General features: G+C 61.7%; 50 protein-coding genes (1 of these 50 cut by a window edge). 21 read left to right on the forward strand and 29 right to left on the reverse strand.

Annotation, left to right across the window (positions count from 1 at the left end; all coding sequences use genetic code 11):
• The 13 genes from rfbC to ACKJSM_RS15675 form a co-directional block, all read right to left on the reverse strand.
• Window positions 1–389 carry the 5' portion of a dTDP-4-dehydrorhamnose 3,5-epimerase gene (gene rfbC, locus ACKJSM_RS15615; RefSeq protein WP_236181637.1) on the reverse strand. Its footprint begins 172 nt before the window's first position, so only the first 389 of its 561 coding nucleotides appear in the window; the start codon lies at window positions 387–389; the stop codon falls past the left edge of the window.
• The gene (gene rfbG, locus ACKJSM_RS15620; RefSeq protein ID WP_410238195.1) at window positions 386–1,468 is read right to left on the reverse strand and encodes a CDP-glucose 4,6-dehydratase; all 1,083 of its coding nucleotides are present in this window, start codon (window positions 1,466–1,468) and stop codon (window positions 386–388) included. Before rfbG ends, rfbC begins: the two co-directional genes overlap by 4 nt.
• Window positions 1,450–2,223, reverse strand: coding sequence for a glucose-1-phosphate cytidylyltransferase (gene rfbF, locus ACKJSM_RS15625; protein WP_236181639.1), 774 nt, complete (start codon window positions 2,221–2,223; stop codon window positions 1,450–1,452). The genes rfbG and rfbF overlap by 19 nt, the downstream gene beginning before the upstream one ends.
• A gap of 245 nt (window positions 2,224–2,468) precedes the next feature.
• Entirely contained in the window at window positions 2,469–4,454 is a 1,986-nt protein-coding gene (locus ACKJSM_RS15630) for a calcium-binding protein (protein WP_410238196.1), read from the reverse strand.
• 221 nt (window positions 4,455–4,675) lie between these two features.
• Window positions 4,676–8,269 (reverse strand): glycosyltransferase, encoded by a 3,594-nt coding sequence (locus tag ACKJSM_RS15635; protein ID WP_410238197.1) that lies wholly within the window; start codon window positions 8,267–8,269, stop codon window positions 4,676–4,678.
• Window positions 8,270–8,386: 117 nt separating this feature from the next.
• Window positions 8,387–9,958, reverse strand: a complete 1,572-nt coding sequence (locus tag ACKJSM_RS15640) for a flagellar hook-associated protein 3 (protein WP_410238198.1) — start codon at window positions 9,956–9,958, stop codon at window positions 8,387–8,389.
• Between the two features lie 13 nt (window positions 9,959–9,971).
• Window positions 9,972–12,017 carry a flagellar hook-associated protein FlgK gene (flgK, locus tag ACKJSM_RS15645; protein ID WP_236181643.1) on the reverse strand — a complete coding sequence of 682 codons (2,046 nt, stop codon included), beginning with the start codon at window positions 12,015–12,017 and terminating at the stop codon, window positions 9,972–9,974.
• Window positions 12,018–12,038: 21 nt separating this feature from the next.
• Complete coding sequence (flgJ, locus tag ACKJSM_RS15650) at window positions 12,039–13,331, reverse strand: flagellar assembly peptidoglycan hydrolase FlgJ (protein ID WP_410238199.1); 1,293 nt, start codon at window positions 13,329–13,331, stop codon at window positions 12,039–12,041.
• 11 nt (window positions 13,332–13,342) lie between these two features.
• Entirely contained in the window at window positions 13,343–14,431 is a 1,089-nt protein-coding gene (locus ACKJSM_RS15655; RefSeq protein WP_039765528.1) for a flagellar basal body P-ring protein FlgI, read from the reverse strand.
• 27 nt (window positions 14,432–14,458) lie between these two features.
• A complete protein-coding gene (flgH, locus tag ACKJSM_RS15660) occupies window positions 14,459–15,154 on the reverse strand; it encodes a flagellar basal body L-ring protein FlgH (RefSeq protein ID WP_410238200.1) in 696 nt (231 codons plus the stop codon).
• Window positions 15,155–15,207: 53 nt separating this feature from the next.
• Window positions 15,208–15,993, reverse strand: a complete 786-nt coding sequence (flgG, locus tag ACKJSM_RS15665; protein WP_007958342.1) for a flagellar basal-body rod protein FlgG — start codon at window positions 15,991–15,993, stop codon at window positions 15,208–15,210.
• A 45-nt stretch (window positions 15,994–16,038) separates the two neighbouring features.
• A complete protein-coding gene (locus tag ACKJSM_RS15670) occupies window positions 16,039–16,779 on the reverse strand; it encodes a flagellar basal body rod protein FlgF (RefSeq protein WP_007958343.1) in 741 nt (246 codons plus the stop codon).
• Window positions 16,780–17,034: 255 nt separating this feature from the next.
• A complete protein-coding gene (locus ACKJSM_RS15675) occupies window positions 17,035–18,600 on the reverse strand; it encodes a sigma-54-dependent transcriptional regulator (RefSeq protein WP_236181645.1) in 1,566 nt (521 codons plus the stop codon).
• A 280-nt stretch (window positions 18,601–18,880) separates the two neighbouring features.
• Here ACKJSM_RS15675 and phhA point away from each other — a divergent pair, with 280 nt between their 5' ends.
• The 6 genes from phhA (at window position 18,881) to ACKJSM_RS15705 (ending at window position 23,238) form a co-directional block, all read left to right on the forward strand.
• Window positions 18,881–19,672, forward strand: a complete 792-nt coding sequence (gene phhA, locus ACKJSM_RS15680; RefSeq protein WP_236181646.1) for a phenylalanine 4-monooxygenase — start codon at window positions 18,881–18,883, stop codon at window positions 19,670–19,672.
• A 110-nt stretch (window positions 19,673–19,782) separates the two neighbouring features.
• Complete coding sequence (locus tag ACKJSM_RS15685; protein WP_003222798.1) at window positions 19,783–20,139, forward strand: 4a-hydroxytetrahydrobiopterin dehydratase; 357 nt, start codon at window positions 19,783–19,785, stop codon at window positions 20,137–20,139.
• Entirely contained in the window at window positions 20,139–21,332 is a 1,194-nt protein-coding gene (locus tag ACKJSM_RS15690) for an amino acid aminotransferase (protein ID WP_410238201.1), read from the forward strand. The genes ACKJSM_RS15685 and ACKJSM_RS15690 overlap by 1 nt, the downstream gene beginning before the upstream one ends.
• A 238-nt stretch (window positions 21,333–21,570) precedes the next feature.
• Window positions 21,571–21,702, forward strand: a complete 132-nt coding sequence (locus tag ACKJSM_RS15695) for a hypothetical protein (RefSeq protein ID WP_007958347.1) — start codon at window positions 21,571–21,573, stop codon at window positions 21,700–21,702.
• Between the two features lie 73 nt (window positions 21,703–21,775).
• Window positions 21,776–21,955, forward strand: coding sequence for a hypothetical protein (locus ACKJSM_RS15700; protein ID WP_007958348.1), 180 nt, complete (start codon window positions 21,776–21,778; stop codon window positions 21,953–21,955).
• Between the two features lie 95 nt (window positions 21,956–22,050).
• Window positions 22,051–23,238: an MFS transporter gene (locus tag ACKJSM_RS15705; RefSeq protein ID WP_410238215.1), complete on the forward strand. Its 1,188-nt coding sequence runs from the start codon at window positions 22,051–22,053 to the stop codon at window positions 23,236–23,238.
• On the opposite strand, the gene arfB is transcribed toward ACKJSM_RS15705, so the two are convergent.
• The 9 genes from arfB to ACKJSM_RS15750 form a co-directional block, all read right to left on the reverse strand.
• Complete coding sequence (arfB, locus tag ACKJSM_RS15710) at window positions 23,235–23,648, reverse strand: alternative ribosome rescue aminoacyl-tRNA hydrolase ArfB (RefSeq protein WP_011333010.1); 414 nt, start codon at window positions 23,646–23,648, stop codon at window positions 23,235–23,237. The two genes, ACKJSM_RS15705 and arfB, sit on opposite strands and share 4 nt — an antisense overlap.
• A 21-nt stretch (window positions 23,649–23,669) precedes the next feature.
• Window positions 23,670–24,365 (reverse strand): pentapeptide repeat-containing protein, encoded by a 696-nt coding sequence (locus ACKJSM_RS15715; protein WP_410238202.1) that lies wholly within the window; start codon window positions 24,363–24,365, stop codon window positions 23,670–23,672.
• A 106-nt stretch (window positions 24,366–24,471) separates the two neighbouring features.
• The gene (locus ACKJSM_RS15720) at window positions 24,472–25,887 is read right to left on the reverse strand and encodes an amino acid permease (RefSeq protein WP_410238203.1); all 1,416 of its coding nucleotides are present in this window, start codon (window positions 25,885–25,887) and stop codon (window positions 24,472–24,474) included.
• Window positions 25,888–26,733: 846 nt separating this feature from the next.
• Window positions 26,734–27,951 (reverse strand): 23S rRNA pseudouridine(2605) synthase RluB, encoded by a 1,218-nt coding sequence (gene rluB / locus ACKJSM_RS15725; RefSeq protein ID WP_410238204.1) that lies wholly within the window; start codon window positions 27,949–27,951, stop codon window positions 26,734–26,736.
• A gap of 154 nt (window positions 27,952–28,105) precedes the next feature.
• Entirely contained in the window at window positions 28,106–28,297 is a 192-nt protein-coding gene (locus tag ACKJSM_RS15730; protein ID WP_007958358.1) for a DUF1289 domain-containing protein, read from the reverse strand.
• 2 nt (window positions 28,298–28,299) lie between these two features.
• Entirely contained in the window at window positions 28,300–29,325 is a 1,026-nt protein-coding gene (scpB, locus tag ACKJSM_RS15735) for an SMC-Scp complex subunit ScpB (protein WP_410238205.1), read from the reverse strand.
• An 11-nt stretch (window positions 29,326–29,336) separates the two neighbouring features.
• Window positions 29,337–30,035 carry a segregation and condensation protein A gene (locus tag ACKJSM_RS15740; RefSeq protein ID WP_236181677.1) on the reverse strand — a complete coding sequence of 233 codons (699 nt, stop codon included), beginning with the start codon at window positions 30,033–30,035 and terminating at the stop codon, window positions 29,337–29,339.
• A gap of 120 nt (window positions 30,036–30,155) precedes the next feature.
• A complete protein-coding gene (locus ACKJSM_RS15745; protein WP_108563655.1) occupies window positions 30,156–30,785 on the reverse strand; it encodes an L-threonylcarbamoyladenylate synthase in 630 nt (209 codons plus the stop codon).
• 13 nt (window positions 30,786–30,798) lie between these two features.
• Complete coding sequence (locus ACKJSM_RS15750) at window positions 30,799–31,662, reverse strand: PHP domain-containing protein (RefSeq protein WP_236181654.1); 864 nt, start codon at window positions 31,660–31,662, stop codon at window positions 30,799–30,801.
• Window positions 31,663–31,749: 87 nt separating this feature from the next.
• Here ACKJSM_RS15750 and ACKJSM_RS15755 point away from each other — a divergent pair, with 87 nt between their 5' ends.
• The 6 genes from ACKJSM_RS15755 to ACKJSM_RS15780 all read left to right on the forward strand — a co-directional run bounded on the left by ACKJSM_RS15755 (window position 31,750) and on the right by ACKJSM_RS15780 (window position 35,858).
• The gene (locus tag ACKJSM_RS15755) at window positions 31,750–32,346 is read left to right on the forward strand and encodes a septation protein A (protein ID WP_011333003.1); all 597 of its coding nucleotides are present in this window, start codon (window positions 31,750–31,752) and stop codon (window positions 32,344–32,346) included.
• A gap of 1 nt (window position 32,347) precedes the next feature.
• Complete coding sequence (locus ACKJSM_RS15760; protein WP_339489597.1) at window positions 32,348–32,647, forward strand: YciI family protein; 300 nt, start codon at window positions 32,348–32,350, stop codon at window positions 32,645–32,647.
• Window positions 32,648–32,768: 121 nt separating this feature from the next.
• On the forward strand, window positions 32,769–33,179 hold the full coding sequence (locus ACKJSM_RS15765) for a translation initiation factor 2 (RefSeq protein ID WP_339489599.1): 411 nt from the start codon (window positions 32,769–32,771) through the stop codon (window positions 33,177–33,179).
• A 7-nt stretch (window positions 33,180–33,186) separates the two neighbouring features.
• The gene (locus ACKJSM_RS15770; RefSeq protein ID WP_007958370.1) at window positions 33,187–33,864 is read left to right on the forward strand and encodes a response regulator transcription factor; all 678 of its coding nucleotides are present in this window, start codon (window positions 33,187–33,189) and stop codon (window positions 33,862–33,864) included.
• Between the two features lie 136 nt (window positions 33,865–34,000).
• Entirely contained in the window at window positions 34,001–34,450 is a 450-nt protein-coding gene (locus ACKJSM_RS15775; protein WP_236181657.1) for a Spy/CpxP family protein refolding chaperone, read from the forward strand.
• 67 nt (window positions 34,451–34,517) lie between these two features.
• Complete coding sequence (locus tag ACKJSM_RS15780; RefSeq protein ID WP_339489605.1) at window positions 34,518–35,858, forward strand: HAMP domain-containing sensor histidine kinase; 1,341 nt, start codon at window positions 34,518–34,520, stop codon at window positions 35,856–35,858.
• Window positions 35,859–35,863: 5 nt separating this feature from the next.
• Here the strand turns inward: ACKJSM_RS15780 and ACKJSM_RS15785 are convergent, their stop codons facing one another.
• The gene (locus tag ACKJSM_RS15785; RefSeq protein ID WP_410238206.1) at window positions 35,864–36,430 is read right to left on the reverse strand and encodes a nitroreductase family protein; all 567 of its coding nucleotides are present in this window, start codon (window positions 36,428–36,430) and stop codon (window positions 35,864–35,866) included.
• Between the two features lie 121 nt (window positions 36,431–36,551).
• Between ACKJSM_RS15785 and ACKJSM_RS15790 the strand changes: the two genes are divergently transcribed.
• Window positions 36,552–38,006 (forward strand): TrkH family potassium uptake protein, encoded by a 1,455-nt coding sequence (locus ACKJSM_RS15790; RefSeq protein WP_236181660.1) that lies wholly within the window; start codon window positions 36,552–36,554, stop codon window positions 38,004–38,006.
• On the opposite strand, the gene ACKJSM_RS15795 is transcribed toward ACKJSM_RS15790, so the two are convergent.
• Window positions 37,963–39,024 (reverse strand): AraC family transcriptional regulator, encoded by a 1,062-nt coding sequence (locus tag ACKJSM_RS15795; RefSeq protein WP_410238207.1) that lies wholly within the window; start codon window positions 39,022–39,024, stop codon window positions 37,963–37,965. The genes ACKJSM_RS15790 and ACKJSM_RS15795 overlap by 44 nt on opposite strands.
• A gap of 167 nt (window positions 39,025–39,191) precedes the next feature.
• Here ACKJSM_RS15795 and ACKJSM_RS15800 point away from each other — a divergent pair, with 167 nt between their 5' ends.
• Window positions 39,192–39,503, forward strand: a complete 312-nt coding sequence (locus ACKJSM_RS15800; protein WP_041475173.1) for a DUF962 domain-containing protein — start codon at window positions 39,192–39,194, stop codon at window positions 39,501–39,503.
• Between the two features lie 24 nt (window positions 39,504–39,527).
• On the forward strand, window positions 39,528–40,118 hold the full coding sequence (locus ACKJSM_RS15805) for an HD domain-containing protein (RefSeq protein WP_236181662.1): 591 nt from the start codon (window positions 39,528–39,530) through the stop codon (window positions 40,116–40,118).
• A gap of 14 nt (window positions 40,119–40,132) precedes the next feature.
• Here ACKJSM_RS15805 and ACKJSM_RS15810 read toward each other — a convergent pair whose 3' ends face one another.
• Window positions 40,133–40,948, reverse strand: a complete 816-nt coding sequence (locus ACKJSM_RS15810) for a UDP-2,3-diacylglucosamine diphosphatase (protein WP_007958385.1) — start codon at window positions 40,946–40,948, stop codon at window positions 40,133–40,135.
• Window positions 40,949–41,080: 132 nt separating this feature from the next.
• Between ACKJSM_RS15810 and ACKJSM_RS15815 the strand changes: the two genes are divergently transcribed.
• Together ACKJSM_RS15815 and ACKJSM_RS15820 are read left to right on the forward strand one after the other, a co-directional pair.
• A complete protein-coding gene (locus ACKJSM_RS15815; RefSeq protein ID WP_410238208.1) occupies window positions 41,081–41,845 on the forward strand; it encodes an AraC family transcriptional regulator in 765 nt (254 codons plus the stop codon).
• A gap of 72 nt (window positions 41,846–41,917) precedes the next feature.
• Window positions 41,918–42,811: a DMT family transporter gene (locus tag ACKJSM_RS15820; RefSeq protein ID WP_410238209.1), complete on the forward strand. Its 894-nt coding sequence runs from the start codon at window positions 41,918–41,920 to the stop codon at window positions 42,809–42,811.
• On the opposite strand, the gene ACKJSM_RS15825 is transcribed toward ACKJSM_RS15820, so the two are convergent.
• Window positions 42,805–43,092, reverse strand: a complete 288-nt coding sequence (locus ACKJSM_RS15825; RefSeq protein ID WP_236181665.1) for a SelT/SelW/SelH family protein — start codon at window positions 43,090–43,092, stop codon at window positions 42,805–42,807. The genes ACKJSM_RS15820 and ACKJSM_RS15825 overlap by 7 nt on opposite strands.
• A 71-nt stretch (window positions 43,093–43,163) precedes the next feature.
• Here ACKJSM_RS15825 and ACKJSM_RS15830 point away from each other — a divergent pair, with 71 nt between their 5' ends.
• The gene (locus ACKJSM_RS15830) at window positions 43,164–45,353 is read left to right on the forward strand and encodes a patatin-like phospholipase family protein (protein ID WP_410238210.1); all 2,190 of its coding nucleotides are present in this window, start codon (window positions 43,164–43,166) and stop codon (window positions 45,351–45,353) included.
• Between the two features lie 6 nt (window positions 45,354–45,359).
• Here ACKJSM_RS15830 and ACKJSM_RS15835 read toward each other — a convergent pair whose 3' ends face one another.
• From ACKJSM_RS15835 to recQ, 3 genes are all read right to left on the reverse strand, one after another.
• On the reverse strand, window positions 45,360–47,141 hold the full coding sequence (locus ACKJSM_RS15835; RefSeq protein WP_410238211.1) for a FimV/HubP family polar landmark protein: 1,782 nt from the start codon (window positions 47,139–47,141) through the stop codon (window positions 45,360–45,362).
• Window positions 47,142–47,268: 127 nt separating this feature from the next.
• Window positions 47,269–47,703: a MarR family transcriptional regulator gene (locus ACKJSM_RS15840; RefSeq protein WP_115076960.1), complete on the reverse strand. Its 435-nt coding sequence runs from the start codon at window positions 47,701–47,703 to the stop codon at window positions 47,269–47,271.
• A gap of 132 nt (window positions 47,704–47,835) precedes the next feature.
• Entirely contained in the window at window positions 47,836–49,965 is a 2,130-nt protein-coding gene (gene recQ, locus ACKJSM_RS15845; RefSeq protein ID WP_410238212.1) for a DNA helicase RecQ, read from the reverse strand.
• 277 nt (window positions 49,966–50,242) lie between these two features.
• Between recQ and ACKJSM_RS15850 the strand changes: the two genes are divergently transcribed.
• From ACKJSM_RS15850 to ACKJSM_RS15860, 3 genes are all read left to right on the forward strand, one after another.
• A complete protein-coding gene (locus ACKJSM_RS15850) occupies window positions 50,243–50,830 on the forward strand; it encodes a YecA family protein (protein WP_007958400.1) in 588 nt (195 codons plus the stop codon).
• Window positions 50,831–50,840: 10 nt separating this feature from the next.
• Window positions 50,841–51,236, forward strand: a complete 396-nt coding sequence (locus ACKJSM_RS15855; RefSeq protein ID WP_410238213.1) for a YbaN family protein — start codon at window positions 50,841–50,843, stop codon at window positions 51,234–51,236.
• Between the two features lie 390 nt (window positions 51,237–51,626).
• The gene (locus ACKJSM_RS15860; RefSeq protein ID WP_410238214.1) at window positions 51,627–52,004 is read left to right on the forward strand and encodes a DUF6124 family protein; all 378 of its coding nucleotides are present in this window, start codon (window positions 51,627–51,629) and stop codon (window positions 52,002–52,004) included.
• The last annotated feature ends 325 nt before the right edge of the window (window positions 52,005–52,329 follow it).

Here is a 52,329-nt window from a genome sequence, read left to right on the forward strand (position 1 = left end):
TCGTCGGTGAGGGTCTGGAAACCGTGGGCGAAGCCGGCCGGAATCAACAGGCTGCGTCCGTCGCCGGCCTTCAGGTGCTCGGCATGCCAGTGCAGGAAGGTTTCGGAATCCGGGCGCAGGTCCACCGCCACGTCCCACACTTCACCGCGCAGGCAGGTGATCAACTTGGCTTCCGGGGCGTTGGCGTCCTGATAATGCAGACCGCGCACGCTGCCCTTCTCGCGGGTGCAGGAATGGTTGATCTGGCGAATGTGAAATTCACTGCCGAACGCCTTCAGGCTGCCCTCGCAGAACAGCCGGGCGAAATGGCCGCGCTGATCTTCGAAGCGTTTGTGCTGGACGCTGAACAATCCGGCCAGCGGTAGCTGTTTCAAGGAAAACTCGCTCACAGCGCGCCCCGATACAGGTTCAACTGGCCGAGGGTCACGGTGCGCATGTCGTCGCCGTTATGCCACGCCAGGTGCCAGTCGAGGGTCTGGGTCAGGCATTGCTGCAACGACCAGCGCGGTTGCCAGCCCAGCACCTGACGGGCACGGCTGCTGTCCAGACGCAACAGGCCGGCTTCGTGCAGGTCACTCTTTTCGAGGCGCAGGCCACGGGCCTGAGGCCAGCGATTGGCGAGCAGTTCGACCACTTCGCCGACGCTGCACATGTCCGCCTCGCCCGGGCCGAAGTTCCACGCTCCGGCGTATTCCGGGCCTTGTTCGTAGAGCCCGGCGGCCAGTTGCAGGTAGCCGGCCAGTGGCTCCAGCGCGTGCTGCCACGGGCGCACGGCTTGCGGGTAACGTAGCGTCACCGGCTCGTCTGCCGTCCAGGCTCTGAGCACGTCGGGGATTAGACGCTCAGGGGCGAAGTCGCCGCCGCCCAACACATTGCCAGCGCGTGCGGTGGCCAGGGCCAGACCGTGCTCGGCGTACTTGTCAGCCGGGAAGAACGACGCCGCGTAAGACTGCGCCAGCAACTCGCAGCAGGCCTTGCTGCTGCTGTAAGGATCGTGGCCACCGAGGGCTTCGTCCTCGCGGTACGGCCACAGCCATTCCTTGTTGGCGTAGACCTTGTCGGTGGTCACCAGCACGCAGGCCCGCACGCAACCGACCTGACGAATCGCTTCAAGCAGGTTGAGGGTGCCCATGACGTTGCTCGAATAAGTGCCGAGCGGATCGCGATAGCCTTCGCGCACCAGCGGCTGGGCCGCCAAATGCAGGACGATTTCCGGCTCAGTGTCGGCGATGATCTCGAGCAAGGCGCCGAGGTCACGCAGGTCGCCGCGCTGATCGTTGATGCCTTCGCTCACGCGCGCCAGTTCGAACAGGCTCGGCTCGGTCGACGGGTCGAGGGAAAAGCCGCTGACTTGCGCACCGAGGCTTTGCAGCCACAGGGTCAGCCAACTGCCCTTGAAACCGGTGTGCCCGGTAATCAGAACCCGCTTGCCGCGCCAGAACTCAGGACTCAGGCCCATTGCTTCCATGGGGCCTCCCCGCTCTGCCACAGCGCTTCGAGATGATTCTTGTCGCGCAGGGTGTCCATCGGATGCCAGAAACCTTCGTGTTCGAAGGCTTTCAGCTGTTCATCCTCGGCCAGTCGAGCCAGCGGTTCGGCTTCCCAGGTAGTTTCGTCGCCCGCGATGTAGGACAGCACTTTCGGCGACAGCACGAAGAAGCCGCCATTGATCCAGCCGCCGTCGCCGCGCGGTTTTTCGGTGAAGCCGAGGACCTGATCACCATGCCGTTCAAGGGCGCCATAGCGGCCCGGCGGCTGCACGGCGGTGACGGTCGCCAGACGGCCGTGGCCTTTGTGGTAGTCGACCAGTTGCGCAATGTTGATGTCGGAGACGCCATCGCCGTAGGTGAAGCAGAACGCCTCTTCATCCTTGAGGTAACGACCGGCCCGCAACAGACGGCCACCGGTCATGGTTTCCTCCCCGGTGTCGATCAGGGTGACGCTCCACGGCTCGCTGTAGTTCTGGTGAACGTCCATGCGGTTGTTGCGCATGTCGAACGTGACGTCGGAGGTGTGCAGGAAGTAGTTGGCGAAGAAGTCCTTGATCGCGTAGCCCTTGTAGCCGAGGCAGATCACGAAGTCGTGAATTCCGTGGGCGGAATACTGCTTCATGATGTGCCAGAGAATTGGCTTGCCGCCGATCTCGATCATTGGCTTGGGCTTGAGGTGCGACTCTTCACTGATGCGCGTGCCGAGGCCACCCGCCAAAATAACTGCCTTCATCGTCTCCCCTCTTCTACGTCACAGGGCTTGGCCTCGCTGTTGCAGGCCTTTGCGGCTGAACCTTTGCCAGTCCGGGCGCGGGTGAATGACCGCGAGCGCTCGTTTTATGGCGATTTGAGGGGGACTTGCAGGAAACGCGCCAGCTCCGCGAGCCCTGCGTCGGCGGGAGTTCAAGGCATGAAAAAAGGATGAGTCCGTTGCGGGACTCACCCTTTTCATCAAGCTTCTTCAATGAATGGGACGGATCATCCAAACATCGCGAATCCATCGACCGTGGCCGGCAGGTCGTAGACCTGGCCGTCAGCGGTCTGCAGATGCTCGATGTTGTTGTACCCGGCGTACCAGCCCTGCAGCTTCACGCCACTGTCGGGAACGCCAGTGCTGCCGTCGTTGGCACCATGCAGATAGGCGTCGTCACCGATGCGGGTGACGTTCAACTGGCTGAGATTGGCGATGGTGTTCAGGATCAGGGTGTCATTGATATCCCAGCCCTCGTCCTGAATCGATACCAGCCCGGTGGTGTTCACCACGTAGGTGTCATCACCCGTACCGCCATAGGCACTGCCGCCAGAATGCAACTGACCGGCAAGATTGAGGATCAGCAGATCATTACCCTCATCGCCGGTCAGCAGGTAGTTGCGCTCTGCGCCCGTCAGGACATCGTTACCCGCCCCGCCGCGAGCATCCCCGCCGAACACTGTAATGGTGTCATTACCCTCGTCGCCACTGGCGAGGGTGTTCGTATCATGGGAATCGCTGATGATGACGTCGTCACCGGCGCCCCCCGACAACAAATCGGAGTTGTAGCCTTGCTCATCGAGACCGGACGCCAGACCGCCATAAATGTGGTCGTTGCCATCCCCACCAAAAATGAAGTCGAAGCCAGCGCCACCCTCAAGGATGTTGTCACCCGAGTCACCGTACAGGTGATCATCAAACCGGCTGCCGCGCAGGCCTTCGATATCGATAAAGGTGTCACCGAGGGCGATGCCGGTCTGCATGCTCCAGTTCAAAACAGCGTACAACCCTTCAGTGCTGTCGTCGTAGCTGACGATGTCGATACCCGCACCACCTTCGAAGCGATCCGCACCTGCACCACCTGACAGGACGTCATTGCCGGCACCGGAGATGATGGTGTTTTCCAGGTCGTTACCATACCCGGTGAAGTCTGCAGTACCGGTATAAGTCATGTTCTCGACGAACGCTGCCATATGCATCGACGACACACTGGTGTTCAGTTGATCGGTGCCACCGGGGAAATTCTCCTCGACGATGATCACATCCTCGCTGTTGATCGTGTAAACGTCATCGCCCGCCCCACCCACCAGGGTCAGACCGCCGACGTTGGCGGTGAGATGGTCGCTGAACCAGGTGCCGATGACCTTCTCCACATTCAGCAGTCTGGCGTCAGTTGTTCCGCCGCCATTGCCGATCTGGATGTCGACCCCGTCAAAGGCGTTGAGATAACTCACAATGTCATAACCATCGGCGCCATCGACGATCATCGCACCATCAAACAGGTACAGGGCGTCGTCGAAGTTTGAACCCTGAATCGCTTCAATGCTGGTGAAGCTATCGCCATAGGCGATGCTCGACCCGTCGTTAGTCCAGTCAGAAATCCTCACACCTTCAAGGCTGTCGCTATAGCTGACGGTATCGAAGCCATCGCCACCCACGAAGTGATCAGCGCCGGCGCCACCCCACAGCCAGTCGTTGCCGGCGCCACCGATGATCTCGTTGTCGCTGGCATTGCCGTAACCCTTGAAATCGCCCGCGCCGGTAAAGGTCAGCTTCTCGATGAACGGGTCCATCTTGATGGTGTTGAGACTGGTGCGCAGCTCGTCGTAGCCGAGATGGTTTTCCTCGATGATCGTCACACCCTCGCTGCCGACGATATACACATCGTCACCTACACTGCCTTCCAGCGTCACGCCGGCCACATTGCTGGTGAAGGTGTCATTTTGAAAAGTGCCGAAGACCTTCTCCACGCCGATCAGCGTATCGACCTTGCCGTCAGCGGCAGTGACGGTCGTCGAGGTATCGTTGAACTCGACGCTAACCCCCGAGGACAAGGCGTAATAATTCGCCGTATCAAAACCTTCACCGCCATCCAGCACGTCTGATCCCGCAGTGGCGAACAGCAGATCATCCGACTCCAGTCCATAGAGTTCGTCATTGCCATCGGTGCCCCACAGGCCGTCCGCATCACTCGTTCCATTCACTACTGACATTTGCGTCTTCCTTGCGTTGTTGTTGAATCGGGAAACCTGCCTCACGGGCACAGGCCGATCACGCCAGCAGCAACCGTCCGAGGTCAGCGAATAGAGAAGTATCGACAGGGAAATCGCGATGCTTGAGGCTCTGCGGTAAAAAAAGTGTCGATACTGATACAAACAGGATATTGAAGACGCAAAAAAGGCGACTCGAAAGTCGCCTTTTTCAGCAGTGCCGGTCAGTCCGCCAGCCAGCCGTTTTCCCAGTACCGCAGGTTGTCGCCCCGCAGTACGTAGTCGCGCAATACGATTTCTCGCAGTTCATCGCCCATGCGATAGCTCGCATCGGGATCGGCCAGGTGCATGCGGATTGCCTGCAGCCACTCGTCCGTGGAGTTGGTCTTGACCCGGGTGCACGGCAGGTAACCCTGATAGGCCTCGGTGTCGGTGCAGACCACCGGATAGCCGCACGCGCCGTACTCCAGCAGGCGCAGGTTGCTCTTGCAGTCGTTGAAGATGTGGAACTCCAGCGGTGCGAGGGCCAGGTCGAGGTTGAGGCTGGCCAGTTTCGCCGGATACACATCCAGCGGGATCACGCCGTGAAACTCATGCATGTACGGGCGCAAGTCATCCGGGCACATGCCGAAAAACACCCAATCGACCTCGTTTGCCAGCTCACGGACCACATCGGCAATCACCGCCAGATCTCCGTGGTGACTGGTGCCGCCACCCCAGCCGACCCGCGGCTTTTTCGAGGTGCGACGCTGGCTGTGCAAGTCAGTCCACAAGTGCCGCGACAACATGTTCGGTACCACCCGGATGTCGTGATGCATGTCCGACAGAACGTTGGCCAGCGGCTGGGTAGACACCACCACACGATCGCACAGACCGATCGCCCGCCGCACCAGCCGCTCCATTTCCTGCTTGTTCGGCATGTTGCGGATGTGCGCGTTGCGATGAGGGACATCGATGACATAGTCGTCAAGTTCGTAGATCCGCCGGGCGTTGAAAAAGTTTTTCAACGGCGGAATTTCCTCGATGGCACCTTCCGAGTAACGCCCTTGCAATACGATCACGTCGGGCGACTGGCGCTCGATATCGATGATCGAAGGCAAGCCATAGCAAATCCGCCCTTCGGCACGATTGGCCGCCTCCAGCTCGATCATCGGCTGGCTGATGCGATAGTGGCCGATAGCGGAAGCGTTGATCGGTACCGCCAGCACATTCGGCAGCTGCGTGCACGAAAACGGGCTCCAACCGGTACGCAGGCCCGGCTCCAGACTGAAGCTGGTCGCACCGACCCCCTGCACCGCCAGATTGACGTTAAACGCAGGATCGCGCGCAATCACTGGCAACCAGCGCTTGTAGAACGTTTCGTGCTCCTGAATCTGCAGTTGCTCTTCTTCTGCCGTGGCCTCGGCCGTCGGCCGCGCGCCCAGGGCCAGCATGGCATAAGGTGTCCAGACCACCAAGTAACCTTCCCGGCCGACGCGCAGACACAGATCCGCCACATTGAGGGCCTGCGCCAGATCCTGTTCGTCGAGCCCGTCGACAGCTTCGTAGACAGCCTTGCGAATCATCAGGCAATCACCGCCGACCGCACTCAGGTCATGCACCGCCTGCAAGCGGAACATGTACCCGTCCGCCTGCAGCGACTGACCATAGAAGGGCAATCCCACGGCGCCCTGCATGCCCAGAATCAGGCCGGCATGCAGCACGCAACCGTCCGGATTGTACAACTTGGCGCCGACGACCCCGACTTCCGGACGCTGCGCATGATTGAGCAGTTCGTCCAGCCAGTCGGACTGGGTAATCACCGCAAAGGTATTGAGCATCAGCACGTATTCGCCGCGGGCCTGCCCTACCGCAAAGTTGTGCGTGGCGGCGGCATTGCCCTGCTGCGCAAAGCTCAGCACGCGAACCCGGTCGCTGCCCAGTTGCGCCATGCCGTCCAGCCAGGCCAGCGCTTCGGCGCTGGTGCTGCCGTTATCGACCAGCAGCAGCTCGTATTCGGTGTAGGCAGTTTTTTCCAGCAGCGTCTCGACACAGCGCTGCAAGGCGGCGGTCTGGTCTTTGGTCACGATAATGATCGAGACCAACGGACGCCGTGCGTGATGATAGTCGACGCGATTGAGCAGTTCGGAGCTGCCACGGCGAATGTCATGGGCCAGACCGAGCCGTTGCAGATGCGCCTGGAGCACCCGCGGATTCTGTTCGAGGACGCCCGGGGCCACGAGCCATCTGGACAGGTCAAAAGGCGATTCCAGCATGACCTCGGCGATGTGGCCGATAACCTGTGTGCCGTCGTTCTCGACCAGTCGCCACAACACATCGTGCGGCGCCATCTGAGCGAAGTCAGGAGCGAAACCACCCAGCGCCAGAAAACGCTCACGCTCGAATGCCAATGCCCGACCGACATAGGGGTAGCTGCGCATCAGGTCGAGGTTGAAATCCGGCTTGAATGCAGGCTCTGCGGACTCCCCGTTACGCAAGCTGCCCTCGTCGCTGTACAGACATTTCAGTGACGGGTAATGCACGATGCGCTCGGCCATGACCAGCAATGCCGGTGCCACCAGCCGATCACCGGCCTGCAGCAGGTAAAACCAGTCGGCTCCCGCCAATTGTGGCAGCAGCGTATTGATCTGTTCCATGCCGTCGTCTTGCAAAGGCATGCGGAACACCCGCCCGTCCAGCTCGGTTTCGGTACACGAGGCGGACAGGACAAGGATCAGCTCCGGCGGATAATCCTGGGCGGCAAGCGATGCCAGCGTGCGTTCGACACCGTCACGACTGCCCTGCCCGTCGATGACGATCGGCACGATCCGGGGTTGATGCGACCAGCCGGCCAGGGTTTCCGGCAACAACGTGCGCTGACCTTCGGTCAGTACCCGGCAATTGAGCCACTGCGCGTAGAGTTCGGCAAAACTCCAGCTGTCGATGCCGACACTCCACTCCTGGCGGCTCTGCTTGGAGCCCAGAGTGCGACTCAGCGGCAGTTCCTCCCAGACCCGGGGAGACTCGTCGGCCTTGCTCAGCGGAACATAGCGAACCCATCCCGGCGCCGGCGCTGCTTCGCCGCTGCGCGATTTGAGCATCTGCAGCATCCACTCACGCTCGACCTCGAGCGCGTCTTTCATCGACTGTTGCGCACTCAGGCGTTCCGGGTACAGCCGCTCGGCGCTGAGCACGTTGTTGGACACCGCCAGATTGCCGCGCCGCAGCAGGCAGACGTACAGAGCAAAATCCAGCGAAGCGATGAAACAGTGACCTTCCTGAGTCAGCGCCGGCAACAACGCTTCAACGTCGGCACGCCGGAACATCGCGTTAGTAAACCCGCCGAGGACATTGACCGGGAATTTCTCGAAGATGCCCAGCAAGTCGTCGCCCTTGAACAGACCGCTGTGCGGCGACAACGATGTGTTTTCCAGGCGCGCGGGCAGGATGATGTCCTGCGCATCCCACAACAGTCGCTGGGCCAGTACCAGACTGACCTCTTCACGCATCATCTCCTGGGCCTGCTGCCGGATGCAGTCGGCATACAAGTGATCGTCGTCGCACAGGAACTTGATGAACTCACCCCGCGCCTGACTCAGGCACGCCTTGAGGTTGCCGATCATTCCCAGAGTGCGCGGATTGCGCACATAACGTACCTCGACGCCGGACTGCTCGATGACCGAGGCTACGATGCGTTCGATCTCGGGACCCCGATTGTCATCGCAGACGATAATTTCCAGAGGGCTGTAAGTCTGGCTGACAGCACTGTTCAATGTCCGCTCGAAAAAGCGTGGATTGAAGGCAGGAATGACGACGCTGACAAGGGGAAGTGAATTCACGGCGGACTCGCAAGCGGCGGGAACCCGCCCGGAACAGCGAGCCCTTTGAAACCGCAGAAAAAGACAAAGGATACAGAGCGATCGGAGCAAGCGGGCGCTTGCGCGCCCGTTCAGGCTTCAGATCTTGTTGAACAGGCCCAACTGAGAGATTTTGCTGAACGCCAGTTGCGAGGCCTGCAGCATGGTCTGCTGCAAGGTCAGGCGGGTCATCACTTCGGCCGGATCCGAATCACGGATCGTGCCCTGGGTGCTGGCGTTTGCCAGTTGCAGGCTCTGGTTGGTGGTGCTCTGGTCATCCAGCGACTGCCCGCGGGCACCGATGGACGTCACCGCACTGCCGATCTGGTTGGCGGCGCTGTCAATGTTGCCGAGCGCCGACTCCATTGCCCCCTGGAATTTCTGCTTGGCCACCGGATCACCGTCGATCGGGGTGTTCAGCGCCGTGACCATCTGGCCCAGGGTGTCGAGCACGTTCTGGGTCTGGTGGTTGTTGGACTGGATCGAGAACTGGTCACCGGCCGCTGGCGTGCCACCGAGGGCAAAGGTCACGCCTGCTGCCGTGGCGTTGCCGCCGGCCACAGTACCCGACGAGATCGGCTTGCTGTCAGCGGTGACAGGCGCCGCGTACAGGTCGAAGTCCGTGGCGCTGGTGAATTTCAGCACCGCGCCGCCGCCGGACGGGAAGGCCGACGTGTAGGCTGCCTGGTCGGTCACGCTGAAACCGGTGATGACCGCCGTCGACGGGTTGCCCGGGCTGCGTGAGGTGGTGAACGAATCCGGCGAAGCCGACAGCTGGAAGCTGTGACCGGCAATGACTGCGTCCGGGTTGGTGTCACCGGCCTTGAGGTTGATGTTCAACTTCATGTCGACGCCACGGAAGCTGACCGTCTGGTTGGCGCCGTTGCTGTTGCTGATCAGACCGTTCTGGCTGGCTTCGGCCGTCACATCGTTGCCCAAGGCATCGGTGATCTTCAGCTGAGTGCTGCTGATGAAGTCCACGGTGTACGGCTGGCCGGCCGTGAACTTGGCGTTATACGTCGCGGCGGTGCCTACGATACCGTTGGTCAACACCACGCGACCGTCATCAACGGCCGGAGCCGTCATATTGGTCTGGGTGCGGGCAGTATTGATGGTCTGCTGGAAAGCATCCCAACCGGTGGTGTTGGTGGCCACCGACAGGCCGTCGCCAATGCCCAGATTGATCTGGGTCTGGTCACCGTTGTAGGTGTAGGTGCCGTCGGCATTCTGCGAGTACGGCGCGGTATCGGTTTTCGAACCGGAGAACAGATAGTTGCCGTTGGCATCCTTGGAGTTCATCAGCCCCAGCACCTGTTGCTGGATCTGGCTCAGTTCGGCGGCGTAAGCCTGGCGGTCCTTGTCGGTGGCGATGCCGTTATTGGCTGCCAGCCCGATTTCCTTGGCGCGCTGCAAGGCGTCGGTGATGGCCGACAGCGTGGATTCCTGAACAGTCAGCGAGCTCTTGGTGGTGTCGATGTTGCCTTTGTACTGATCGAGCATCGCGGCCTGCTGACCCAGACGCAGCAAACGACCCGCTCCGATCGGATCGTCGGCGGCGGTGTTGATGCGCTGCAGGCTGCTGGCTTCGTTGGCGGTCGCGACCGTCTTGCTGTAGTTGCGCTGATATTGGGCAGCTTGCGTCGCGTAATACTGGGCGGTGGAAATGCGCATGAATTACGGCTCCTTAAAGACTGTTGATCAGCGTGGCGAAGGTTTCCTGCGCAGCTTTGATGATCTGCGAAGACGCTGTGTAGTACTGCTGATACTTGACCAGGTTGCCGGTCTCTTCGTCCAGGTTGACCTGGGACAGCGAGTCCCGCGCCCCCTGGGCCTGATCCAGGATCACCGTGGTGGCCGCGCTGTCGGACTTGCCCTGGGCGGCCTGGGTACCGACGTTGGTCACCAGTTTGTTGTAGGCGTCGGTCAGGCTGATGCCCTTGCTCGCCGTGCCGGTGTCAACGGTCTGTTTGGTCTGCAAACCGACCAGCGCCTGGGCGTTGCGGTTGTCTGAAGAAGCTGCGCCGGTCAGGTTGATGGTGAAGGTTTCGCCGGACTTCGGCGTCGCGCCCACGGTGGTCTGCACGGTGAAGGTCTTTTGCACGTTAGGAATGACGGTGGTGTCCATCACCGGAGCACCGGTGGAATCGACCATGCCGATCTTCAGGTTCAGGGTGTTCGCCTGACCAGGAACGATGACGCCGGAGCCGATCGTGGCGCCCTTGGCGTCAACCATGTTGTAAGTCTGACTGCCGCTGGTGGTGGCGCCGAATACCAGTTTGACCGGGGTCGAATACTTGAGCGCGTTCTGCAGCTCCGCCTGAGCCGCCGGGTTGTAGATGTCGACAACGTCGGTCAGCGTCGGCTGAGTGTAGGTGCCCGAGTTGTTGGCACTGGCCACGCCGGTCAACGGTGCGGCTGCGGCGATTTTCTTCGGGTCGGTGAGCACGGTCTGGATGCTGGCCGCCGCGTTGCGGGTCGGGGTGATCTTGAACGTGTCGCCGGCGCTCAGGGCACCACCGTTGAGGGCCAGGGTAAAGCCGTCGATCACCGGAGGCGGTGTGGTCGTGGTGCTGAACGAACCCATGTCGGTGCCGTCGGAGCGCTTGACCGTGTAGTTGGTCGCGCTGGTGAAGGTGACCTGGTAGTCGCTGGTGGTCAGCTTGCCGGTGTCCTTGATGGTGACGTCAAGGTTGCCCGAACCTGCGCTGTTGCCGGACTGGGCAATACTGCGCTGGCTGATCAGGGCGGCACTGTTGATGTCGTTGAAAATCGCCGCGCCAAAGTCACCGTTCTTGTCGATGCCCTGGGCTTGCTGGCGGTTGATCTGGTCGGCAACGACCAGCGCCACACGGCCCAGTTCATTGAGTGCAGGATCGAGCACTTCCTTGCGATAGGTCAGAAGGCCGCCGATTTCACCACCGGTCATCGCCGAGGTGATGTCGATGGTGCTCGAACCACGATCCATCTGAATGCCCATGCGCGACGGGTCACCCTTGACCGGCACGGTGCTCAGGGTATTGGTGGTATTGCCGATGACCAACGGCTGGCCGCTGCCGATGTAGATGTCGAAGCTGGTGCCACGTTCAACGACTTGCGCGCCAGTCAGCTCGGAGAGCTGACGCACGGCCTCGTTACGGCTGTCGAGCAGATCGTTCGGCTGGCCGCCGCTGGTGGAGATCTCGCCGATCTTCTGGTTCAGCGTGGCAATCGAGGTTGCCAGTTTGTTCACCTGGGACGCCATGTCGGACAGGTTGCCATTGAGCGTGGCGTTCTGATCGTTCATCTGCTTGGCCAGCGCATTGAAGCGACTGGTCAGGGCCTGCGCGCCGGTCAGCACCGACTGGCGGGAAGTGTCGTCGGTGGCCGAGGTCGATACGCCTTGCATCGACGTGAAGAACTTCTGCAGCACACCGGTCAGGCCGGTATTGGTGTCGGACAGCGAGCCGTCCAGCGCGGTCGCCTGCGCACCGAAAGCGGCGGCTTCGCTATTGAGCGACGTGGCGGTACGCAGCTGAGATTCAAGGTAGGAGTTGTACACCCGGCGCACGTCGGCCAGGGTCGTACCGGTACCGATGAACACGTTGCCATACTGGATCGAGGACTTGGTGCCCTGCACGGTTTGCTGGCGTGAATAACCGGCGGTGTCGACGTTGGCAATGTTGTTACCCGTCACAGCCAGAGAGGACGAACTCGCGGCCAGTCCCGACATCCCGATATTGAGCAAACTCATGATTCAAACCTTACCTTGTGTTTATAAGGGCGTCGTTGAAACGCCGGCCGCAGCGTAGTTCTGATTGACCGTCATCTGCCTGGCAATCTGCGAAATCTTCGTCGCGTAGTTCGGGTCGGTCGCGTAACCGGCCTTTTGCAATTCGCGTACAAACTGTTCTGGGTTATCGGCCGACTTCAGCACATCTTGATAGCGATTATTGCTCTGCAGCAAAGTCACCAGATCGTGGAAGCTGTCCTTGTACGAGGCGTAGGAACGGAACTCGGCCGTCTCCTTGACCATCTGCCCGTTGCGGAATTCGCTGGTGATCGCCCGGGCCGAATCGCCCTTCCAGTTGCTGCTGGCCTTGATGCCGAACAGGTTGTGACTGCTGCTGCCGTCCTGGGCGCGCATGACCGATTTGCCCCAGCCGGTTTCCAGCGCAGCCTGAGCCACCAGATAACGCGGATCGACGCCGATGCGTGCCGCGGCTTCCTGCGCCATCGGCAGCATGGTGTTGACGAACTGGTCGGCGTTGCTGAATGCGCGCTTGGCGGGCGCCAGCGGGATCTGCGCCATGGCGCGGCCGTAAATCTGCATCTGTCCACCAGAGGCCTTGTCTGCCTCGGCGCGGGCCAGCCAGTCGCCGTTGTACAGCGGACCGGAACCGGTGACAGCGGCAGTCGTGGCGCGTTGCGGCAGTTGAGTGGCCGCCGCCGGCGTGGCCGAAGGCACAAGACCTGCGAGCAAGCGGTCCGCCAGTTTCGGCGGCAGTGCCAGACGACGCTGGTTGATCATTTGCATGTCGTTGCGATGGGACAGTTCGGTGTTCGGCGCATGCACCGAACGCGACGCCCACAGCGGACGCTCGCCATTGAGTCGCGACAACGGGCCATGGGTGGCCACGGTGCCGGCGGCAATCGGCGTGACCACATCAGCGGCCTTGGCCCTGGCTTCTTCCTGCTTGGCGGCGGATGCGGCCGCGGCCTCACCCGGCGCCATCGGCTTGTTCTTCGACATCTGGCGCATCAGCACGTCGGCCAGGCCAATACCCCCGCCCTCGCGGGACAGGGAAACCGCCAGCTGCTGGTCGTACATTTCCTGATACTGCTTGGCTGCCGGCGTGTTGAGCGGGTTGTCCTGGCCGAGCGCTTCGGTGGCCGAACGCATCGACTTGAGCATTTCCCCGAGAAACAGCGATTCGAATTCCTGCGCGACCTTGCGCATGTTCGCATCGCTGTTCTTGTCGCCGACCTTGAGCTGGTTCAGACGATTGAGGTCGGAGTACGAACCCGAATCGCTGCTGCTGACCAGACCGCTTTTGCGCATATCCATGGTCGCCGTCCTCAGATCACGATCAGGTCGGCTTGCAACGCGCCGGCCTGCTTCAGTGCTTCAAGGATGGCCATCAGGTCACCCGGCGCGGCGCCGACCTGGTTCACCGCACGGACGATCTCGTCGAGGGTGGTGCCCGGGCCGAACTTGAACATCGGCTTGGCTTCCTGTTCGGCATTCACCCGCGAGCGCGGCACCACGGCGGTCTGGCCGTTGGACAGCGGGCCCGGCTGGCTGACGATCGGGTCTTCGGTGATGGTCACGGTCAGGCTGCCGTGAGTCACAGCGGCCGGCGACACCTTCACGTTCTGGCCGATGACGATGGTGCCGGTACGCGAGTTGATGATGACTTTCGCCACCGCCTGACCCGGATCGACTTCGAGGTTTTCCAGGATCGACAGGTAGTCGACGCGCTGGCTCGGATCGAGCGGCGCGGTCACACGGATCGAACCGCCATCGATGGCCTGGGCCACGCCCGGGCCGAGCATGTCGTTGATCTTGTCGACGATGCGTTTGGCGGTGGTGAAGTCGGAGCGGTTGAGGTTCAGCGTCAGGCTGTTGCCCTGGTTGAAACCGCTCGGCACCGAACGCTCGACCGACGCCCCGCCAGGGATGCGACCGGCCGACGGAACGTTGACGGTGATCTTCGAACCATCACGACCTTCAGCATCGAAACCGCCGACCACCAGGTTGCCCTGGGCGATGGCGTAGACGTTGCCGTCGATACCCTTGAGCGGGGTCAGCAACAGGGTGCCGCCGCGCAGGCTCTTGGAGTTACCGATGGACGACACGGTGATGTCGACCTGCTGACCCGGTTTGGCGAACGCCGGCAGATCAGCACTCACCGACACTGCCGCAACGTTTTTCAGCTGCACGTTGCCCGATCCCGGCGGCACCTTGATGCCGAACTGCGAGAGCATGTTGTTGAAGGTCTGCAGGGTGAACGGGGTCTGCGTGGTCTGGTCGCCGGTGCCGTTAAGACCGACCACCAGGCCGTAACCGATCAACTGGTTGGAACGCACGCCGGAAATGCTGGCGATGTCCTTCAACCGTTCGGCTTGTGCATTGAAGGCCGCCGACAACAAAAATGCGGCCACCATGAGGCTTCTGAAATTCAACGTAGCCACCTAGAAAGGGAACAGCGGGCTGAGGAAGAAACGGTCGAACCAGCCTGGCTGACTCGCATCGGCGAACGAGCCGGTGCCCGAGTAGGTGATGCGCGCATCGGCGACCCGGGTCGAAGACACGGTGTTGTCGGTGGCGATGTCATCGGCACGCACGAGACCGGCGATCCGCACCAGCTCGTCGCCGGTGTTGAGGGTCATCCACTTTTCGCCACGCACGGCGATGATGCCGTTGGGCAGCACGTCGGCGACGGTCACGGTGATCGAGCCGGTCAGGGTATTGCCCTGGGCCGCCTTGCTGTCACCCTTGGTCGCGCGGTCGCCTTCGTAGCTGGCGCTCAGGCTCAGGTCATTGCTGCCGATCGGGTTGTTGGTGGTTGCACTGCTGCCGAACAGCGACGTCAGGCCGATGCCGGTCTTGCTGATCTTGGCCACCTGCGAGTTGGCGTTCTTGCTGGCCTGGGTTCTTTCGTTGAGGGTGATGGTGATGATGTCACCGACCCGAAAAGCCTTGCGGTCGCTGTACAGGTTCTGCTCGAAACCGGCCTGATAGATCGAGCCGTTGTTGGCGGCCGACGGCAACGGTGTGCGCGGCAACACCGGGGCGTAGTAAGGATCATTGGGCTTGGGCGTCGGAGCGACGCAGCCCGCGAGCGAGACGACCCCACTCAATGCCACAACAGATACAAAGCGCTTCATGACCCTTACCTCACGGTGTTGCAGGCGACCTCATGGCCGCCTCATAGACTTGATTACAGATTCTGCGTTACGAACGAGAGCATCTGGTCGGCGGTGGAGATCACCTTGGAGTTCATCTCGTACGCGCGCTGGGTGGTGATCATGTTGACCATCTCTTCCACGGTGCTGACGTTGGAGGTTTCCAGGGTGTTCTGCAGGGTGGTGCCGAAACCGTTCAGGCCCGGCGTGCCGACTTGCGGCGCACCGGAAGCGGCGGTTTCCAGGAACAGGTTGTTGCCCACCGCTTGCAGACCGGCCGGGTTGATGAAGTCGGCGGTTTGCAGGTTGCCGATCACTTGCGAAGCGGCGTTGCCGGCAACGGTGATCGACACGGTACCGTCGCGGCCGACCGTGAAGGTCTGGGCGTTGTTCGGGATGACGATGGCCGGCTCCAGGGCAAAACCGCTGGCGTTGACGATCTGGCCGTTGGAGTCGAGGTGGAAAGTACCGTCACGGGTGTAGGACGTGGTGCCGTCCGGCTGCAGAATCTGGAAGAAACCGCGCCCGTCGATGGCCATGTCCAGCGGCTGCTCGGTGGTTTGCAGGCTGCCGGCGGTGAAGTTCTTCTGAGTGCCGACGATGCGCACACCGGTCCCCACTTGCAGACCCGACGGCAGTTCGCTGTCCTGGGTCGACTGGGCGCCTGGCTGACGCTTGATCTGGTACAGCAGGTCCTGGAACTCGGCGCGGTCACGTTTGAAACCCGTGGTCGACACGTTTGCCAGGTTGTTGGAAATGGTGGTCAGGTTGGTGTCCTGGGCGGACAGACCGGTTTTGGCAACCCATAGAGCCGGAAGCATTCGATTCTCCTCGTGCGCCTGTTTTACGGCGCGACGTTCTGATAATTAGCTGATCTGCAAGACCCGAGCCATGGCCTGGTCGTCGTCTTTGGCGGTGTTCATCATCTTGACGTGCAACTCGAACTGCTTGGCCAGGGCCAGCACCGACGTCATCTCTTCCACGGCATTGACGTTGCTCGACTCCAGGAAACCCGACACCAGCTTGACGTTGGCATCGGCCGGCGCAGGCTGGCCGTCCTTGGTGTAGATCGAACCGTCCAGGCCCTTGTTCATGTTCTTGATGTCCGGGTTGACCAGCTTGATCCGGTCGACTTCAGCCATGACGCGCGGGCCTTCGCCCATCGCACGAATGCTGATGGTGCCGTCTTCACCGACTTCCACCTGCTGCTCCGGCGGTACGGCGATCGGCCCTCCATTGCCCATGACCGGCATGCCGTTGCCGGCACGCAACACACCAAGGGCATCGATATTGAGGCTGCCGGTGCGCACATAGCTTTCACCGCCGTTGGGGTTCTGCACGGCGATCCAGCCATTGCCCGACACGGCGACGTCGAGGTCACGGCCGGTCTGCACCAGCGAACCTGGCGTGAAGTCGGTGGCGGGCCGTTCGCTCATGGCAAACGCACGCGCCGGAAAGCTGTCACCGAACACCGGCATCGAACGCGCCTGCTCCAGGTCGCGCTGAAAACCATTGGTGGAGATGTTCGCCAGGTTGTTGGCATGAGCCTTTTGCGCCAGTGCGTTCTGGCTGGCGCCGGTCATTGCCACATAAAGGTACTTGTCCACACTCTTTCCTCTGCATGCCGGACGTTTGCCGCCCACCGCTGTACTGCTGAGCCATAAGCAATTTGCAGACCAACTTTTTTCTGGCGGCCGACACCCCGGTAAACAAAGGACTTGAGGGGTTTTGCGCAAAGGAGGGAAATGTATCGAAGACGAAAAACCGGCGGTGTCATGCCGCTTGGCGGCAAACACCTGACCCTGATCGCGGATCGTTCCCACGTCGAAGCGTCCGAGTGGGAACGCTCAGCGTGGGTGTGATCAGGCGCTGCCTGACTCCTTACCGACTTCGTACTCACGCAACTTGTTGGCAATCGTGGTGTGAGAAACCCCCAGCCGCTTGCCCAGTTGCCGACTGCTCGGGTGCTCGGAATACAAACGCTCCAGCACCGCCTTCTCGAAGCGCCCGACAATCTCGTCGAGCCCGCCTTCGAGGGAAAAATCGCCAAGCGGCTGACGCACACCGTAATCCGGCAAGCGAATGTGCTCGGCCTTGACCGTGCCGCCGTCGCACAGCGAAACCGCCTGAAACAGCACGTTCTCCAGTTGCCGCACGTTGCCCGGCCAATGGTAGTGACTGAGTCGGTCCATCGCCGCTGGCGCCAACCTCGGCAGCGCGCAGCCGATCTGCCGGCTGGCCTGATCGAGGAAATGTTCCACCAGCGGCGTCAAACCGTCGAGGCATTCGCGCAGGGGCGGGATATGCAGCGACAGCACGTTCAAGCGGTGATACAAATCCTGGCGAAACTCGCCTCGAGCGCACAACTCCGACAGGTCCACCTGGGTTGCGCAGATCACCCGCACATCCAGATAAACCTCTTCATCACTGCCCACCCGCCGGAAGCAGCCGTCCTGCAGGAAACGCAGCAATTTCACCTGCAAGCGCGGGCTCATTTCGCCGACGCCATCGAGAAACAGCGTGCCACCCGCTGTCAGCTCCAGCAGCCCGAGCTTGCCTTCGGCCCGCGCCCCTTCAAAGGCACCGGGGCCATAGCCGAACAGCTCGGTCTCGGCCATCGACTCCGGCAACCCCGCGCAGTTGAGCGCCATCAACGGTGACTGCCCACGCGGGCTCGCCAGGTGACAGGCCCGCGCCAGCAATTCCTTGCCGGTGCCGGTTTCACCTTCAATCAGCAGCGGTGCATCCAGCGGCGCCATGCGTCGTGCTTCGCGCACCACCGCCGCCATCACCTTGGAGCTCTGAAAGATGCTGTCGAAGCCACGCAATTCCTGCTTGCGCACGTTGTAGATGCGCTCGCCGACGCGGTCCGCCCGGTGCAAGGTCAGCACGGCACCGGCCATGGCCTCACTGTCATCGTGCTCCGATTGCAGCGGCGCGATGTCGGCCAGAAAGATGTCGCCCTTGACCTTGACCCGCATGCCGTTGATTCGCGATTTGTTGGCGCGCACCAGTTCCGGCAGGTCGAAATCCTCGGCGTAACGCGACAGCGGAATCCCCGGCACCTCGTCCACCCGCACCCCGAGCAACTGCGCCGCCGCCCGGTTGGCCGCCACGATGGAGCCGCCCATGTCGATCGACAGCACCGGAAACTCCAGCGCACCGAGCAGCGCATTCAATTCCATGTGCCGCCGCTCGCTGGGCATCAGCCCTACCCGCTTGACGCCAAAGACCCCGGCAATCGCCTCGAACTTGGGCCGCAGCGCCTGGAACTGAATGTTGATCAGGTTCGGGCAATGCAGGTAGATCGCGTTGCCATGCTCACCACCCACCTCGCCACGGGCGACGTTGATCCCGTACTCCACCAACAGATTGAGAATGTCGCGCAGGATGCCGATGCGGTTCTGGCAGTGGACTTTGATACGCATATAAAGGCCCGAAACAGGTGAGGAGACGGTCTGACACCGGAATTTTCTGCGCAGCGCGCAAGATAGTCGTCAAGATTATGTGACAGCCATCGACCTTTTCAAACCCGACAGTCACCGCAAACAGGACTTAACGCACAAAGCGTAACGAAAACTTTACGAATTAAAGAGATTTTTCCTACTCAACCGATCATCAACCTGCTGCAACAACGAACGCGCTGGGGTATTTCTCAGTCCATCGCAGGACATAACAAGAACGAAATTCCCCTCGCAGGAGAGCAGTATGAAGCAGACGCAATACGTGGCCCGCGAGCCCGATGCGCAAGGTTTTATCGACTACCCCGCCGAAGAACATGCGGTGTGGAACACGCTGATCACCCGCCAGATGAAAGTGATCGAGGGGCGCGCGTGCCAGGAATACCTGGACGGTATCGAAAAACTCGGCCTGCCCCACGACCGCATTCCGCAACTGGGCGAAATCAACAAGGTGCTCGGCCAGACCACCGGTTGGCAGGTCGCCCGCGTCCCGGCGCTGATCCCCTTCCAGACTTTTTTCGAATTGCTCGCCAGCAAGCAGTTTCCGGTGGCCACGTTCATTCGCACCCGTGAAGAACTGGATTACCTGCAAGAGCCGGACATTTTCCACGAGATCTTTGGCCACTGCCCATTGCTGACCAACCCCTGGTTTGCCGAATTCACCCACACCTACGGCAAGCTCGGCCTGCAGGCGACCAAGGAAGAACGCGTTTATCTGGCGCGCCTGTACTGGATGACCATCGAGTTCGGCCTGGTCGACACCCCGCAAGGCAAACGCATCTACGGCGGCGGCATCCTGTCCTCGCCGAAAGAAACCGTTTACTCGCTGTCGGACGAGCCCGAGCATCAGGCCTTCGATCCGCTGGAGGCCATGCGCACGCCGTACCGCATCGACATCCTGCAACCGCTGTATTTTGTCCTGCCGAACCTCAAGCGCCTGTTCGACCTGGCCCACGAAGACATCATGGCCATGGTCAAGCAAGGCATGCAGCTGGGTCTGCACGCCCCGAAGTTTCCGCCTAAACCGAAAGCCGCGTGACCCGCGACTTTTGCTTACAAGTGAGCCTGTCAGTCGTCGCCACTTTGGTTTAGCGTGGCGACTTTGACGGCCAATATAAAAAAACACCTTCAGATTTCAGGAAGTCCACCATGTCCACGTTGAACCAAGCCCATTGCGAAGCCTGCCGTGCCGATGCTCCACAAGTCAGTGACGAAGAATTGCCGATCCTGATCAAGCAGATCCCTGACTGGAACATCGAAGTGCGTGACAGCATCATGCAGCTGGAAAAAGTGTTCCTGTTCAAGAATTTCAAGCACGCGCTGGCTTTCACCAACGCCGTCGGCGAAATCTCCGAGGCCGAAGGTCACCACCCGGGCCTGCTGACCGAGTGGGGCAAAGTCACCGTGACCTGGTGGAGCCACTCGATCAAGGGCCTGCACCGCAACGACTTCATCATGGCCGCGCGCACTGACGAAGTGGCCAAGACCGCAGAAGGACGCAAGTAATGCACTTCGACGCCATCGGCCGGGTGCCCGGCGACCCGATCCTCGGCCTGATGGAGGCCTACGCGCAGGACGCCAACCCGCGCAAGTTCGACCTCGGCGTGGGCGTCTACAAGGATGCCCAGGGCCTGACACCGATCCCCGAGGCGGTGAAAATCGCCGAGGCGCGGCTGGTCGAGAGCCAGGACACCAAGACCTACATCGGTGGCCACGGCAATCCGCTGTTCGGTAAGGTCATCAGCGAATTGGTGCTCGGTGCCGATTCGGCGCTGATCGCCGAGCAACGCGCCGACGCCACCCAGACCCCGGGCGGCACGGGCGCCCTGCGCCTGGCAGCGGATTTCATCGCGCAATGCCTGCCGGGCAAGGGCGTCTGGCTGAGCAACCCGACCTGGCCGATCCACGAAACGATTTTCGCGGCCGCCGGGGTCAAGATCAGCCATTACCCGTACGTTGGCAGCGACAACCGCCTCGACGTCGATGGCATGCTCGCCGTACTCAACGAAGTGCCGAAAGGCGATGTGGTGCTGCTGCATGCATGCTGCCACAACCCGACCGGTTTCGACCTGAGCCACGACGACTGGCAGCGGGTGCTGGACGTCGTTCGTCGTCGCGATCTGCTGCCGCTGATCGATTTTGCCTACCAGGGCTTTGGCGACGGTCTGGAGCAGGATGCGTGGTCAACCCGGCTGTTCGCCGCCGAGTTGCCCGAACTGCTGATCACCAGTTCCTGTTCGAAGAACTTCGGCCTGTACCGCGACCGCACCGGTGCGTTGATCGTCAGCGCGAAAACCGCCGACAAGCTCATCGACATCCGCAGCCAGCTGGCGCACATCGCCCGCAACCTGTGGTCGACGCCACCGGATCACGGCGCGGCCGTGGTCGCCACGATCCTCGCCGACCCGGAGCTGAAACGCCGCTGGGCCGACGAAGTCGAAGCCATGCGTCTGCGCATCGCCCAGTTGCGCAGCGGTCTGGTGGAAGCGCTGGAACCGCACGGTCTGCGCGAGCGTTTTGCGCACATTGGCGTGCAACGCGGGATGTTCTCCTACACTGGCCTGTCGCCGGAACAGGTGAAAAACCTGCGCGAGCATCACAGCGTGTACATGGTCAGCTCGGGCCGGGCCAACGTTGCCGGGATTGACGCGACGCGCCTCGACCTGCTGGCCGAAGCGATCGCCAACGCCTGCCAATAACTCCCTCCTGGTCTTGATCGTTCCCACGTCGAGGCGTCCGCGTGGGAACGATCATCGCGAGCAGGCTCGCTCCTACATTTGCCCTGCGTCACCCTGTCGCACTTGTCTAGACAATCCCGCCCGTCGAACCAAATGGATTTAAAAGTCTGATTGTCATTTTTCTTGCTGTATCCTGCTCAAGCTTTCTGAAAGCGCGGATCTACCAGATCTATCAACAGACTTAGCGAGGAGCGCAACCATGCACGAGATTCCGAATCTCCCCTTCCCAAGCCTGCACGAAACTGAGCAGACGACCACGCAACAAGCCGGTGCCCAACAGCCCGAGCCGAAAGAAGCCGCCGAGAGCCGTCCGGCCGACAGCGAAGAGTAAGCAACACCCGCCGTACAGACCGTGTGGAAAGCGCTAACATGCGCTTTCCACACTGCCTGAAACTTGAGTTGCCATGTCCAAAGAATTCGATGAACAACAGGCCGAGATCCTGATCGGCGCCACCGAAAAGATGATCGAGATCTGGAGCCGCCTCTCGCCCGAGAAACAGGCCGCCCTGCTCGCCCGTTTCGGCAGCGAAGAAAACGCGCTGGCCGCCCTGGTCACCACACAATTGGTCGCCCCGGCCAAATAGTTTTACTTTTCCCCGCCCCAGACCCGTCTGCATCGGTATCATGAGCAGCCTATCTAATCTGCTCTTCCCGTGGATCGTTATTCATGTCGCCCTCTATGCCAGAACCCCAGCGCCCCCTGGCGGTCACGCTGCAAGTCGTTTCCATTGTCCTGTTCACCTTCATCGGCTACCTGAACATCGGCATTCCGCTGGCGGTGTTGCCCGGCTATGTGCACAGCGACCTGGGCTTCGGCGCGGTCATCGCCGGGCTGGTGATCAGCGTGCAATACCTGGCCACCCTGCTCAGCCGCCCGTATGCCGGCAAGATCATCGACAACCAGGGCAGCAAACATGCGGTGATGATCGGTCTGGCCGGTTGTGGCTTGAGCGGCGTATTCATGTTGATTTCGGCGTGGACACCCCACCTGCCGCTGCTGAGCCTGATCAGCCTGTTCGTCGGCCGCCTGGTGCTGGGCAGTGCTGAAAGCCTGGTCGGGTCAGGCTCGATCGGCTGGGGCATCGGCCGGGTCGGCGCCGCCAACACCGCCAAAGTCATCTCGTGGAACGGCATCGCCAGTTACGGCGCGCTGGCGATCGGTGCGCCGCTTGGAGTGTGGCTGGTCAGCCGTTTTGGTCTGTGGAGCATGGGCGTGAGTATTCTGCTGCTCGCCACGCTGGGGCTGTTGCTGGCTTGGCCGAAGACCGCCGCGCCGATCGTGGCCGGTGAGCGTCTGCCATTCATGCACGTTCTCGGCCGCGTCTTCCCGCACGGCTGCGGGCTGGCGCTGGGCTCGATCGGTTTCGGCACCATCGCCACGTTCATCACCCTGTATTACGCCACGCAGCACTGGGATACCGCGGTGCTGTGCCTGAGCCTGTTCGGCGCCAGCTTCATCGGTGCGCGACTTTTGTTCGGCAACCTGATCAACCGCCTCGGCGGCTTTCGCGTGGCGATTGCCTGCCTGACGGTGGAAACCTTGGGCTTGCTGCTGCTGTGGCTGGCGCCGGACGCGCATTGGGCACTGGCTGGCGCAGCACTGAGCGGTTTCGGTTTCTCGCTGGTGTTTCCGGCGCTGGGGGTGGAAGCCGTGAACCTGGTGCCCGCCTCCAGCCGTGGCGCGGCGGTCGGGGCTTATTCGTTGTTCATCGACTTGTCGCTGGGCATCACCGGACCGCTGGCGGGAGCCATTGCTGCGGGCTTCGGTTTTGCCTCGATCTTCCTGTTCGCCGCCCTCGCAGCGCTGAGCGGCCTGGCCTTGAGCGTCTATCTCTACCACCACACGACCAAGTACCGCGAAGGCTAGAAATCCACCTTGCCGCGCCCGGCCTTGATGCTGCCGCGCTTGGTCTTCGATTCGAGCCGACGCTTTTTTGAACCCAGTGTCGGTTTGGTCGGCCGGCGCTTCTTCTCGACTTTAGTGGCGCTGAGGATCAGCTCGGTCAGACGCTCCAGCGCATCGGCGCGATTCTGTTCCTGCGTGCGGTACTGCTGGGCCTTGATGATCAGCACGCCGTCACCGGTGATGCGACTGTCGCGCAGCGCCAGCAGTCGTTCCTTGTAGAACTCGGGCAAGGACGAGGCCGGAATGTCGAAGCGCAGGTGCACGGCGCTGGAGACCTTGTTGACGTTCTGCCCACCGGCGCCCTGGGCGCGGATGTACGTCAGTTCGATCTCGGCATCCGGCAGATGCACGTTGTTGGAAATCACCAGCATGGAAACTCTACCTTCAAGTCGCTAAGCGACAGACAATCCCAGTTCCGACAACAGCATCGACGCCTGGGCCCGGGAAATCAGCGCCCCTTTGAACAGTTTGGCATCGTTGAGCCGAAAACCGCTCAGATCGGCACCGCGCAGATCAGCATCGGTAAACCTCGCGCCGTTGATACGTGCGTGAGCCAGGCTGCACTCGACGAACTCGGCCTTGCGAAAGTCCGCATCGCTCAAATCCGCATCGGAGAAATCCAGCCCGTTCAATGTCGTGCGGGCGAACGACATACCGGCCAGAAACGCGCTGTTGAGCCGGGTCTCGCTGAACGACAGCCCCAGACTGGACGTGTGACTGAGGTTGGCGCCGGTCAGCTTGCAACCCGTGAAAACAACCTGCGCCAGTTTCGCCCGCTGCCAGCGTGTGTTGTTCAAATCGCAGCTGCTGAACGAGGCCTCCAGCAACTGGGCCGCCTCGAATACTGCGTGAGCCCCACGACAGCCCTTCCATTGAGTCTCCTCCAGGCGAGCCCCCAGCAATAGCGTGCGCAGCAGAATGCAGCGCTGGAACTCGGCGCGATCCAGTATCAGGCGCGACAGATCGACATCGGTGAAATCCACCCCGATAAACCGCAGCGGCAAGCGCTGGGACGCGATCAACGCCTGCACCTCATCGCGCGTCAGCGCGCCCCCCTCGATCTCGCAGTGTGTTTGCACCTGATCCATGCCCGACTCCTTCGATTCATTTGGCGCCGGCAGTCTATCGTCACTTCGCGTAGGACCGGGCACAAAAAAGCCGGCAGAAGCCGGCTATTTTGTTGTCATCCGTTGCCTACTTGGCCGCGGCCGAGAGCAACGCGCGTTGATCGCTGCGCTTGTTCTTGATCACGTAGCAGACCCACATGAACACCACCCACACCGGAATCGCGTACACCGAGACCTGAATGCCCGGAATCAGCAGCATCACACCGAGGATGAACAGGACGAACGCCAGGCAGACGTAGTTGCCGTACGGATACCACAGCGCCTTGAACAGCGGCTTCTGGTGGGTCTTGTTCATGTGCTGGCGGAACTTGAAGTGCGAGAAGCTGATCATCGCCCAGTTGATCACCAGCGTTGCAACCACCAGCGACATCAGCAGTTCCAGCGCGTGTTGCGGGATCAGGTAGTTAAGCAGCACGGCCACCAGAGTCACCGCCGCCGACGCCAGGATCGAACGCACCGGCACGCCGCGCTTGTCGATCTTCGCCAGCGCCTTCGGCGCATCGCCCTGCTCGGCCATGCCCAGCAGCATGCGGCTGTTGCAGTAGGTGCCGCTGTTGTACACCGACAAGGCCGCCGTCAGGACCACGAAGTTGAGGATGTGCGCGGCGGTGTTGCTGCCGAGCATCGAGAACACCTGCACGAACGGGCTGCCGCTGTAGGAATCGCCCGAAGCATTAAGCGTTTCCAGCAGGCTGTCCCACGGGGTCAGCGACAGCAGGATCACCAGTGCGCCGATGTAGAAAATCAGGATCCGGTAGATCACCTGATTGATCGCTTTCGGGATCACGGTTTTCGGCTTGTCGGCTTCGGCTGCGGTGAAACCGAGCATTTCCAGGCCACCGAAGGAGAACATGATGATCGCCATGGCCATCACCAGACCGCTGACGCCGTTCGGGAAAAAGCCGCCGTGGGACCACAGGTTGCTCACCGCCGCCTGCTCGCCACCGTGGCCGCTGACCAGCAGGTAGCTGCCCAGGGCGATCATGCCGACGATCGCCACGACCTTGATGATCGCGAACCAGAATTCGGCTTCACCGAAGACTTTGACGTTGGCCAGGTTGATCGCATTGATCAGCACGAAGAATGCGGCTGCAGTGACCCAGCTCGGGATCTCCGGCGCCCAGTAGTGGATGTATTTGCCGACCGCGGTCAGCTCCGACATGCCCACCAGGATGTACAGGATCCAGCAGTTCCAGCCCGACAGGAAGCCGGCGAAGCCGCCCCAGTATTTGTGTGCAAAGTGACTGAAGGAACCGGCCACCGGCTCTTCGACAATCATCTCGCCGAGCTGGCGCATGATCATGAAGGCGATGAAGCCGCAGATGGCATAGCCGAGGATCATCGACGGCCCGGCGGATTTCAGCACCCCGGCAGAGCCGAGGAACAATCCGGTACCGATCGCGCCACCGAGGGCGATCAGTTGAATATGGCGATTTTTCAGGCCGCGTTTCAGCTCGCCTGATTGCGAGTTTTGTCCACTCATGAAAAAGGTCTCACGCAAGGTTTGATGATGTTCAGTAGACGTTGCTGCAAGGTTGCGATTTCAGCCAACCCTGATCAAACCCCAGCGCAGGCACCAGGAATTCAGCTTTTTTACAACGGTCATGCGTCACCTGTTTGTTTTTATCTGTGACGAAATCGAACCCGACACGCTTGTGACGCGGCGGAGTGAACAAGGCGGATAAACCTTGAGGTTTGCGCGATTACGCAGAGGGTCACAGTTAAAACGCGGCGCATTGTACACCGCTAACCCCCTGCTGCCAGACCTCGCCGGATCAGCGTGTCGGTTGCCGGGATTGCGTGTGTCCACCCCGGGAGGCCCGGGCGGCTGCAAAAATTGAGTCAGGCCTTTGCAGGCCTTCGGCGGGGACGATGGAAAATCCGCCCCACGTGGAGAAGTGAAAATGGATAACGGCGTTCATTGCGCCTCCTTCTTGTTATGCACCTGCACGACAGGCATGCAGCGCATCTCACCTTCCAAACGACGCTGAAACAAGCGCGCCAGCGCACTGCGCAAGGCCCGGCGCGCTTGGCTGCGGCAGATTTTCCTTACAGCCGGACAACGCCACCTGATTCACGGGACCACGGCGGCTTTTTCGTAAATATTCACTGACAGTGCGTAACGAAAAATTTCCACCCCAGACCGATCGAAGCCGCGCTTGTGATTGACGTTAGCTGCCTAACCATTTGAAAGGCGGTGAGTTTTTTTGTTTTAAAACAAGAAAACACACCCAAAAAAAGAAATAAAAAGTCCAAAAAAAAACGCCAACCCTGAGGTTGGCGTTTCCGTTTTCAGCCTGGAGCTGACCGCTCGAAGCTTACAACGGCCTTATTCCGGCTTCTTGCGACCGAAACCCGGACGCTGGCCGGAACCGGCCGGTGCGCCACGGCGCTTACCCGACGGTTTGTCATCGTCAGCCAGCTTGATGCCTGGACGCTTCGGCGCCGGCTTGGCCGGGCGCTTGGTCTCGGCTGGACGATCGGCCACCGGCGTACCGCGACCTTCGCCACGCTCGGTACGGCCATTGGCCGGACGCGGCGTGCGTGGACCGCGCTCGCCATCCGGGCGCGCTGCCGGCTTGCGACCCGGACGCTCGCCTTCGATCTGCGGCTCGCGGACCGGACGCGAACCGGCGCCAATCGGTGCACCGTTGGCCGGACGCAGGGTACGCACGCGCTCGGTACGGGCCATCGGACGCGACGACTTGCGCTGCATCCGGTCGAGCTTGTCTTTGCTCTTGGCGTTCAGTTGCGGCATGGCCACCGGGGTCAGGCCAACTTCGGCGCTCAGCACGTCGACTTCGTACTGGCTCATTTCGCGCCAGCGGCCCATCGGCAGGTCGGAGTTGAGGAACACCGGACCGAAACGCACGCGCTTCAAGCGGCTGACCACCAGGCCCTGGGATTCCCACAGGCGACGCACTTCACGGTTGCGGCCTTCCATCACCACGCAGTGATACCAGTGGTTGAAGCCTTCGCCGCCCGGTGCCTGTTGAATGTCGGTGAACCGCGCCGGACCGTCTTCCAGCACCACGCCGGCCTTCAGGCGCTCGATCATCTCGTCATCGACTTCACCACGGACACGCACCGCGTATTCACGGTCCATCTCGTAGGACGGGTGCATCAGGCGGTTAGCCAGCTCACCGTCAGTGGTGAACATCAACAGACCGGTGGTGTTGATGTCGAGACGACCGATGTTGATCCAGCGGCCTTCTTTCGGACGCGGCAGCTTGTCGAACACGGTCGGACGGCCTTCCGGGTCGTCACGGGTGCAGATCTCGCCATCGGGCTTGTTGTACATGATGACGCGGCGAACCGACTCGGCGGCTTCTTCACGCTTGATGACCTTGCCATCAATGGTGATGGCGTCGTGCATGTCGACACGCAGGCCGAGGGTGGCGTCTTTGCCATTGACCTTGATCCGGCCCTGGCTGATCCAGGATTCGACGTCGCGGCGCGAGCCGACGCCGATACGGGCGAGGACTTTCTGCAGTTTTTCGCCTGCTGGGCCGATTTCCTGGTCGTCTTTCTGATTGATGTCACTCATCTGGGCACCTCCCGGTGTGGTCTGTTCAGCGGCGCTGAATTGAGCCGCTGAAACGTTGAAATCTGGGTTTTCGGGCGAAGGGATCGCCGAAGGGTCGCGAATCATACGCGGATGTGGCCGCGCGCGCATCAGAGACTAGTCGATCAGGGCAAGGTTATTTCTTTTTCCGCCGACCGGTGGCCCCGAGCTTGATCAGACGCAGCGCGGCTTCGGCCAATACAGTGCGCTTGTCGTCCTTGTCGAGTTTCTTCCAGGCCCTTATCTCGCGCTTGCTGCGGCCGCAGCCGAGGCAGATGTCGTCGCTGAACTTGCAGACGCTGATGCACGGATCCTTGGTCGAGCTCATGCTCAATCCTCGAACTCGCGGCGTTCGGCTTCGATGGCTTCGGCCAGGGCGCGGGCTTCGGCTTCTTCTTCGCTCAATTCTTCCTCGGCAGCAGGTTGTGGCGCAGGCTGTTCAAGCCGGGCGACGGCGGCCAGCAGTTTTTCCCGGGCTTCGGCCACGCCGAGTACATCGTCTTCCTGCTCGGGCTCAGGCTCAAATTCAGACTCACTCTCAGTCTCAAATTCAGGCTCAAATTCAGGTTCTGGCTCATCCTCCTCCGGCGGCTCGACCGGATCGGATTCCACCCCACCCGGCAGCGATTCGCCGTCCACCCCGTCACGCAGCAAGTCGTCGAAGTCGGTCTTGATCCCCTCCTCCATGCTGTCCAGCTCCAGCAGCAGCGTATGGAAACTGGTTTCCTCCTTCGGTTCTTCCGGCTCGGCGCTGGCGTCGGCCAGTTCCTGCAAGCCCGGCGGCACGGGAGCGTCGTCGAAGTCGAGCACCGGATCCGCCTCGATCTCGCGCAGCTCGGCCAGCGGCGGCAGGTCGTCGAGGTTCTTCAGGTTGAAGTGGTCGAGAAACGCCTTGGTGGTGGCGAACATCGCCGGTTTGCCCGGCACGTCACGGTAGCCGACGATGCGGATCCACTCGCGCTCGATCAGCGTCTTGACGATGTTGGTGTTGACCGCCACGCCCCGCACGTCCTCGATCTCGCCCCGGGTGATCGGCTGGCGATAGGCGATCAGCGCCATGGTTTCCAGCAGCGCGCGGGAATAACGCTGCGGACGCTCCTCCCACAAGCGACCAACCCACGGCGCGAACTTCTCGCGGATCTGCAGGCGATAGCCGGACGCGACTTCCTTGAGCTCGAACGCCCGGCCCTCGCAGGACTTGCCAAGCAGGGTCAGGGCTTTCTTGAAGACCGGCGGTTCCGGGCGCTCACCCTCTTCGAACAATTCATACAGGCGCTCCAGGGATTGCGGCTTTCCCGAGGCCAACAGAAAGGCTTCAAGCAGGGACGCCAGCTCGCGGGGTTCAGTCAGGTTCATATCGGGACTCGTTATTCGGCTCGGGCTCGCACGTGGATCGCGGCGAACGGCTCATTCTGCACCAGCTCGATCAGGGATTCCTTGACCAGTTCAAGGATCGCCATGAAGGTCACCACCACCCCGAGCTTGCCCTCCTCGGCGGTGAACAGCTCGACGAACGGCACAAAGCCGCCGCCCTTGAGCCGCTCCAGCACGTCGCTCATGCGCTCGCGGGTGGACAGCGCCTCGCGGCTGACCTGATGGCTTTCGAACATGTCGCCGCGGCGCAGCACTTCGGCCATGGACATCAGGATTTCCTCCAGCGCCACGTCCGGCAACAGCTTGCGCGCGCGGGCTTCCGGGGCGTCGAGCTTGGGCACGATCACGTCGCGACCGACCCGGCTCAGGCCATCGATGCCTTCAGCAGCAGCCTTGAACCGCTCGTACTCTTGCAATCGACGGATCAGCTCGGCACGCGGGTCCTCCTCTTCGTCCTCGACGGTTTCGGCTCGGGGCAGCAGCATCCGCGACTTGATCTCGGCCAGCATCGCGGCCATCACGAGGTATTCGGCGGCCAGTTCCAGGCGCACCGACTGCATCAGTTCGACATAGCCCATGTATTGACGGGTGATTTCCGCTACCGGGATGTCGAGAATGTTGATGTTCTGTTTGCGAATCAGGTACAGCAGCAGGTCGAGCGGGCCTTCGAAGGCTTCAAGGAAGACTTCCAGCGCGTCCGGCGGGATGTACAGATCCAGCGGCATTTCCGTGACCGCCTGGCCATAGACCATGGCAAACGGCAGTTCCTGCTGGGCACCGGCCTGGGGATCAACGGTTTCCACTGCGGACATTCAGGCCTCGACCATGAATGGAGCCGGATCGCCGCAACCGACGCGGATCACTTCCGGATCATCGCCCGTGAGGTCGATCACGGTGGAGGCCTTGATGCCGCCGGAACCGCCGTCGATGATCAGGTCCACCTGATGCTCGAGCAACTGGCGCATTTCGTACGGATCGCTCAACGGGTCTTCATCGCCCGGCATGATCAGGGTCACGCTCATCAGCGGCTCGCCCAGTTCGGCCAGCAGCGCCAGCGCGATCGGATGACTCGGCACCCGCAGTCCGATGGTGCGCTTCTTCGGATGCAGCAACAGGCGCGGCACTTCGCGGGTGGCGTTGAGAATGAAGGTGTACGGTCCCGGCAAATGGGCTTTGAGGATTCGAAACGTCCCGGTGTCGATCTTGGCGTAATTGCCCAGTTGCGACAGGTCGCTGCAGATCAGCGCGAAGTTGTGTTTTTCGTCGAGCTGGCGCAGGCGTCGAACGCGCTCGATGGCGTTCTTGTCGCCGATCTGGCAACCGATTGCGTAGGAGGAGTCCGTTGGATAGACCACCACCCCGCCCTTGCGGATGATCTCGACCGCCTGTTTGATCAGGCGCGCTTGCGGGTTTTCCGGATGAATCTGGAAAAATTGACTCACATTCTCTACCTGTTCAGACGGCGGCAATAACTGGGTCATGTTTGAATCGACCCCACAGGGGTGGAAGGTCCTCCGGCACCGGCCGGTACTGGCCGATCTCGGACCAGCCACCAGGGCCATGGAAATCACTGCCGGCGCTGACCAGCAGACCGAACTCACGGGCAAGGATCGCGAGGCTGCCCACCTGTTCCGCAGGCTGATGACCATTGACCACTTCGATCGCCTGCCCGCCCGCTTGAATATAGTCGGCAATCAGCTTTCGGCGCTTGCTGCGGGTGAAATCGTAGTGCCACGGATGCGCCAGGCTGACCCAGGCCCCGGCGGCGCGCAGCGTGCCGACAGTGTCTTCAAGGGTCGGCCAGTGCAGCTTGACGTCTCCCAGCTTGCCGGCGCCGAGCCATTTGCGAAACGCCTCGGCGCGATCCTTTACAAAACCTTCACGCACCATCCAGTCGGCGAAGTGCGGACGGGCCGGCGCGTTGCCGCTGTCGCCCAATTCCTGCTGGATCTGCCGCGCGCCGTCGAGCGCATTCGGCATGCCCTTGAGGGCGAGCTTGCGGCTTATTTCTTCTGACCGCAGCCAGCGGCCGTCGTGCAACTTAGCAATCGCCTCGACCAACGGCGCGGCATTGACGTCGAAACCGTAGCCGAGCACATGAATGGTCGCCCCGCCCCAGGTGCAGGACAGTTCGACGCCGTTGACCAGTTGCATGCCCAGCGCCTCGGCGGCCGTGCGCGCTTCGGCGAGGCCTTCAAGGGTGTCGTGATCGGTCAGGGCCAGGACTCGCACGCCGTTCTCGAACGCACGCGCAACCAGTGCCGCAGGCGCCAGGGCGCCATCGGAGGCCGTGCTGTGGCAGTGCAAATCAACATTCACGGGGATGTGTTACCTCAAATCAGCTGGCGCTATCGCGCGCCCATATGTTTGTTATTATGCCGCCACATCCAGCTTCTGGCTCTCACTGTGAAACAATTCATCGATTTCATCCCGCTTCTGCTGTTCTTCATCGTCTACAAACTCGATCCACGCACCGTCGATGTTGCCGGCCATGAACTGACGGTAGGCGGCATTTACAGTGCCACCGCCATGCTGATCATCAGTTCCCTGGTGGTGTACGGCGCGCTTTTCATCAAGCAGCGCAAGCTGGAGAAAAGCCAGTGGCTGACCCTGATCGCCTGCCTGGTATTCGGCAGTCTGACTCTGGCCTTCCACAGCGAAACCTTCCTGAAATGGAAGGCGCCGGTGGTCAACTGGCTGTTCGCCCTGGCCTTCATCGGCAGCCATTTCATCGGTGACCGCCTGCTGATCAAGCGCATCATGGGCCACGCGCTGACCCTGCCGGATCCGGTCTGGACCCGACTGAACATCGCCTGGATCGCCTTTTTCCTGTTCTGCGGGGCCGCCAACCTGTTCGTCGCTTTCACCTTCCAGAGCATCTGGGTGGACTTCAAGGTGTTCGGCAGCCTGGGCATGACCGTGCTGTTCCTGGTCGGTCAGGGCATCTACCTGTCCCGTCACCTGCACGACGCCGATACCACAACGCCAAAAACCGAGGACTGACATGCTCTACGCCATCATTGCCACCGACGTTGCCAACTCTCTGGACGCCCGTCTCGCCGCACGTCCGGCACACCTTGAACGCCTGCAGGTGCTCAAGGGCGAAGGCCGCATCGTGCTGGCCGGCCCGCACCCGGCGGTCGACAGCAATGATCCGGGCGCAGCAGGTTTCAGCGGCAGCCTGATCGTCGCCGAATTCGATTCCCTGAGCGCGGCGCAAGCCTGGGCCGATGCCGACCCGTTCGTCACCGCCGGCGTCTACGCCAGTGTTGTCGTCAAGCCGTTCAAGCAAGTCCTGCCGTAACCTCCCCCGCAAAAGCCCTCCGCGCGATGAACCTTGTCGGTTCATCGCGCTCTCAATCGCTCATTATTCTCGTTTGCCGGCCGACAACCTGCCCAATATCCATTTGGAAACAGGAGTCGCGATGCGCAAGGGTCCGTTGTGTCTGATGTTGGTCACGTTGTCGATCATGGCGCCCGCCCATGGTGAAGAAACCACCGAGGGCGGCAGCTCCACGCCGCTTTCATTGAGCGCCGGCAGTCAGATCACCGAGTTGCAGCAGCGCCTGAAGGCCAGTGAGCAGCAACGGGAAGAACTGAGCAAACAACTGCAAAATGCCGACAACACCCGCGAAAGCGCCCAGCTCGCCCGGTTGCGCCAAGAGAACCAGCGCCTGAAGCTGCAACTCAAGGAAGCCCAGGCCAGTCCGCTGCCGCGCCTGCTGACCGAACAGCAGCAATGGTTCGTCACCGGGGCCGGGGTAGCGCTATTGGCGCTGCTGTGCGGTATCTTTGCCAGTGGAGCAAGCCGAAAACGTCGGCAATGGCTAAATTGAGTGAGTCATGAGCGAGCTGTTACTGATTGATGATGACCAGGAGTTGTGTGAACTCCTGAGTAGCTGGCTGAGCCAGGAAGGCTTTCAGGTCCGGGCCTGCCACGATGGTCAGAGCGCCCGCAAGGCGCTGGCCGAAACCGCGCCGGCGGCTGTGGTGCTGGACGTGATGCTGCCCGACGGCAGCGGTCTGGAACTGCTCAAGCAACTGCGCAGCGATCACGCCGACCTGCCGGTGCTGATGCTCTCGGCGCGGGGCGAGCCGCTGGACCGGATCCTCGGCCTGGAACTGGGCGCCGACGATTATCTGGCCAAACCCTGCGATCCGCGTGAACTGACCGCCCGCCTGCGCGCCGTGCTGCGCCGCAGTCATCCAGCCGCCGTGTCGACCCAGCTCGAGCTGGGCGACCTGAGCTTCAGCCCGGTGCGCGGCGTGGTCAGCATCGACGAAAAGGAATTCACCCTCACCGTCTCCGAAAGCCGCCTGCTCGAAGCCCTGCTCAAGCAACCGGGCGAGCCGCTGGACAAACAGGAACTGGCGCAGATCGCCCTCGGTCGCAAGCTGACCCTGTACGACCGCAGCCTGGACATGCACGTCAGCAACCTGCGCAAAAAGATCGGCCCGCACCCCGACGGTCGCCCGCGCATCGTGGCCCTGCGCAGCCGTGGCTACTACTACAGCCTCTGAACGTCTGTCAGTTTTGTCAGGTCGGCGCGAAAACGTGTTTACCCAAGCTTTACACAGCGCTGACCGCCGCTGACCTTGATCTCCGTAATCTGTACTCATCCGGAACGTACCGGGAACGAGACAAAGGAGATTCACCATGCGCAAGACTCTTATCGCTCTGATGTTTGCCGCCGCCCTGCCGACCGTCGCCATGGCCATGCCACAGGATGATGGCCCGATGGGTGGCCCGCTGGACGGCCCGCGCCATGGCGGTCAGATGCACGGCATGCACGGCAAAGGCCCGTACAGCCAGCTGGACCTGTCCCGCGAACAGCGCGAGCAGATCCGCAAGATCATGGGCGAGCAGATGCACGAACGTAAGCAGACGGTTGAAAAATACCTGGAGAAACTCTCGCCAGCCGACCAGAAAGCCATGAAGGACGAGATGGCGGCCAACCACAAGAAAGCCGAATCCGATGTCCGCGCCGTCCTGAAACCGGATCAACAGAAGAAATTCGACGAGATCCAGAAGAAACAGGCAGAGCGTCGCGCCGAATGGGCCGAGTTCAAAGCCTGGAAAGCGCAACAGCCGCAAAAGGCGCAATAATGTTCTAGCGTTACGCCCCGACCCAACGGCTCACCGCCGTTGGGTTTTCTTTGTTTGAGGATTTTCTGTGCGTTCATTGTTCTGGCGTATCCTCGCCAGCTTCTGGCTGGCCATCGCTCTGGTTGCAGGGCTTTCCATTCTGTTGGGGCACATGCTCAACCAGGACGCGTGGATCCTCAGCCGCCATCCGGGCCTTAACACCCTGGCCGCCGAATGGACGCAGACCTACGAAGCCCAGGGCGAAGACGCCGCCCAGGACATCCTCGAACAGCGCAAGCGCCAGTACCACATCGACGTGCAAGTACTGAACGAAACCGGCGACCCGGTGGTGCGCGGCACCTTCCCCCGGCGTGCGGCAGCCTTCGAGGCGCGGCAGCACAACGACGACCGACGCCTGCCCTGGCGCCGTCTGACCGACGAATTCACCAGCGACAAAAGCGGCGACACCTACCTCTTCATCTATCGCATCCCGCACCCGGAACTCGACGCCTGGCACCGCGAAAGCCTGCTCTGGCCGTTGAGTGCACTGGGCATCGCGCTGGTGGTGCTGACCCTCTTCAGCCTGCTGGTGACGTTCTCCATCACCCGCCCGCTCAGTCGCCTGCGCGGCGCGGTGCACGACCTCGGCCAAACCACCTATCAGCAAAACAGTCTGGCGCAACTGGCCAACCGTCGCGATGAATTCGGCGTGCTGGCCAATGACTTCAACCGCATGGGTGCACGCCTGCAAAGCCTGATCGGCAGTCAGCGCCAGTTGCTGCGCGACGTCTCCCACGAATTGCGTTCACCGCTGGCACGGCTGCGCATCGCCCTGGCCCTGGCCGAACGGGCAAGCCCCGAAGAACGGGAAAAACTCTGGCCGCGCCTGACCCGCGAGTGTGATCGCCTGGAAGCGCTGATCAGTGAAATTCTGGTACTGGCGCGGGTCGATGCCGACAACGCCAGCGCCGAAGAAGTGGATCTGAATGCCTTGCTCGCCACCCTGCAAAAAGACGCGCAACTCGGCTCGCCGGAGCAGACCGTGCGCCTGGAGACCGAGCCCGCGCTCACGCTGACCGGCTGGCCGACCATGATCGAACGCGCCGTGGACAACCTGCTGCGCAATGCCCAGCGTTTCAACCCGGTCGGGCAGGCAATTGAAATGCAGGCGTCACGTCAGGGCGAGCGGATCGTGGTCAGCGTGCGTGACCATGGGCCGGGGGTGCAGGCCGAGCATCTGGGCCAGTTGGGCGAACCGTTTTATCGGGCGCCGGGGCAGACCGCTGCCGGGCATGGCCTGGGACTGGCGATTGCCCGACGGGCGGCGGAGCGGCATGGCGGGACGCTGTTACTGGCCAATCACCCACAGGGCGGGTTTGTGGCCAGTCTTGAATTGCCGCTGGTGCCGGGGGCTGTTGTTCAGCCCTGATGGTGTCAGGCCTTTGCTGGCCAGGCGCTGACAAACTCAGCCAGATCAACCTTCTCGGCCACCCGCGGTTCTTTCTGCGGCGTGCCGAGGTACAGAAAGGCGATCACTTCCTCGTCATCCGTCAGGCCCAAACCCTTGGCGACATGTTTCGAGTACGCCAGATCACCGGTGCGCCACACTGCGCCAATCCCCTGCGCGTAAGCCGCCAGAAGAATGCCATGAGCGGCACAGCCTGCGGCCAGCAACTGCTCGGCCTTCGGGTATTTGACGTGATCCTGCAATTTCGCAATCACCACGACCACCAGCGGCGCCCGCAGCGGGCCGTTGCGCGCTTTGTCGATCATCGCTTCGGTGACTTCGCCTTCCTGCATTTGCGCCGCTTGCGCCAGCAACTCGCCCATCTGCTCACGCGCCTCGCCTTCGACGGTCAGGAAGCGATACGGCTGCAAATGGCCGTGATCCGGTGCGCGGGTCGCGGCGGCAAACAGCACTTCGCGCTGTTCGGCGGTGGGGGCCGGATCGATCAGTCGTGGAACGGAAACACGGTTGAGCAAAGCGTCGAGAGCCTGCATCGGCCACCTCCTGAAAAAAATGTCCGGCTATTCTAGCTGCAAGTGATCCAGACGCGTCGGTTTACATGCCTTGCACCGCAGGTAGAATGGCGCCCTTCCCACATCAGCCCGAGCGGACTTCATGGCGTTGCCGACCTTACGGATCATTGGTTTCATCATCGGCATCTTCCTGATCACTCTGGCCATCGCCATGGTCGTGCCCATGGCCACCCTGGTGATTTTCGAACGCACCGGCGATCTGCCGTCGTTCCTCTGGGCAAGCATGATTACCTTCGTCGCCGGCCTCGCGCTGGTGATTCCCGGTCGTCCGGAACAGATTCACCTGCGCCCCCGCGACATGTACCTGCTGACCGTCAGCAGCTGGCTGGTGGTGTGCATTTTCGCCGCGCTGCCGTTTTTGCTGACCCAGCACATCAGCTACACCGACTCGTTCTTCGAAAGCATGTCCGGCATCACCGCCACCGGAGCGACCGTGCTCAACCGCCTGGACGACATGTCCCCCGGCATCCTGATGTGGCGCTCGCTGCTGCACTGGATCGGCGGCATCGGCTTCATCGGCATGGCGGTGGCAATCCTGCCGCTGCTGCGCATCGGTGGCATGCGACTGTTCCAGACCGAGTCCTCGGACCGTTCGGAAAAGGTCATGCCCCGCTCGCACATGGTGGCGCGGCTGATCGTGGCGGCCTACGTCGGCATCACGATTCTCGGCAGCCTGGCGTTCTGGTGGGCCGGAATGAGTCCGTTCGATGCGATCAACCACGCGATGTCGGCGATTTCCACCGGCGGGTTCTCGACCTCGGACCAGTCCCTGGCCAAGTGGACGCAACCGGCGGTGCACTGGGTAGCGGTGGTGGTGATGATTCTCGGCAGCCTGCCGTTCACCCTGTACGTGGCGACCCTGCGCGGCAATCGTCGGGCGCTGATCAAGGATCAGCAGGTGCAGGGCTTGCTCGGGATGTTGCTGGCGACCTGGCTGGTGCTCGGCACCTGGTACTGGTGGACCACCAACCTGCATTGGCTGGAGGCGCTGCGGCATGTGGCGCTGAACGTGACGTCGGTGGTCACCACCACGGGCTTTGCGCTGGGCGACTACAGCCTGTGGGGCAACTTTTCGCTGATGCTGTTCTTCTATCTGGGCTTCGTCGGTGGCTGTTCCGGTTCGACGGCAGGCGGGATCAAGATTTTCCGTTTCCAGGTCGCCTACATCCTGCTCAAGGCCAACCTTAACCAACTGATTCACCCGCGCGCGGTGATCAAGCAGAAGTACAACGGTCATCGCCTCGACGAAGAAATTGTCCGTTCGATTCTGACCTTTTCGTTTTTCTTCGCGATCACCATCTGCGTGATCGCCCTGCTGCTGTCGCTATTGGGCGTGGACTGGATGACCGCACTGACCGGCGCCGCCAGCACCGTGTCCGGCGTCGGCCCGGGTCTGGGCGAGACCATCGGCCCGTCCGGCAACTTCGCCAGTCTGCCGGATGCGGCCAAGTGGATCCTGTCGTTCGGCATGCTGCTCGGCCGACTGGAGATCATCACGGTGTTTGTATTGTGTATTCCGGCATTCTGGCGTCATTGATCGCCTTCGGCGCGTCGAGCAGGCGCGCCCGGTAATCGCCAGGCGTGGTGTCGAACCAGCGGCGGAAGGCGCGAAAGAAATTGCTTGGATCGGCAAACCCCAGCAGATAGGCAATCTCCAGCAAAGTCATGCTCGGCTGCGCCAGATATTGCTCGGCCAGTTCGCGGCGGGTGTCGTCGAGCAACTGCTGAAAACTGGTGCCCTCCTCCTGCAAACGACGTTGCAAGGTGCGCTGCGACAAGTGCAGGGTCTGCGCCACCGTGTCGCGCTTGGGTTCGCCCTGCGGCAGCAGGCGGCACAACACCTGACGCGCCTTGTGGGTCACGCGGCTTTCGGAAAACCGCGCCAGATACTCCCCGGCGAACCGGTCGTGCAGCAGCGCCATCGCCTCGTTGGCGGTGGGCAGCGGCGCTTCCATGTCGGCCCGTTCGAAGATCAGCGCGTCGTACGGCGCATTGAACACCAGCGGTGCATGGAAGGCTTGTTTGTAAGGTTCAAGATCATCCGGCTCATCGCCCTGCACCAGCACCTTGCGCGGGTGCAGCGTGCGCCCGGTCAGCCAGCCGCACAGCGCCAGCGCGCAGGCCAGCGAGGCTTCGGCACTCTGGCGGGTCGGCGGCAGATGATCGCCGTGCACCGTCAGGATCAGCGCATAACCTTCGTCGAGCAGGCGAAAACTCAGGTCGGCACTTTCGGCGATGATTCGCTGATAACGCACCAGTCGCTGAAAACCTTCCGCCAGCGTATTGCTGGACATCAGCGCATAACCCGCGACATGGAACGACGCCGGCCGCACCACCTTGCCCATGTTCAGGCCGATCGCCGGATTGCCGGACAGTTCGACCGCCCGTTGCCAGAGTCGGGTCATGGAGTCCTGTGGGAAGCGTGCATCCGGATCCTCCAGCGCCGCGTAGTCGAGCCCCAGCTGTCTGAACAGAACCCGGCAATCCAGGCCGTCCATTTCCAGTGCCTTGACAATCCCCATCGCCCAGCTTGCAGAAGTCGTTCTTTCGCTCATGGCGTTTTTTCTTGGATGACATGGTGAGCCGCATACTACGGCCGATTTCCCAAGGATAGTAAAGTGGCGCCGATTGTCACTGGCCGACGCCATTGATCACTCTAGACTCAAATAAGCTACCCGCCGAACAACTTGCAATCAGAACAATAACCACAGAGATCGCAGTCGTGGAAACCCTCAAGCCTTTCAACAGCTTCGCCGAGTTCTATCCGTATTACCTCAGCGAGCACAGCAACAGCACCTGCCGTCGCCTGCATTTCATCGGCACGACGCTGGTGATCTTCATTCTCGCCCTGACCATCGCCAAGGGCGCCTGGCTGCTGTTGCTCGCCCTGCCGCTGGCCGGCTACAGCTTTGCCTGGGTCGGCCATTTCTTTTTCGAGAAAAACCGCCCGGCCACCTTCCAGCACCCGTTCTACAGCCTGCTTGGCGATTTCGTCATGTACCGCGACATGATCCTGGGCCGCGTGCCGTTCTAAAAACTCCGACCAAGAGGACTGCCGATGAATGCCACGGCCCGTTTCACCCACATGAAGGACGGCACCCAGGAAGACTGGGCGATCATCGCGGCGGATTTCAGCGCCTACGCCCGCCAACTGCCGGGACGGATCGTGGCGCACCTGAAACTGCTCGAAGGCGATTTCGGCGGTTTCCCGGTGGATCGCCTGACCCACTCGCTGCAAACCGCCACCCGCGCCTTTCGCGACGGGCGCGACGAGGAATACGTGGTCTGCGCCCTGCTCCACGACATCGGCGACACCCTCGGCTCCTACAATCACCCGGACATCGCCGCCGCCATTCTCAAGCCGTTCGTCAGCGCCGAGAACCTGTGGATGGTGGAAAAGCACGGGATCTTCCAGGGCTACTACTTCTTCCATCACCTGGGCATGGATCGGCACCTGCGCGAACAGTTCAGCGATCACCCGCAGTTTCTGCCGACCGCGGAGTTCTGCGCCAAATATGACGCGGCGGCGTTCGATCCCGAGTACGACACCCTGCCGCTGAGCTTCTTCGAGCCGATGATGGAAAGGCTGTTCGCCCAGCCAAAAAATTCGATTTACAAGGCGGCGATGGAAGAGCACGCCCCGGCCTGAGTTGATTTGAAGACTCAGGCCAGCTCGGCAACCTTCGCCGCTTTCAGTTCGGCCTCTCGCGCCTGTGCATCCGCCAGGCGATACAGTTCGATCGTGCCGTCCCAGTGTTCGATCAGCGCCGTGCACGACTCCACCCAGTCGCCACAATTGAGGTAATCCACCTCGCCGACCTTGCGGATCTCGGCGTGGTGAATGTGCCCGCAGACCACCCCGTGCAATTCGCGCTTGACGCATTCGTGGGCGATGGCTTCTTCGAAGTCGCTGATGAAGCTGACTGCGGTCTTCACCTTGTGCTTGAGATAGGCCGACAGCGACCAGTAGCCGTAGCCGTATTTCGCCCGCCAGTGATTGAGCCAGCGGTTGAGGGTCAGGGTGAATTCATAGGCCGAATCGCCGAGGAACGCGAGCCAGCGGTGGTAACGGGTGATCACGTCGAACTGGTCACCGTGAATCACCAGCAGGTGCCGGCCATCGGCGGTGACGTGCACGGCTTCGTCGACCAGCTGGATATTGCCCAGAATCAGTTTTGAATAGCGGCGCAGAAACTCATCGTGGTTGCCGGTGACGTAGATCACCTCGGTGCCGCGCTTGCTCATGGTCAGCAAGCGGCGGATCACGTTGGTATGCGCCTGGGGCCAGTACATGCCACCGCGCAGTTTCCAGCCGTCGATGATATCGCCCACCAGATAGATCTTGTCGGCGTGATAGCCCTTGAGAAACTGCGACAGGTGCTCGGCCTGGCAATCCCGCGTGCCCAGGTGCACATCGGAGATCCACAGGGTGCGCACCCGTTGTTTACGGCTGGGTCTGGCGAGCTCGGCGCTGGTCATGGGCAACCCTCTGCGATGTTTTCGCCACTGTGCACGTGTCCGGTGAATCGACCATGACAGGCGTACGTCAGTCTTGTGACAAACGCCTCGCCCCCGCGCCGGTGTAGACTGGCGGCTCGCCCGGAGACCGCCATGCAACCGATCCTGACCCTGCGCCATTACAGCCACGACCTGATCACCCACAGCCACGACCACGCCCAACTGGTGTTCGGCCTGTCCGGCGCGCTGGAATTCGAAGTCGAAGGGCGCGGCAGCCAGGTGTTGCAGCAGAGCTTCGTGGTGATCCCCGCCGGCGCGCATCATGCGTGCGGCAGTCCCAACGGCAGCCGCTGTCTAGTGCTGGATGTGCCCGACGAGCAATGGCTGACACGTTCGCTGGGTGATCACGCCGATGCCAGCCGTCGCCTGCTGGACAACGCCGCGCGGTTGTCGCTGGATGCCGGGCAAGGTCAATTGGTCAACTGGCTGGCGAACATTCCGGTAGACGATCCGTTGATCGCGCAACAGGGCGCGGTGCTGTTGCTGGCGAGCCTGAACCACGCGCCACCCACCGAGATCGTCGCGCGCCGCCTGCCCTACGCGGCACTCGATGCGCACATCGAGCAGTACGCGGCCTATCCGCTGCAAGTCGCGGATCTGGCACGCGTCGCCGGATTGTCCAGCGCCCGATTGCATGCGCGATTCGTCGCCGAATGCGGGCAAACGCCGATGGACTACATTCGCAGTCGCCGGCTGCATAAAGCCGTGGCGCTGTTGCGCAACACCACGCTGCCCGTCGGTGAAGTGGCCAGCCGTGTCGGCTACAACTCGCAAAGTGCCTTCGCGGCCGCCGTCCTGCGTGAATTCGGTACCTCTCCTACACAATTGCGACGCGAGGCTGACGACAAAAGCCGATAGCCTGCCGACAGACTTCTGCGCCGTGACACGCTTCAATGTGTGCCTGAAATGGTGTTTGGAAAAAGGACTGCAATGACTCCCCGTACCGCCCTTGGCGCTCTCCATATCGGCGCACTGATGTTCGGCCTGACCGGCGTCTTCGGCAAACTCGCGGCTGCGACGCCCGCCGTCATCGTGTTCGGCCGCGCCGCGTTTGCCGTGCTGGCCCTGGCATTTTTCGCCCGCTTCGCTCGACAGGGCGGCTGGCAGAAGCTGCAGGCCGTGGACTGGCGGCGACTGGCCCTGAGCGGCGTGCTGCTGGCCGGGCACTGGGTGAGTTTCTTCATCGCGGTCAAGGTCGCGGGCGTCGCCATTGCGACCCTGGGCTTCGCCAGTTTCCCGGCCTTCACGGTAATCCTCGAGGGGCTGATTTTCCGCGAACGCATCCGCGTCAACGAAATCGTGTTGGTGGCGCTGGTCAGTGTCGGGCTGGTGCTGGTGACCCCCGCGTTCGATCTGGCCAGCGGCGCGACCAACGGCCTGCTCTGGGCGATCCTGTCCGGCCTGCTGTTTTCCCTGCTGTCCCTGACCAACCGCGCCAGTTCCGGGCGCATCCCGGCGGTGCAGGCAGCGCTGTGTCAGAACGTGGTGGTGGCGTTGTTTCTGCTGCCGGTGGCGGCGCCGCAACTGAGCGAAGTGCGGGCCATCGACTGGTTGTGGATCGGTCTGCTCGGGGTGTTCTGCACCGGTGTTGCCCACAGTCTGTTCGTCGCCAGCCTGGCGGTGATCAAGGCGCGCACCGCCGCAGTGGTGTTCGCCATGGAGCCGGTGTACGGGATTACCGTGGCGTGGCTGCTGTTCGATGAAGATCCGACCCTGCGCATGCTGATCGGCGGCGCGCTGATCATCGTTGCCATCGTGGTGTCGAGCCGGATGTCAGGCAGCAGCGACAAGAAAACCGTCGCGGCCGAAGCGGCGTCTCACTGAGTTCGGTCGTTGTGGCCGAGGTCGCGCTCAGGATCGATCTGATCGCGCACTCGCTGCTTGAGCACCTTGGCCTCCGGGAAACCGCCATCGGCCTTGCGCTCCCAGATCTGCACATCGTTGCAGATGATGTGGAACACCCCGCCGGTGCCCGGCACCAGTGACACTTTGCCCAAATCGTCGCCGAAGGTGCTGAGCAGCTCTTGCGCGAGCCACGCGGCGCGCAATAGCCATTGGCACTGCGTGCAATAAGTGATGACGATTTCCGGTTTTGTGGCAGTCATGATCGCTGAAACTCCTGAGCCAGAGGGCGCCGCTATAATAGCCGGCTTTATCGCTCGCCCCGAGACTCACGATGCGTCGTCTTCTGATCTGCCTGTTGCTTGGTTTCCTGCCGTTGCTCGTCCATGCCAGTGAGGCAACACGCCCGAAAGTCGGTCTGGTGCTATCCGGTGGCGCGGCCCGTGGGCTGGCACACATCGGTGTGCTCAAGGCCCTGGAAGAACAAGGCATCAAGATCGATGCGATTGCCGGCACCAGTATGGGCGCGGTGGTCGGCGGGCTGTACGCCTCGGGGTACAAGATCGACGAGCTGGAAAAACTCGCCCTGACCATCGACTGGCAACAGGCATTGTCCGACGCCCCGCCACGGGAAGATGTACCGTTTCGGCGCAAGCAGGACGACCGCGACTTTCTGGTGAAACAGAAACTGAGCTTTCGTGACGACGGCAGCCTCGGCCTGCCGTTGGGCGTGATTCAAGGCCAGAACCTCGCACTGCTGCTGGAAAGCCTGCTGGCCCACACCAGTGACACCCGGGATTTCGACAAACTGCCCATCCCGTTCCGTGCCGTGACCACCGATATTGCCAGCGGCGAAAAAGTGGTGTTCCGCAAGGGCCATCTGCCGCAAGTAATCCGCGCCAGCATGTCGATCCCGGCGGTGTTCGCCCCGGTCGAACTCGACGGTCGATTGCTGGTGGATGGTGGCATGACCGACAACATTCCCCTCGATGTGGCCCGTGAAATGGGCGTCGACGTGGCCATCGTGGTCGACATCGGCACCCCGCTGCGCAATCGCAAGCAACTGGTGACCGTGGTCGATGTGCTGAACCAGTCGATCACCCTGATGACCCGGCGCAACTCCGAAGAACAACTGGCGAGCCTCCATCCCGACGACGTGCTGATCCAGCCGCCGCTGGCCAGTTTCGGCGCCACCGACTTCGGTCGAGGCCAGGAGATGATCGACGCCGGCTACCGAGCAACCAAGGCTCTGGACGTGCGCCTCGCCCGCCTCAAACCCCTGCAGTCGCAGGACGCCGAGCTCAATGCCGCTCGAGCGCCGGGCCAGCGCACGCCGATCATCACCGCGATCAAGGTCGAGAACGATTCGAAAGTCGGCGATGACGTGATCCGCTACTACATCCGCCAGCACATCGGCGCACCACTGGACCTGGGCCGCCTGCAAACCGACATGGGTACCCTGTACGGACTCGATTACTTCGAGCAGGTGCAATACCGCGTGGTGCACAAGGGCGCGGATCACACGCTGGTGATCCGCGCCCGCGGCAAACGCACCGGCACCGATTACCTGCGGGTCGGCCTCAACCTGTCGGATGACATGCGCGGCGACAGCGCCTTCAACCTCGGCGCCAGTTACCGCATGAACGGCATCAACCGCCTCGGCGCGGAATGGCTGACCCGGGCGCAGATCGGCGATAGACAAGAGTTGTACAGCGAGTTCTATCAACCACTGGACGTGGGCTCTCGCTACTTCGTCGCGCCTTATGCATCGTTTGCCGCACAGAACGTCGACTCGGTGCTGGACAACGATCCGATCGCCCAGTATCGCGTCGAACGCTACGGCTTCGGCCTCAACTTTGGCCGGCAGATCGGCAACAGCGGCGAAGTCCGTTTCGGCGTCGGCGAAGCCTGGGGCAAGGCGGATGTGCGGATTGGCGATCAGGATCTACCGAGCGAAAACTTCAACGAAGGGTTCTATGCGCTGAAGTACTCGTTCGATTCGCTGGACAACGTCTACTACCCCCACGAAGGCGAAGACATCGGCCTGACGCTGGTGCAGTTCGAGCCGAGCCTGGGTTCCGACACACGCTACCGGCAGTGGGAATTCAAACTGGACAAGGCCATGAGCAGTGGCCCGGACACGCTGATTCTGGGTGGCCGTTACGGCCGTACGCTGGACGATGCCAATGTGGTGACGTCCAGTTTCCTGCTTGGCGGCGCCCGGCAATTGTCCGGTTTCCGCGAAGACGCGATCTCCGGACAAAACGTCAGTCTGATGCGTGCGGTGTATTACCGCCGCCTCACCCCGCGTTCGTACCTGCCGCTGGACTTCCCGCTGTACGCCGGTGCCTCGCTGGAACGTGGCCGGGCATGGAACAACGACAACGCGTTCGACAGCGGCTACATCAACGCCGCCAGCGTGTTCATCGGCTTCGATACGCCACTGGGGCCATTGAATTTCAGCTATGGCCTGAACGATGCGGATGAACAGGCGGTGTACCTGAACCTCGGCCAGACCTTCTGACAGCGGTCAGCGAATCCCCGCCAACAGCGTGCGCGCCGTTTGCTTGAGGGGTTCGTCGGCTTCCTTGAGCAGTTCGTTGAGCAAGGCAATGGCGCTGTCGAGATCACCGTCGTCGATGCAGGTCTGGGCCTGTTCGAGTTTGCCGGCGTTGGCGGCGTCCGAGGGTTCGGGTTCCAGGGCATGCAGCGCCAGTGGTTCCAGCGACAGCGTCGAGCCGGGATCGCCAAACTCGTTGAGAAAGTCCTCGTCCAGCGGCTGCGCTTCAGGTTCGGCGATCCACTCCAGTTCGGCGGTCTCGGCATCGTCGGTCAGGGTTTCCGGCAATTCGAAATCCTGTGGCAATACCTGCAGATCGGAACCCAGTGTTGATGGGGCCTGTTCGGGTGCAGGGCGAGTTTCCTCAAGATCCCAACTGGAGGCCATCGAGAGCTGATCCAGGTTCAGCTCGAAATTGTCTTCGGCTACCGGCTCCAAAGGCGCGCAGGGTTCGATCGGCAGCGTAGCAATCACTGGGACTGCCGCAACTGCAGGTGCGGCGCTGACCAGTTTCGGATAGCGGGCGCGAATGTCCTGCAAGCGCTGATCCTCGACCCCGAGCTGGCGCAGGTGGCTTTCCTGCTCGTCATAGGCCGGCGTTTCGCCTTGACGCCCCAGCACTTCGAGCAACTGCACGCCAAGGTCGATGCGCTCCGGCTCCCGCTGCAACGCATCGCGCAACAGACCGGCGGCCTCGCCCAAGCGTCCGTAAGCCAGATAAATGCCGACCGCTTCCAGCACATCGCCGCTGGCGTGCTCCTCGCGATCCTCGACAGCACTTTGAGCGGTGCTCGGCTGCATCGGCTCGACGTCGTCGACCGGGGGTGCGTTTGGTATTGGCAGGAACGGCATCGGCGCCTCAGCCCCCTGCGCCTGCTGGCGTTGCCGACGCACGTACAGCCCCGCCACCAGCAATCCCAATAACAGCAGCAGCCCGCCGAGCAGCGGCCAGTTGAGTGAATCCTCTTGCGCCTCGATCGGGGCAATGACCGGTGCCGGCACAGGCGCCACGGGGGCCGCGGGGGCCGCGGATACGGGGGGCGCCTGTTGCACTTCAATCAGACGGGCCTGCACATCACCGAGCTGTTTCTTGCCGTCAGCGATCAGCACTTCCTGGGCCTGAAGCTTCACGTTCAATTCATCGATGGTTTTTTGCAGTTGCTGGTTCTGCACAAGGCTCGCCGCCAACTGCTCGGCCTGCGCGTCGGCGACCGGGGCCGGTGGCTGGACCGGCGCAGCAGGTTTGGCCGGCGTTGTTGTGGAGGGAGCCTCGGGGGTGGGGAATTCCGACGATTGCGCACGCACATCCGGTTCGTCGGTGGCCGGGACAATACCCGGCGAACCCGGCGGGTCGATCAATACGGTGTATTCGCGCAGCAGGTGGCCATTGGGCTGATCGAGCCGCACCAGGAAATTCAGAAAGGGTTCGTTGACCGGTTTGCTGGACGTCACCCGGATCATGTTGCGATTGCCGCGCAGGATCGGGGTGAATCTGAGGTCATTGAGAAAGAACACGCGCTCGACACCGGCGCGGCCAAACTCGTCCGCCGAGGCCAGACGGACCGCCAGTTCGCTTTCGCTGAGGCCCCCGACATCCACCAGGGCAATGTCAGCCTTGAGCGGCTGATTGAGGGCTGAATGCACAGTGATCTCACCGAGCCCCAGCGCCAATGACGCGGTGGACCAGGTGAGAACACCCGCCACCAACAACGAGTTGGCGCAACGCAGTACCACGTGCCGACTTCCGAGCATGAGCATCCCTTAAATAAGCAAAACCGACTTCTATGGGTTCGCACATCCGGTACGAACACGATATTGCCCAGTAGTTCTTATAGTCTGCCCAGCGCGATCCCTCAAAAAAACGGCACGCGGTTATGCCTCAAGACTTTTCCAGGTTAGCCAGAATGTGCCCGTGAACCCGCATGCACACCTTCATATCGGCCTCATCGATGCCTTCGAACAACTCCTTGCGCAGTTGCGTGGCAATGGTTTCGATCTGTTCGATCAACGGAAGGGCCGGTGCGCACAGCACGATTTTTTTCGCCCGGCGATCTTCCATCACGGACTGGCGTTGCACCAGGCCTTGGCTTTCCAGGCTGTCAAGCAGACGGGCCAGGGTCGGCCCTTCGACGCCGACGCTTTGCGCCAGCTCCCGTTGGGTCGGCGCCTCTTCAAAACGCGCCAGGTGCAGCAGCACCAGCCAGCGTGCCTGGGACAACCCCAGGCCGGCCAGCCGGCGATCCAGTTCGGCACGCCAGCCGCGAGACATCTGGGCCAATTGCATGCCAAAGCGGTGTTGATCGGTTAACGGCATAAGACACTCATGATCAGACTGAAGAAATAGAGAAAAACTAATTATTAGTCAGCTAAGCATGACATTTGCCTATAGGCAAGAGCCGTCCTGTACTGAATCGTTACAACCGTAACGGTTGGCACAAACGCCCTCTTACATTTCAAACTCCGATTGCAGCGCAGCCCGCACGCAATACAGCACGCCTTCCGGTACACGACCGGCAAACAGCTCGGCCACTTCCGCGACCGACGGCAACTCGCCTTCGCCGTCGAGGAACGCGTCCTGGACTTCGCCCATCAGGTCTTCCGGCAGATCCAGCGCCTGTTCCAGCGACAGCTGCTGCTTGCCGATGGCTTCGGCGAGCAGGGTGTAGACGTTCTTTTCCGAGCACTGCAACTGACCGGAGATCTGCAACGGCGTCATGCCGGCGCGGGCCAGGGTGATCAGCTCGTGGCGCACGTCGGCCACCACTTTCGGCGCCTCGGCCTCGCCGCCGAGCACTTCGAGGAAGGCCTCGCCGTAACGCTCCAGCTTGCGTGCGCCGACACCGCTGACCCGGGCCATGTCCGCCAGCGAGGTCGGCTGGCTGCGGAGCATTTCCAGCAAGGTCGAGTCGGGGAAGATGACGTACGGCGGCACGCCGTGTTCTTCCGCCAGTTTGCGCCGCAGGGCACGCAACGCTTCCCACTGTTCGCGTTCCTCAAAGCGCACCAGCTGGCTGGCCTGGCTCTTGCTGCCGCTCTTGGCGGTGACTTGCGGCTTGAGGTCGCGGCGCAGTTCCAGGCTCACTTCGCCCTTGAGCAGCGGTCGGCAAGTGTCGCTCAGGCGCAGCCCACCGTAGCCTTCGTGATCGACATCGGCCAGGCCGCGAGCAACCAACTGCCGGAACAACGAGCGCCATTCGCTCTCGCTCAACGCCTTGCCGACCCCGTACACCGACAGGTGCTGATGGCCGAAGCTGCGGACTTTTTCGTTGTCCTTGCCCAGCAGCACGTCCACCAGATGGCCGACGCCGTAACGCTGGCCGGTGCGATAGATCGCCGACAGTGCCTGACGCGCAGGCTCGGTAGCGTCCCAGGTTTGCACGCCGTCGGTGCAGTTGTCGCAGTGACCGCACGGCTCGGGCATGTCTTCGTCGAAATACGCCAGCAGCGCCTGACGACGGCAGCGGGTTTCCTCGCAGAGCGAGAGCATGGCGTCGAGCTTGTGCTGCTCCAGACGCTTGTGGCGCTCGTCACCCTCGGAGTTCTGCAGCATCTGCTTGAGCATCACCACGTCTTGCAGACCGTAGGCCATCCACGCGTCTGCCGGCAGGCCGTCACGGCCGCCGCGTCCGGTTTCCTGGTAATACGCCTCAAGGGATTTCGGCAGGTCGAGGTGAGCGACGAAGCGCACGTTGGGTTTGTCGATGCCCATGCCGAAGGCCACGGTGGCGACCATGATCAGGCCTTCCTCGTTGAGGAAGCGCTTCTGGTGATAGGCGCGCAGATCGTTGGGCAGACCGGCGTGGTACGGCAGCGCCGGGAAGCCTTGTTCAGTCAGAAACGCGGCCACCTCCTCCACCTTCTTGCGCGACAGGCAGTAGACAATGCCGGCGTCGCTGCGCCGCTCGGCCAGGAACGCCAGCAACTGCTTGCGCGGCTGCTCCTTGGGCACGATGCGGTAAAAGATGTTCGGCCGGTCGAAGCTCGACAGGAAACGCTCGGCGTTCTGCAGGTGCAGGCGAGTGACGATTTCTTCGCGGGTACGCTTGTCGGCGGTGGCGGTCAGGGCGATGCGCGGCACGTCGGGGAACATTTCCGCCAACTGCCCCAATTGCAGGTATTCCGGGCGGAAGTCATGGCCCCATTGCGATACGCAGTGCGCTTCGTCAATGGCGAACAGTGCGATGTTCAAGCCTTGCAGAAACGACAGCATGCGCGGCTGCACCAGACGCTCCGGCGCCAGGTAGAGCATTTTCACTTCGCCGCGCTTGATCCGGCTGGCGAGGTCACGCTGTTGTTCGGCACTCAAGGTGGAGTTCAACGCGGCGGCGGCAACGCCCAGCTCTTCGAGGGTGGCGACCTGATCGTCCATCAGCGCGATCAGCGGCGACACCACCACCGCCAGGCCGTCGCGCAGCAGCGCCGGCACCTGGAAGCACAGGGACTTGCCACCGCCGGTCGGCATCAGGACAAGGGCATCACCGCCACTGGCCACGCGCTCAATGATTGCACCCTGACGGCCACGGAAACTGTCGTAGCCGAAGATGTCCTTGAGGACGCGTTGAGCCTGTTCGAGCATAAAAACTCCAAAAATCCACCGAAACATCCCTGCACAGGCTGGTTCAAGACAGCCGAGGCTGCTTTAAACAAAACGTAAGGGCGCATTGCATGACGCCGTACAGATTCAGCCGCGACGCCGGCAGGGATCGCAAAGCGCGGCAGTATACCCGAGCCCTCCCCGGCAAAGGGCACCGCCGATAAGAAGCTTGTACGGGCAAATCTGCCGTGCGGCTGGCTTGAGGGCTCAAGAAGGCCTAGAATTCCCGCATTGTTTATTCCCCCAAGGTAGCCCTTTAATGTCCTTCGCCGAGCAACTAACCCGCCTGCAAGTCTTCCTCGACGCCGACGAGCTGCATGAAGAGGCGCTGGACTACGTGGCCGCTCACGGTTACCTGACCGCGCTGTCGATCTGCGCCGACGTGGTGCCGGACCGTGAGTGGATCGACGCCCTGTTCGCCGAAGAGCCGCATTACAGCAGCGAAGCCCAGCGTGAAGAAATCGAAGCCACGCTGATCGGCCTCAAGGCCCACATCGCCCGCCAACTGGCGTCGGATGAAGAATTCGAGCTGCCGTGCGAACTCGACCTGGGCGACGACCCGGACGATTCCGAACTGCGCGGCTGGTGCATCGGCTTCATGGAAGGCGTGTTCCTGCGCGAAGCGGCCTGGTTCGAAACCGCCGAAGAAGAAGTCAGCGAAATGCTCCTGCCGATCATGGTCGGTTCGGGCCTGTTCGACGAACAGCCCGAGTTCGAAGACATCGCCAAGGACGCCAACCTGATGGACGACATGATCGTCCAGATCCCGGAAGCCCTGACCGCGCTGTACCTGCTGTGCCAGGCGCCCGACGAAAAGCCGGCGATCCTCAAGCCACGTCACCACTAAGATCCGGCCTATGGACAACCCCATAGGCAACCGCCCCCTGATACTGCGCTACAGCCTGCTGGCCATCGGCTGGCTGAGCGTGGCATTAGGGGTGATCGGAATTTTCCTGCCTGTTCTCCCCACCACTCCCTTCCTTCTGCTGGCAGCCGCCTGCTTTGCCCGCAGCTCTCCGCGTTTCTATCAATGGCTGGTCGAGCATCCCCGGCTCGGGCCATGGATCCGCGATTACCTCGACGGCAACGGCATACCGCTCAAGGGCAAGGTCTACGCGATCGGGCTGATGTGGGCGAGCATTCTGTTCTCGTGCTACCTGGTGCCGCTGGTGTGGGCGCGGGGGTTCATGCTGACCAGTGCGGTTTTGGTGACGGTTTATATCTTGCGGCAGAAGACGTTGCGTAAGTCCTGACAAGGGGCGATGGCGCAACTCAGTCCTTTCAACCTGACACCCAGTTGAATCATGTTTAAGAACATGTCCGCAAAGCCACGCGACCTTGCGCCATTGCCTACGCATCCGCCAGAATCCGCCGGCTTGTGCGCCTTGGGGGCGGGTTCTATCGTTTGGCGGTCGCTGAAAAACAGCGATCGGGTTTAGCGATCCGACTCCCTACAGACGCAACAATTGCCCAATCCCGATTGCAGTCTCTTCTCTGCACTTGGCGTAATGGTGGCTGTGCGTGGGAGACCTTCGGGTCTACCCGGGGTTTCTGTGACCCGGATCGCTAACCTGCGTACAGCCGCCACCTTTACTTGTTTAGCGATGAGTCGTGGCGGCTAAATCCAATCACGGAGATTCGCCATGATCAAACCAACGCCAAACCCGCCTGAAACCGACACAACCTCGCCCTACGAAACCCTCGATTCCAAGAAATTCCACGAAGCCGCCGAGCGCGCCCTCGATCATTACCTCAATCCCCTGCTCCCCCGAAAACCGCTGCTCAAACCCAACACCCGCTACCTGATCGCCCCCGGAATCGACAGTGAAGAACTGCTGGCCGACGCCTGCGAAACCCTGACTTCGGCCAAGGTCATGGCCAATGACTTCGCCGGGTTGGTGGATGGCCCGCAGCGGCATGTGCTGTTGGGGATTGCGCAGTTGATCATGCTGGGGGAGCTGGCGGTGAACCGGGTGCTGGATAATCTGGAAGTGAAGGCCGAGGCGCCTGCTGTGGCTTGATCGCCGCCTGATCGTTCCCACGCTATGCGTGGGAATGCCTCAATGGACGCTCTGCGTCCGCTGTTTGGGACGCGGAGCGTCCCGGGCTGCATTCCCACGCGGAGCGTGGGAACGATCTACGCGCAAAGAAAAACCCGCCGTCCCGTTTGATCGGGGCGGCGGGTTTTGTCGTTTCAGCTCCGGTTTACACCGTATCCACCTTCAACGAATGATCATTCAACATCCCGTTGATGATCGTCGCCGTATCGTGCCCGCTGGCGATCAAGCCCCCCGCCCCCGGTGTCACGCCATAGTGGCTGGCCAGGTTGACGCCGGCCAGGTCGAT

This window comes from Pseudomonas sp. PHC1, from assembly GCF_046487845.1.
GTDB lineage: Bacteria > Pseudomonadota > Gammaproteobacteria > Pseudomonadales > Pseudomonadaceae > Aquipseudomonas > Aquipseudomonas sputi.

What these genes read in the sequence shown, in the direction of transcription:
- rluB (WP_410238204.1), bottom strand. Translation starts at nt 27,951, where the DNA reads ATGAGTGACATCAATCAGAAAGACGACCAGGAAATCGGCCCAGCAGGC.
- ACKJSM_RS15640 (WP_410238198.1), bottom strand. Translation starts at nt 9,958, where the DNA reads ATGCGCATTTCCACCGCCCAGTATTACGCGACGCAAGCTGCCCAATAT.
- ACKJSM_RS15675 (WP_236181645.1), bottom strand. Translation starts at nt 18,600, where the DNA reads ATGCGTATCAAAGTCCACTGCCAGAACCGCATCGGCATCCTGCGCGAC.
- ACKJSM_RS15630 (WP_410238196.1), bottom strand. Translation starts at nt 4,454, where the DNA reads ATGTCAGTAGTGAATGGAACGAGTGATGCGGACGGCCTGTGGGGCACC.
- ACKJSM_RS15805 (WP_236181662.1), top strand. Translation starts at nt 39,528, where the DNA reads ATGAATGCCACGGCCCGTTTCACCCACATGAAGGACGGCACCCAGGAA.
- ACKJSM_RS15790 (WP_236181660.1), top strand. Translation starts at nt 36,552, where the DNA reads ATGGCGTTGCCGACCTTACGGATCATTGGTTTCATCATCGGCATCTTC.
- ACKJSM_RS15760 (WP_339489597.1), top strand. Translation starts at nt 32,348, where the DNA reads ATGCTCTACGCCATCATTGCCACCGACGTTGCCAACTCTCTGGACGCC.
- ACKJSM_RS15775 (WP_236181657.1), top strand. Translation starts at nt 34,001, where the DNA reads ATGCGCAAGACTCTTATCGCTCTGATGTTTGCCGCCGCCCTGCCGACC.
- ACKJSM_RS15850 (WP_007958400.1), top strand. Translation starts at nt 50,243, where the DNA reads ATGTCCTTCGCCGAGCAACTAACCCGCCTGCAAGTCTTCCTCGACGCC.
- ACKJSM_RS15855 (WP_410238213.1), top strand. Translation starts at nt 50,841, where the DNA reads ATGGACAACCCCATAGGCAACCGCCCCCTGATACTGCGCTACAGCCTG.
- ACKJSM_RS15795 (WP_410238207.1), bottom strand. Translation starts at nt 39,024, where the DNA reads ATGAGCGAAAGAACGACTTCTGCAAGCTGGGCGATGGGGATTGTCAAG.
- ACKJSM_RS15815 (WP_410238208.1), top strand. Translation starts at nt 41,081, where the DNA reads ATGCAACCGATCCTGACCCTGCGCCATTACAGCCACGACCTGATCACC.
- ACKJSM_RS15685 (WP_003222798.1), top strand. Translation starts at nt 19,783, where the DNA reads ATGTCCACGTTGAACCAAGCCCATTGCGAAGCCTGCCGTGCCGATGCT.
- ACKJSM_RS15785 (WP_410238206.1), bottom strand. Translation starts at nt 36,430, where the DNA reads ATGCAGGCTCTCGACGCTTTGCTCAACCGTGTTTCCGTTCCACGACTG.
- flgH (WP_410238200.1), bottom strand. Translation starts at nt 15,154, where the DNA reads ATGAAGCGCTTTGTATCTGTTGTGGCATTGAGTGGGGTCGTCTCGCTC.
- ACKJSM_RS15730 (WP_007958358.1), bottom strand. Translation starts at nt 28,297, where the DNA reads ATGAGCTCGACCAAGGATCCGTGCATCAGCGTCTGCAAGTTCAGCGAC.
- flgG (WP_007958342.1), bottom strand. Translation starts at nt 15,993, where the DNA reads ATGCTTCCGGCTCTATGGGTTGCCAAAACCGGTCTGTCCGCCCAGGAC.
- ACKJSM_RS15770 (WP_007958370.1), top strand. Translation starts at nt 33,187, where the DNA reads ATGAGCGAGCTGTTACTGATTGATGATGACCAGGAGTTGTGTGAACTC.
- ACKJSM_RS15840 (WP_115076960.1), bottom strand. Translation starts at nt 47,703, where the DNA reads ATGCCGTTAACCGATCAACACCGCTTTGGCATGCAATTGGCCCAGATG.
- arfB (WP_011333010.1), bottom strand. Translation starts at nt 23,648, where the DNA reads ATGCTGGTGATTTCCAACAACGTGCATCTGCCGGATGCCGAGATCGAA.
- ACKJSM_RS15695 (WP_007958347.1), top strand. Translation starts at nt 21,571, where the DNA reads ATGCACGAGATTCCGAATCTCCCCTTCCCAAGCCTGCACGAAACTGAG.
- ACKJSM_RS15700 (WP_007958348.1), top strand. Translation starts at nt 21,776, where the DNA reads ATGTCCAAAGAATTCGATGAACAACAGGCCGAGATCCTGATCGGCGCC.
- ACKJSM_RS15655 (WP_039765528.1), bottom strand. Translation starts at nt 14,431, where the DNA reads ATGGTGGCCGCATTTTTGTTGTCGGCGGCCTTCAATGCACAAGCCGAA.
- ACKJSM_RS15765 (WP_339489599.1), top strand. Translation starts at nt 32,769, where the DNA reads ATGCGCAAGGGTCCGTTGTGTCTGATGTTGGTCACGTTGTCGATCATG.
- ACKJSM_RS15825 (WP_236181665.1), bottom strand. Translation starts at nt 43,092, where the DNA reads ATGACTGCCACAAAACCGGAAATCGTCATCACTTATTGCACGCAGTGC.
- ACKJSM_RS15830 (WP_410238210.1), top strand. Translation starts at nt 43,164, where the DNA reads ATGCGTCGTCTTCTGATCTGCCTGTTGCTTGGTTTCCTGCCGTTGCTC.
- rfbF (WP_236181639.1), bottom strand. Translation starts at nt 2,223, where the DNA reads ATGAAGGCAGTTATTTTGGCGGGTGGCCTCGGCACGCGCATCAGTGAA.
- recQ (WP_410238212.1), bottom strand. Translation starts at nt 49,965, where the DNA reads ATGCTCGAACAGGCTCAACGCGTCCTCAAGGACATCTTCGGCTACGAC.
- ACKJSM_RS15690 (WP_410238201.1), top strand. Translation starts at nt 20,139, where the DNA reads ATGCACTTCGACGCCATCGGCCGGGTGCCCGGCGACCCGATCCTCGGC.
- ACKJSM_RS15810 (WP_007958385.1), bottom strand. Translation starts at nt 40,948, where the DNA reads ATGACCAGCGCCGAGCTCGCCAGACCCAGCCGTAAACAACGGGTGCGC.
- phhA (WP_236181646.1), top strand. Translation starts at nt 18,881, where the DNA reads ATGAAGCAGACGCAATACGTGGCCCGCGAGCCCGATGCGCAAGGTTTT.
- ACKJSM_RS15715 (WP_410238202.1), bottom strand. Translation starts at nt 24,365, where the DNA reads ATGGATCAGGTGCAAACACACTGCGAGATCGAGGGGGGCGCGCTGACG.
- ACKJSM_RS15835 (WP_410238211.1), bottom strand. Translation starts at nt 47,141, where the DNA reads ATGCTCGGAAGTCGGCACGTGGTACTGCGTTGCGCCAACTCGTTGTTG.
- ACKJSM_RS15820 (WP_410238209.1), top strand. Translation starts at nt 41,918, where the DNA reads ATGACTCCCCGTACCGCCCTTGGCGCTCTCCATATCGGCGCACTGATG.
- flgJ (WP_410238199.1), bottom strand. Translation starts at nt 13,331, where the DNA reads ATGGATATGCGCAAAAGCGGTCTGGTCAGCAGCAGCGATTCGGGTTCG.
- rfbG (WP_410238195.1), bottom strand. Translation starts at nt 1,468, where the DNA reads ATGGAAGCAATGGGCCTGAGTCCTGAGTTCTGGCGCGGCAAGCGGGTT.
- ACKJSM_RS15705 (WP_410238215.1), top strand. Translation starts at nt 22,051, where the DNA reads ATGCCAGAACCCCAGCGCCCCCTGGCGGTCACGCTGCAAGTCGTTTCC.
- flgK (WP_236181643.1), bottom strand. Translation starts at nt 12,017, where the DNA reads ATGAGTTTGCTCAATATCGGGATGTCGGGACTGGCCGCGAGTTCGTCC.
- ACKJSM_RS15720 (WP_410238203.1), bottom strand. Translation starts at nt 25,887, where the DNA reads ATGAGTGGACAAAACTCGCAATCAGGCGAGCTGAAACGCGGCCTGAAA.
- ACKJSM_RS15860 (WP_410238214.1), top strand. Translation starts at nt 51,627, where the DNA reads ATGATCAAACCAACGCCAAACCCGCCTGAAACCGACACAACCTCGCCC.
- scpB (WP_410238205.1), bottom strand. Translation starts at nt 29,325, where the DNA reads ATGAACCTGACTGAACCCCGCGAGCTGGCGTCCCTGCTTGAAGCCTTT.